The organism is Rothia kristinae NBRC 15354 (genome assembly GCF_001570865.1).
GTDB lineage: Bacteria > Actinomycetota > Actinomycetes > Actinomycetales > Micrococcaceae > Rothia > Rothia kristinae.
In genome coordinates this window covers 1-56,302 of sequence record NZ_BCSM01000005.1, presented here as the reverse complement: position 1 = coordinate 56,302, position 56,302 = coordinate 1, and the positions used below count along the sequence as shown (strand labels likewise).

General features: G+C 72.3%; 53 protein-coding genes (1 of these 53 cut by a window edge). 10 read left to right on the top strand and 43 right to left on the bottom strand.

Translation table 11 applies throughout. The annotated features are described in order from the left end of the window. Positions 1-163, top strand: partial view of an iron-sulfur binding domain-containing protein gene (locus KKR01S_RS04565; protein ID WP_061225398.1) — the final stretch only. The gene continues 815 nt to the left of window position 1, outside the view; the window shows 163 of its 978 coding nt (coding positions 816-978); the start codon falls outside the window, past its left edge; its stop codon occupies positions 161-163. Positions 164-203: 40 nt separating this feature from the next. On the opposite strand, the gene KKR01S_RS04560 is transcribed toward KKR01S_RS04565, so the two are convergent. The 20 genes from KKR01S_RS04560 to dacB all read right to left on the bottom strand — a co-directional run bounded on the left by KKR01S_RS04560 (position 204) and on the right by dacB (position 21,878). Next, positions 204-710: an amino-acid N-acetyltransferase gene (locus tag KKR01S_RS04560; RefSeq protein ID WP_058731100.1), complete on the bottom strand. Its 507-nt coding sequence runs from the start codon at positions 708-710 to the stop codon at positions 204-206. 105 nt (positions 711-815) lie between these two features. After that, positions 816-3,446 carry an ATP-dependent Clp protease ATP-binding subunit gene (locus KKR01S_RS04555; RefSeq protein WP_061225397.1) on the bottom strand — a complete coding sequence of 877 codons (2,631 nt, stop codon included), beginning with the start codon at positions 3,444-3,446 and terminating at the stop codon, positions 816-818. Positions 3,447-3,636: 190 nt separating this feature from the next. Then, positions 3,637-3,987, bottom strand: a complete 351-nt coding sequence (locus KKR01S_RS04550; protein WP_061225396.1) for a histone-like nucleoid-structuring protein Lsr2 — start codon at positions 3,985-3,987, stop codon at positions 3,637-3,639. Between the two features lie 170 nt (positions 3,988-4,157). Beyond that, a complete protein-coding gene (locus KKR01S_RS04545) occupies positions 4,158-4,379 on the bottom strand; it encodes a hypothetical protein (RefSeq protein ID WP_061225395.1) in 222 nt (73 codons plus the stop codon). Between the two features lie 3 nt (positions 4,380-4,382). Next, on the bottom strand, positions 4,383-5,837 hold the full coding sequence (gene lysS / locus KKR01S_RS04540) for a lysine--tRNA ligase (RefSeq protein ID WP_081101565.1): 1,455 nt from the start codon (positions 5,835-5,837) through the stop codon (positions 4,383-4,385). 143 nt (positions 5,838-5,980) lie between these two features. After that, positions 5,981-6,934: a pantoate--beta-alanine ligase gene (panC, locus tag KKR01S_RS04535; RefSeq protein WP_061225393.1), complete on the bottom strand. Its 954-nt coding sequence runs from the start codon at positions 6,932-6,934 to the stop codon at positions 5,981-5,983. Between the two features lie 107 nt (positions 6,935-7,041). Beyond that, positions 7,042-7,983 (bottom strand): Rossmann-like and DUF2520 domain-containing protein, encoded by a 942-nt coding sequence (locus tag KKR01S_RS04530; protein ID WP_061225392.1) that lies wholly within the window; start codon positions 7,981-7,983, stop codon positions 7,042-7,044. Continuing rightward, on the bottom strand, positions 7,980-9,728 hold the full coding sequence (locus tag KKR01S_RS04525) for a PH domain-containing protein (RefSeq protein ID WP_061225391.1): 1,749 nt from the start codon (positions 9,726-9,728) through the stop codon (positions 7,980-7,982). Before KKR01S_RS04525 ends, KKR01S_RS04530 begins: the two co-directional genes overlap by 4 nt. After that, positions 9,725-10,288 (bottom strand): PH domain-containing protein, encoded by a 564-nt coding sequence (locus KKR01S_RS04520; protein ID WP_081101556.1) that lies wholly within the window; start codon positions 10,286-10,288, stop codon positions 9,725-9,727. Before KKR01S_RS04520 ends, KKR01S_RS04525 begins: the two co-directional genes overlap by 4 nt. Next, positions 10,248-10,793: a DUF3180 domain-containing protein gene (locus KKR01S_RS04515; protein WP_061225390.1), complete on the bottom strand. Its 546-nt coding sequence runs from the start codon at positions 10,791-10,793 to the stop codon at positions 10,248-10,250. Before KKR01S_RS04515 ends, KKR01S_RS04520 begins: the two co-directional genes overlap by 41 nt. A gap of 6 nt (positions 10,794-10,799) precedes the next feature. Beyond that, the gene (folK, locus tag KKR01S_RS04510) at positions 10,800-11,300 is read right to left on the bottom strand and encodes a 2-amino-4-hydroxy-6-hydroxymethyldihydropteridine diphosphokinase (protein WP_061225389.1); all 501 of its coding nucleotides are present in this window, start codon (positions 11,298-11,300) and stop codon (positions 10,800-10,802) included. Next, positions 11,297-11,710 carry a dihydroneopterin aldolase gene (folB, locus tag KKR01S_RS04505; protein WP_058731110.1) on the bottom strand — a complete coding sequence of 138 codons (414 nt, stop codon included), beginning with the start codon at positions 11,708-11,710 and terminating at the stop codon, positions 11,297-11,299. The genes folK and folB overlap by 4 nt, the downstream gene beginning before the upstream one ends. 78 nt (positions 11,711-11,788) lie before the next feature. Then, positions 11,789-12,721, bottom strand: coding sequence for a dihydropteroate synthase (gene folP / locus KKR01S_RS04500; protein ID WP_061225388.1), 933 nt, complete (start codon positions 12,719-12,721; stop codon positions 11,789-11,791). Further along, positions 12,718-13,287, bottom strand: coding sequence for a GTP cyclohydrolase I FolE (gene folE / locus KKR01S_RS04495; protein ID WP_058731116.1), 570 nt, complete (start codon positions 13,285-13,287; stop codon positions 12,718-12,720). Before folE ends, folP begins: the two co-directional genes overlap by 4 nt. A gap of 5 nt (positions 13,288-13,292) precedes the next feature. Beyond that, positions 13,293-15,497 carry an ATP-dependent zinc metalloprotease FtsH gene (gene ftsH, locus KKR01S_RS04490; RefSeq protein WP_058731112.1) on the bottom strand — a complete coding sequence of 735 codons (2,205 nt, stop codon included), beginning with the start codon at positions 15,495-15,497 and terminating at the stop codon, positions 13,293-13,295. Between the two features lie 148 nt (positions 15,498-15,645). After that, complete coding sequence (gene hpt, locus KKR01S_RS04485) at positions 15,646-16,197, bottom strand: hypoxanthine phosphoribosyltransferase (protein ID WP_058731113.1); 552 nt, start codon at positions 16,195-16,197, stop codon at positions 15,646-15,648. A 55-nt stretch (positions 16,198-16,252) separates the two neighbouring features. Then, complete coding sequence (gene tilS, locus KKR01S_RS04480) at positions 16,253-17,596, bottom strand: tRNA lysidine(34) synthetase TilS (RefSeq protein ID WP_081101555.1); 1,344 nt, start codon at positions 17,594-17,596, stop codon at positions 16,253-16,255. After that, positions 17,596-18,936, bottom strand: a complete 1,341-nt coding sequence (locus KKR01S_RS04475; RefSeq protein WP_081101554.1) for a zinc-dependent metalloprotease — start codon at positions 18,934-18,936, stop codon at positions 17,596-17,598. Before KKR01S_RS04475 ends, tilS begins: the two co-directional genes overlap by 1 nt. Before the next feature lie 3 nt (positions 18,937-18,939). Continuing rightward, positions 18,940-20,358 (bottom strand): glucose-6-phosphate dehydrogenase, encoded by a 1,419-nt coding sequence (locus tag KKR01S_RS04470; RefSeq protein ID WP_061225386.1) that lies wholly within the window; start codon positions 20,356-20,358, stop codon positions 18,940-18,942. Between the two features lie 77 nt (positions 20,359-20,435). Further along, positions 20,436-21,878, bottom strand: a complete 1,443-nt coding sequence (dacB, locus tag KKR01S_RS04465; protein ID WP_061225385.1) for a D-alanyl-D-alanine carboxypeptidase/D-alanyl-D-alanine endopeptidase — start codon at positions 21,876-21,878, stop codon at positions 20,436-20,438. A gap of 137 nt (positions 21,879-22,015) precedes the next feature. On the opposite strand from dacB, the gene KKR01S_RS04460 reads away from it, so the two are divergent. Further along, positions 22,016-22,528, top strand: a complete 513-nt coding sequence (locus KKR01S_RS04460; RefSeq protein ID WP_058731650.1) for an inorganic diphosphatase — start codon at positions 22,016-22,018, stop codon at positions 22,526-22,528. A 96-nt stretch (positions 22,529-22,624) separates the two neighbouring features. On the opposite strand, the gene KKR01S_RS04455 is transcribed toward KKR01S_RS04460, so the two are convergent. From KKR01S_RS04455 to KKR01S_RS04420, 8 genes are all read right to left on the bottom strand, one after another. Further along, complete coding sequence (locus KKR01S_RS04455; RefSeq protein ID WP_058731651.1) at positions 22,625-23,149, bottom strand: O-acetyl-ADP-ribose deacetylase; 525 nt, start codon at positions 23,147-23,149, stop codon at positions 22,625-22,627. Positions 23,150-23,283: 134 nt separating this feature from the next. Then, the gene (locus tag KKR01S_RS04450) at positions 23,284-24,195 is read right to left on the bottom strand and encodes a M20/M25/M40 family metallo-hydrolase (RefSeq protein WP_061225384.1); all 912 of its coding nucleotides are present in this window, start codon (positions 24,193-24,195) and stop codon (positions 23,284-23,286) included. A gap of 348 nt (positions 24,196-24,543) precedes the next feature. Then, positions 24,544-25,947, bottom strand: a complete 1,404-nt coding sequence (gene brnQ / locus KKR01S_RS04445) for a branched-chain amino acid transport system II carrier protein (RefSeq protein WP_061225383.1) — start codon at positions 25,945-25,947, stop codon at positions 24,544-24,546. Between the two features lie 171 nt (positions 25,948-26,118). Continuing rightward, positions 26,119-27,645 (bottom strand): amidohydrolase, encoded by a 1,527-nt coding sequence (locus KKR01S_RS04440; RefSeq protein ID WP_081101553.1) that lies wholly within the window; start codon positions 27,643-27,645, stop codon positions 26,119-26,121. Between the two features lie 142 nt (positions 27,646-27,787). Next, positions 27,788-29,176, bottom strand: coding sequence for an MFS transporter (locus tag KKR01S_RS04435; RefSeq protein ID WP_058743435.1), 1,389 nt, complete (start codon positions 29,174-29,176; stop codon positions 27,788-27,790). Positions 29,177-29,323: 147 nt separating this feature from the next. Beyond that, a complete protein-coding gene (locus KKR01S_RS04430; RefSeq protein ID WP_061225382.1) occupies positions 29,324-30,658 on the bottom strand; it encodes an ATP-binding protein in 1,335 nt (444 codons plus the stop codon). 61 nt (positions 30,659-30,719) lie between these two features. Beyond that, positions 30,720-31,196, bottom strand: a complete 477-nt coding sequence (locus KKR01S_RS04425) for an acyl-CoA thioesterase (protein ID WP_081101552.1) — start codon at positions 31,194-31,196, stop codon at positions 30,720-30,722. 30 nt (positions 31,197-31,226) lie between these two features. Beyond that, complete coding sequence (locus KKR01S_RS04420) at positions 31,227-31,589, bottom strand: universal stress protein (RefSeq protein ID WP_061225381.1); 363 nt, start codon at positions 31,587-31,589, stop codon at positions 31,227-31,229. Between the two features lie 297 nt (positions 31,590-31,886). Between KKR01S_RS04420 and KKR01S_RS04415 the strand changes: the two genes are divergently transcribed. From KKR01S_RS04415 to KKR01S_RS04405, 3 genes are all read left to right on the top strand, one after another. Beyond that, complete coding sequence (locus KKR01S_RS04415; RefSeq protein WP_174520370.1) at positions 31,887-32,855, top strand: tripartite tricarboxylate transporter substrate binding protein; 969 nt, start codon at positions 31,887-31,889, stop codon at positions 32,853-32,855. Positions 32,856-32,929: 74 nt separating this feature from the next. Further along, entirely contained in the window at positions 32,930-33,433 is a 504-nt protein-coding gene (locus KKR01S_RS04410) for a tripartite tricarboxylate transporter TctB family protein (protein ID WP_061225380.1), read from the top strand. Then, entirely contained in the window at positions 33,433-34,938 is a 1,506-nt protein-coding gene (locus KKR01S_RS04405; protein WP_061225379.1) for a tripartite tricarboxylate transporter permease, read from the top strand. The genes KKR01S_RS04410 and KKR01S_RS04405 overlap by 1 nt, the downstream gene beginning before the upstream one ends. Positions 34,939-34,973: 35 nt before the next feature. On the opposite strand, the gene KKR01S_RS04400 is transcribed toward KKR01S_RS04405, so the two are convergent. Both KKR01S_RS04400 and KKR01S_RS11460 read right to left on the bottom strand, forming a co-directional pair. Further along, positions 34,974-35,450, bottom strand: a complete 477-nt coding sequence (locus tag KKR01S_RS04400; RefSeq protein ID WP_058731060.1) for a putative antibiotic biosynthesis monooxygenase — start codon at positions 35,448-35,450, stop codon at positions 34,974-34,976. Then, positions 35,451-35,579, bottom strand: a complete 129-nt coding sequence (locus KKR01S_RS11460) for a putative antibiotic biosynthesis monooxygenase (RefSeq protein WP_260006706.1) — start codon at positions 35,577-35,579, stop codon at positions 35,451-35,453. A 77-nt stretch (positions 35,580-35,656) separates the two neighbouring features. On the opposite strand from KKR01S_RS11460, the gene KKR01S_RS04395 reads away from it, so the two are divergent. After that, positions 35,657-36,067 carry a VanZ family protein gene (locus KKR01S_RS04395; protein ID WP_058731059.1) on the top strand — a complete coding sequence of 137 codons (411 nt, stop codon included), beginning with the start codon at positions 35,657-35,659 and terminating at the stop codon, positions 36,065-36,067. Between the two features lies 1 nt (position 36,068). Here the strand turns inward: KKR01S_RS04395 and KKR01S_RS04390 are convergent, their stop codons facing one another. The 4 genes from KKR01S_RS04390 to KKR01S_RS04375 form a co-directional block, all read right to left on the bottom strand. Next, positions 36,069-37,142: a 2,3-butanediol dehydrogenase gene (locus KKR01S_RS04390; RefSeq protein WP_058731058.1), complete on the bottom strand. Its 1,074-nt coding sequence runs from the start codon at positions 37,140-37,142 to the stop codon at positions 36,069-36,071. A 353-nt stretch (positions 37,143-37,495) separates the two neighbouring features. Further along, a complete protein-coding gene (locus KKR01S_RS04385) occupies positions 37,496-38,326 on the bottom strand; it encodes an AraC family transcriptional regulator (protein WP_133143317.1) in 831 nt (276 codons plus the stop codon). A gap of 34 nt (positions 38,327-38,360) precedes the next feature. After that, complete coding sequence (locus KKR01S_RS04380) at positions 38,361-39,416, bottom strand: NAD(P)-dependent alcohol dehydrogenase (RefSeq protein ID WP_224799786.1); 1,056 nt, start codon at positions 39,414-39,416, stop codon at positions 38,361-38,363. A 33-nt stretch (positions 39,417-39,449) separates the two neighbouring features. Further along, the gene (locus KKR01S_RS04375) at positions 39,450-40,754 is read right to left on the bottom strand and encodes an MFS transporter (protein WP_061225378.1); all 1,305 of its coding nucleotides are present in this window, start codon (positions 40,752-40,754) and stop codon (positions 39,450-39,452) included. 239 nt (positions 40,755-40,993) lie between these two features. Here KKR01S_RS04375 and KKR01S_RS04370 point away from each other — a divergent pair, with 239 nt between their 5' ends. From KKR01S_RS04370 to KKR01S_RS04355, 4 genes are read left to right on the top strand one after another with little or no spacing between them, the layout of a single operon-like run. After that, positions 40,994-44,821, top strand: coding sequence for a TM0106 family RecB-like putative nuclease (locus tag KKR01S_RS04370; protein ID WP_081101551.1), 3,828 nt, complete (start codon positions 40,994-40,996; stop codon positions 44,819-44,821). Further along, positions 44,808-45,545: a hypothetical protein gene (locus tag KKR01S_RS04365; RefSeq protein WP_058731055.1), complete on the top strand. Its 738-nt coding sequence runs from the start codon at positions 44,808-44,810 to the stop codon at positions 45,543-45,545. The genes KKR01S_RS04370 and KKR01S_RS04365 overlap by 14 nt, the downstream gene beginning before the upstream one ends. A gap of 20 nt (positions 45,546-45,565) precedes the next feature. Continuing rightward, a complete protein-coding gene (locus tag KKR01S_RS04360; RefSeq protein WP_174520367.1) occupies positions 45,566-46,006 on the top strand; it encodes an HD domain-containing protein in 441 nt (146 codons plus the stop codon). Beyond that, entirely contained in the window at positions 46,006-46,590 is a 585-nt protein-coding gene (locus tag KKR01S_RS04355; protein WP_061225376.1) for a hypothetical protein, read from the top strand. Before KKR01S_RS04360 ends, KKR01S_RS04355 begins: the two co-directional genes overlap by 1 nt. 89 nt (positions 46,591-46,679) lie before the next feature. Here the strand turns inward: KKR01S_RS04355 and KKR01S_RS04350 are convergent, their stop codons facing one another. The 9 genes from KKR01S_RS04350 to KKR01S_RS04310 form a co-directional block, all read right to left on the bottom strand. Further along, positions 46,680-47,678 (bottom strand): glycine betaine ABC transporter substrate-binding protein, encoded by a 999-nt coding sequence (locus KKR01S_RS04350; protein ID WP_058731052.1) that lies wholly within the window; start codon positions 47,676-47,678, stop codon positions 46,680-46,682. Positions 47,679-47,680: 2 nt separating this feature from the next. Further along, complete coding sequence (locus KKR01S_RS04345) at positions 47,681-48,712, bottom strand: glycine betaine ABC transporter substrate-binding protein (protein WP_081101550.1); 1,032 nt, start codon at positions 48,710-48,712, stop codon at positions 47,681-47,683. Positions 48,713-48,716: 4 nt separating this feature from the next. After that, positions 48,717-49,475 (bottom strand): ABC transporter permease, encoded by a 759-nt coding sequence (locus tag KKR01S_RS04340; protein ID WP_058731051.1) that lies wholly within the window; start codon positions 49,473-49,475, stop codon positions 48,717-48,719. Then, entirely contained in the window at positions 49,472-50,821 is a 1,350-nt protein-coding gene (locus KKR01S_RS04335) for an ATP-binding cassette domain-containing protein (protein ID WP_081101549.1), read from the bottom strand. The genes KKR01S_RS04340 and KKR01S_RS04335 overlap by 4 nt, the downstream gene beginning before the upstream one ends. Beyond that, positions 50,814-51,455 (bottom strand): ABC transporter permease, encoded by a 642-nt coding sequence (locus tag KKR01S_RS04330; protein WP_058731050.1) that lies wholly within the window; start codon positions 51,453-51,455, stop codon positions 50,814-50,816. Before KKR01S_RS04330 ends, KKR01S_RS04335 begins: the two co-directional genes overlap by 8 nt. A gap of 169 nt (positions 51,456-51,624) precedes the next feature. Continuing rightward, a complete protein-coding gene (locus KKR01S_RS04325; protein ID WP_058731049.1) occupies positions 51,625-52,335 on the bottom strand; it encodes a DUF8175 domain-containg protein in 711 nt (236 codons plus the stop codon). 133 nt (positions 52,336-52,468) lie between these two features. Beyond that, the gene (locus KKR01S_RS04320; protein WP_061225375.1) at positions 52,469-53,509 is read right to left on the bottom strand and encodes a nitronate monooxygenase; all 1,041 of its coding nucleotides are present in this window, start codon (positions 53,507-53,509) and stop codon (positions 52,469-52,471) included. A 10-nt stretch (positions 53,510-53,519) separates the two neighbouring features. Then, complete coding sequence (locus tag KKR01S_RS04315) at positions 53,520-54,902, bottom strand: MFS transporter (protein ID WP_061225374.1); 1,383 nt, start codon at positions 54,900-54,902, stop codon at positions 53,520-53,522. A 137-nt stretch (positions 54,903-55,039) separates the two neighbouring features. Further along, positions 55,040-56,263, bottom strand: a complete 1,224-nt coding sequence (locus KKR01S_RS04310) for an MFS transporter (protein WP_207483665.1) — start codon at positions 56,261-56,263, stop codon at positions 55,040-55,042. Positions 56,264-56,302 lie beyond the last annotated feature (39 nt).

The following is a 56,302-nucleotide window of genomic DNA, read 5'->3' as shown; positions in this document are numbered from 1 at the left end:
GCAGGCCCACGGCTCGGCGGCGGAGGCTGACGACGTCGTGCGCGCCGTGCGCGCCCTGCGTCGCCTCGAAGCCCCGCCCGAGCAGCTGCGGCGGTGCCTGGAGGGGCTGCTCACCGACGGGCTGGCCGCGGAGCCCACCCCGGAGACGGTGGCCCTGCCCTGACCCGGCCGCCCGCGAGCGGGGCTCAGCAGATGGGCGGGGCTCAGAGGGCGCGGATCATGCGGGTGTTGCCCAGGGTGTTGGGTTTGACCCGGGCGAGGTCCAGGTACTCGGCGATGCCCTCGTCCTTGGAGCGCAGCAGCTCGGCGAAGACCTGCGGGTCGATGCCCTCCTGCTCGTCCATGACCTCGAAGCCCATCCGCCGGAAGAACTCGACCTCGAAGGTCAGGCAGAACACCCGGCTCACCCCGAGGTCGCGGGCCCGCTCCAGCTGCGCCTGCACCAGCCGCCGCCCGATGCCGTGGCCGGTGAGCACCGGGTCCACCGCGACGGTGCGGATCTCGGCGAGGTCCTCCCAGATCACGTGCAGCGCCGCGCAGCCGGCCACCCCGACGCCGGGGGCCTCGATGACCAGGAACTCCTGGATCGCCTCGTAGTAGTCCACCGTCTCCTTGGTGATCAGCACGCCCTGTTCGGCGTAGGGCGCGACGAGGCGCCCGATCGCCCGGGCGTCCGCGGTGCGGGCCGGGCGCAGGTGGAGGTCGGTCATGGGTGTCGAGTCTACGCGTCCCCGAACATGGCGAACGCCCCGGACCCGCGCGCCGTGCGCGGGTCCGGGGCGTTCGCGGCATCCCGGATGCGGGCCTCTTCCGGATCAGGCCTGGGCGGCTCCGGAGGCCGGGCCGGCCTCCCCGCCGCCGCGGTCCGTCTTGGGCGGCAGGGCCGAACCGGACAGCTGCTCCGGGTCCACGTGGGAGTCGGTGATCTCCGCCCCCTCGTCCCCGTAGGAGATGCCGTCCTCGGACAGCTCGGCCATCTTCTGCGAGGAGAACGTGAACTGCGCGTCCTGCCCCTCACCCTCGACGTCCACGGTGATCTTCTCCCCCGCGGAGATCTCCCCGAACAGGATCTTCTCCGAGAGCTGGTCCTCGATCATCCGCTGCATGGTCCGACGCAGCGGCCGGGCGCCCATCGCCGGATCGTAGCCGCGCTCGGCCAGCAGCCTCTTCGCGGCGTCGGTCAGCTCGATGGACATGTCCTGATCGCGCAGGCGCTCGGCCAGGCGGGCCACGAACAGGTCCACGATCTGGATGATCTCCTTCTCCGTCAGCTGCGGGAAGACGATGATGTCATCCACGCGGTTGAGGAACTCCGGGCGGAAGTGCTCCTTGAGCTCCTCCTGCACCTTCGCCTGCATCCGCTCGTAGTTGGTCGTGGCATCATCCGCGGACTGGAAGCCCACCGGCACGCGCCGGGAGATGTCCCGGGTGCCCAGGTTGGTGGTCATGATGATCACCGTGTTCTTGAAGTCCACGACCCGGCCCTGGGAGTCGGTCAGGCGACCGTCCTCCAGGATCTGCAGCAGCGAGTTGAACAGGTCCGCGTGGGCCTTCTCCACCTCGTCGAACAGCACCACCGAGAACGGCTTGCGGCGCACCTTCTCGGTCAGCTGGCCGCCCTCCTCGTAGCCGACGTACCCGGGGGGCGCCCCGAACAGCCGGGAGACGGTGTGCTTCTCCTGGTACTCGGACATGTCCAGGGTGATCAGGGCGTCGTCGTCGCCGAACAGGAACTCCGCCAGGGCCTTGGCCAGCTCGGTCTTGCCGACGCCGGTGGGCCCGGCGAAGATGAACGAGCCGCCCGGACGGCGCGGGTCCTTCAGCCCCGCGCGGGTGCGCCGGATCGCCCGGGACAGGGACTTGATGGCGTCGTCCTGGCCGATGACGCGCTTGTGCAGCTCGTCCTCCATCTTCAGCAGGCGGCCGGACTCCTCCTCGGAGAGCTTGTAGACCGGCACGCCGGTGGCCGCGGCCAGCACCTCGGAGATGACCTCCGGGTTGACCTCGCCCATCGCGGAGTCGGACTCCTTCCAGCTCTTCTCCGCCTCCTCCTTCTGCGAGATGAGCTTCTGCTCCTTGTCCCGCAGGTTGGCGGCCTTCTCGAAGTCCTGTCCCTCGATCGCCGACTCCTTCTGGGAGCGCAGGTCCGCGATGCGGTCCTCGAGGTCCTTGATCTCCGGCGGGGCGGTCAGGCGCTTGATGCGCAGCCGCGCCCCGGCCTCGTCGATCATGTCGATGGCCTTGTCCGGCAGGAAGCGGTCCGAGATGTACCGGGCGGACATGGACACCGCGGCCTCCAGGGCCTCATCGGTGATGGTCACCCGGTGGTGGGCCTCGTACTTGTCGCGGATGCCCTTGAGGATCTCCACCGCGTGGGCCTGGGAGGGCTCATCCACCTGGATCGGCTGGAAGCGGCGCTCCAGGGCGGCGTCCTTCTCGATGTGCTTGCGGTACTCATCCAGGGTGGTCGCCCCGATGGTCTGCAGCTCGCCGCGAGCCAGCATGGGCTTGAGGATGCTGGCCGCATCGATCGCGCCCTCGGCGGCGCCCGCCCCGACGAGGGTGTGGATCTCATCGATGAACAGGATGATGTCCCCGCGGGTGCGGATCTCCTTGAGCACCTTCTTCAGCCGCTCCTCGAAGTCGCCGCGGTACCGGGAGCCGGCCACCAGGGAGCCGAGGTCCAGGGTGTAGAGGTGCTTGTCCTTCAGGGTCTCCGGGACATCCCCGCGCACGATGGCCTGGGCCAGGCCCTCCACGACGGCGGTCTTGCCGACGCCGGGCTCGCCGATGAGCACGGGGTTGTTCTTGGTGCGCCGGGACAGCACCTGCATGACCCGCTCCATCTCCTTGAAGCGCCCGATCACCGGGTCCAGCTTGCCCTCGCGGGCCGCGGCGGTGAGGTTGGTGCCGAACTGGTCCAGCACGGTGGAGCCGGCCGGGCTGCCGTCCTTGCCGCCGCCGGCGCCGACCCCGGCGGTCTCCTTGCCGGCATCCCCGGTGCCGCCCTGGTAGCCGGAGATCATGTCGATGACCGTCTGGCGCACCCGCGAGGGGTCCGCGCCGAGCTTGGTCAGCACCTGGGAGGCCACGCCCTCGCCGGCCCGGATCAGACCCAGGAGGATGTGCTCGGTGCCGATGTAGTTGTGTCCCAGCTGCAGAGCCTCCCGCAGGGACAGCTCCAGGACCTTCTTGGCCCGGGGGGTGAACGGGATGTGCCCGCTGGGGGCCTGCTGGCCGGGTCCGATGATGTCCTGGACCTGCTCGCGCACGGCGGACAGCGTCACGCCCATGGACTCCAGGGCCTTCGCGGCGATGCCTTCGCCCTCGTGGATGAGACCGAGCAGCAGGTGCTCGGTGCCGATGTAGTTGTGGTTGAGCATGCGAGCCTCTTCCTGGGCCAGCACGACGACGCGCCGAGCGCGATCCGTGAACCTCTCGAACATATGGGTGTCTCCTTGTACGCGGCTTTGCCCTCGATGCTACGCACGCCCAAAGCCCGCATGCGGACTGTTCGCCACCGGCGAGAGACGCATCAAGCCCAGGGCGGAAAGCGCGTGAGCCTTTCCGCCCTGGGCTTGAAGTCGGTCCCGCCCGCGAGGTCACCCGGGGCCGGACGACTGCTCCGGGAGGGGTCTACTTCCCGCTCTTCATCGCGGCGTAGTAGGCGTCCTGGATCTCCTGGTGGATGCGGCCGCGATCGGAGACGTCGTAGTTGTTCTCCTTGGCCCACTTGCGGATCTTCGCGGTCTCGGGGTTGCGGGCCTGACCGGAGGAGGAGGACTGCTTTCCGCCGCCGCGGCCGGTGCGGGCCTGCACCCGGCGGGCCTTGGCCACGTAGGGACGCAGCGCATCCCGCAGCTTGGAGGCGTTCTCGGTGGTCAGGTCGATCTCGAACTGTCCGCCGTCCAGCCCGAAGCGGACGGTCTCATCGGCCGGTCCGCCCTGCAGATCGTCCTCGAGAATGATCTTCACTTTCTGAGCCATGGTGTTCTCCTGCCGATTCGCTCACGTCATTGCCACGCGCCTGAACGGTGAGGATCCGGATTATCCGATCCAGCGGATCGTCCTTCGCATCTCACATCGCGCGCTGCGGCTCGTTCGATTCCGAGGATAACAACATCGCCGCGGAGAATACAATCTCCGCGGCGATGAATTCACGAATTCCCAGGTTTCTCTGCGTCTGGCTCTCTCGGAGAGGAGAAGATCGCATCCCCACCCTCGCGTCGGCGCACCCCTTCATACCAGGTGCGCGCATCCTCCTCCGCGGCCGCGTGGGCGCGCCGCTCCCGGCTGTCCGCGCGCAGGATCCAGCGCATGATGAGCCAGAAGAGCACGCCCAGGCCGATCGAGGGCAGCAGCACCGCCAGATATTCCACGGCCTACTCCTGCTCGGGCTTCATCAGGGGGAACAGGATGGTCTCGCGGATCCCCAGCCCGGTGAACAGCATGACCAGCCGATCCAGGCCCAGACCCAGCCCGCCCATCGGCGGTGCGGCCGACTCCAGGGCGCGCAGGAAATCCTCATCCAGCTGCATGGCCTCGTCGTCCCCGCGGGCGGCCTTCCGGGACTGCTCGGTGAGCCGTTCGCGCTGGATCACGGGATCGATCAGCTCGGAGAACGCGGTGCCGCGCTCCATCCCGCCGATGATCAGGTCCCACGCCTCGATGACCCCCTCCTTCTCCCGGTGCGGGCGGGCCAGCGGCTGAGCCGACGGCGGGTAGTCGCACACGAAGGTCGGATCGATCAGGGTCGGCTCCACGATCTCCCCGAACAGCTCGATCACCAGCTTCTCGGCATCCCACGCCGGATCCACCGCGACGTCGCGCTCGGCGGCGATCTGCCGCAGCCGCTCGGCCGAGGTGTCCGGGGTGATCTGCTCGCCCACGGCCTCGGACAGCCCCGGGTAGACCCCGAGCCACCGCCATTCGCCGTCCAGGTGGATCGTGCCGTGATCGGAGGGGATCTCGCGCACACCCAGGGCATCGGCGCAGGCCAGGATGATCGAGCGGATCAGCTCCGCCATCGTGTACTGGTCCCCGTAGGCCTGGTAAGCCTCCAGGGTGGTGAACTCCGGGCTGTGCGTGGAGTCCACGCCCTCGTTGCGGAAGACCCGCCCGATCTCGTAGACCCGCTCGATCCCGCCGACCACGGCGCGCTTGAGGTACAGCTCCGTGGCGATGCGCAGGGTCATGTCCTGGTCGAAGGCGTTCAGGTGCGTGGCGAAGGGCCGCGCGGTGGCCCCGCCGTGCACCAGCTGCAGGATCGGGGTCTCGATCTCGGTGTAATCCTGCTCCTCCAGCACCCGGCGCACCGTGGAGATGATCTTCGCTCGGGTGCGCACCACCTGCTGCGCCTCCGGGCGCACCATGAGATCCAGGTGGCGCTGGCGCACGCGGGTCTCCTCGTTGAGATCCTTGTGCAGGGTCGGCAGGGGCCGCAGGGACTTGGAGGCCATGGCCCACTCATCGGCCATCACGGACAGCTCGCCGCGGCGGGAGCTGATGACCTCCCCGCGCACGAACACGTGATCGCCCAGGTCCACCAGGGCCTTCCACTCGTCCAGCGCCTCCTGGCCCACCCTGGCCAGGGAGAGCATGGCCTGCAGGCGGGTGCCGTCCCCGGACTGCAGCGTCGCGAAGCACAGCTTGCCGGTGTTGCGCTGGAAGACCACGCGCCCGGCCACGCCGACGACGTCGCCGGTCTCCTCCCCCGCGGCAAGCCCCTCGTACTGGGCGCGCACGCTCGGGATCGTGCGGGTCACGGGGACTCCCACCGGGTAGGGCTCGCGTCCGGCGGCCAGCAGCGCGGCGCGCTTGTCCGCGCGCACCCGCATCTGCTCGTTCGCCTCGGCGGCGGCCTGGGCGCGCTCGGCCTCGGCGGCCGGGGTGGTCTCGGGGGCCTGGGGGGATTCTGCGGAAGTCACGCCCTCCAGCCTAGCGCGTGGCCGTCGGATCCCGGGCGCCGGGAGGGGCCCGGTCAGACCACGTCCATGTTGTCCAGCAGACGGGTCGACCCCACCCGGATCGCCGCCAGAGCCAGGGCGCGCCGGGAGTCCTCTGTCGGGGGCTCGAAGGTCTCCGGGTCCACGATCTCCAGGTAGTCCAGCTCCACGCCGTCGGACTGCTCGATCCGCTGCCGGGCGGCCTCCAGGTCGATGCCGGCGTACCCGCGGGACAGGCCCTCCTCCCGCAGCAGCGCGAGGGTCCGGGAGAGCACGAGGGCGGCGGTGCGCTCCTCGGCGGACAGGTACGCGTTGCGCGAGGACAGGGCCAGGCCGTCGTCGTCGCGCACGATCGCCACCGGGACGACGGTGACCGGCAGCGCGAAATCCGCGACCATCCGCTGGACGAGCGCCACCTGCTGGGCGTCCTTCTGCCCGAAGTAGGCGCGCACCGGGTGCCCGGAGGCCCCGGACGCCGTGATATTCAGCAGTTTGTTCACGACCGTGAGCACCCCGTCGAAGTGCCCGGGACGCCGGGCCCCCTCGAACAGCTCGCCCAGCCGCCCGGAGGTGACCCGCACCAGCGGCTCGCTGCCCGGGTAGAGGGTCTGCACCTCGGGCACGAAGGCCAGGTCCACTCCGATCCCGCGCAGCAGCTCAAGGTCCGCCTCGGGGGTGCGGGGGTAGCGGTCGTAATCCTCGCCGGGACCGAACTGCAGCGGGTTGACGAAGATCGACACGACGACGACGTCGTTCTGCTCCCGAGCCCGGCGGATCAGGGTCGCGTGGCCCTCGTGCAGGGCGCCCATCGTGGGCACCAGGCCCACGGTGGCCACCCGCGGGGCCTCGGGGGCGACGTCCTCCTCGGTCTGCCCGGCGGCGCGCCGCTGCTCGACGACGGCGAGGTTGCGGGCCTCGGCCTGGCCCACGCGCTGGGCCAGGTGCGCGCAGAGCTCCTCCGGGGTGCGGGCCACGATGAGCTCGGTCATGCTCGACAGTCCTTCTCGCGGGGTCCGACCCGCCGTCGGGGCGCTCCTTCTTCGACGGGGCGCGGAGGCGGGGGCGGGACCGTGGTTCGGGGTTTCGGCAGGAGAGTCTACCGGTACTCGGCGCCGTGCGGGGGCTGCCGATCCTCGGCCAGCGCCCCCAGCACCTGCTCCAGGGCCGCCGCGGACAGCGCCCCGCGCCGGTGCGCCCGCTCGGCGCTAGCCCGCGCCATCGCCAGATAGGCCCGGCCGATGTCCGCGGCGTCCTCCTCCCGCGCGAAGCCCTCCAGGATCTCCCGGTGCGCGGCCAGGGTGCCCACATCCCCGCGGGCCACCGGCCCGGTCAGCGCGGCGTCCCCGCTGGCCAGGGCGTTGTCCAGGCTCGCGCGCAGCAGCGGGGTGAGCATCCTCCCCGGCTCGGGCACCCCGATGCTCTCCAGGATCTGGCGGGCCTGCCCGACCAGGGTCACCAGGTGGTTGGACCCGTGGGACAGGGCCGCGTGGTACAGCGGCCGGTCCCCCTCCTGCACCACCACGGGCTCCCCGCCCATCTCCACCACCAGGGCCTGAGCCACCGGCAGGAACGCGGCGGGGGCGGTGACCCCGAAGGGGCAGGAGCGCAGCCGGTCCAGGTCCAGGGACAGGCCGGTGAAGGTCATCGCCGGGTGGATGGCCAGCCCCACGGCCCCGCGGGCCCGGGCCGTGTCGAAGACCTCGGTGCCGCTGCGTCCGGAGGTGTGCACGAGCAGCTGCCCGCTGCTGACGTGCCCGCCCTCCACCAGCCCGCGCACGAGCGGGGCCAGGGCGTCGTCGGGCACGGCGAACAGCACGAGCTCGCTGCGCTCCATGATCTCGGGGATCTCCCAGCGCGGCGCCCCGGGCAGGAGGGATTCCGCTCGGGTGCGCGATGCCTCGGACACGGCGTGCACCCCGGTGATCGCGTGCCCGGCGGCGCGCAGGGCCGCACCCAGCACGGCCCCGACCCGCCCGGTCCCGATCACCCCGATGCCGAGGCGTCCGGGACGGGCGGCGGGCGATTGCTGCGGGCTCATGCGGTGGGCTCCTCGTTCTCGGGTTCTGCTGCTGCGGAGGTCGGGGAGGGCTGCTGCCCCACGGACGCGCGGACCGGCCCCCGCGCCGAGGGATCCTCCGACGCCGGGACGGCGAGGACACGGGCCAGGGCCAGGGCATCGACCCGGGTCAGTCGGCGCACCCGGGTGTCCACGGGCCCGGCCACGGTGCACAGCTGGAGATCGGCCAGCCCCAGCCGGCGCAGCAGCGGTCCGTCCTCCAGGACCACCCCCTGCACCCGCCGCTGCGGGACCACGCTCAGCTGCCGGGTCAGCCGCCCGCCGCGCAGCAGCAGCGCCCCGGAGCCGCGCAGGAATCCGCTGCGGCGATAGGTCAGCGGGGCCAGCCAGCGCGCCGCCGGCGGGGAGACGGTGAACCCGTGGCCGGTGCCGCTGCCGCGCAGCGCCGCCGCGAGATCCTCCGCCCCGGGGGCCTCATCCTGGACCACGGGTCCCAGCACGTACGGCAGGAGCCGACGCAGCTGCGCTTGGGTGCCGACCGGCAGCAGCACGGAGCGGGTCTCGGAGCCCTCCCCCGCGCCGATCCCGGCGCTGGTCAGCCGGACCCGATACCACCCGGGCAGGCGCCACAGCAGCGGCTGCTCGATCCCGACGGTGTGGATGCGGCCCAGGGGGATGGACTGGGCGCGGGTGTCGGTCAGGCCCGCGCGGGTGCGCAGGCCGCCGTCGGCCTCCAGCACCCGGAATCCGGCGCCGGCGTTCACGGCCGACCACACCGTGCTGCCGGCCACCAGCAGCATCGGCAGCACCCCGGCCACGGCCGTTCCGGCGCTGTCCGCGGCCCAGCCCAGCGCGACGGCGATCAGCAGGATGGCCAGCAGGGAGCTCAGCAGCCCCGCGGACAGCAGCGGGGCCGCGGCCGCGCGGGCGAGGGGAACGCGCAGCACTTCCCGCTCCGCGAGGCCCTCGGGCGCCTCGCTCTGCGGAACCCCGCCCTCGGAGATCCCGGTGTCGGGACCCCCGGCGGCGACCGTCCCGGAGGCAGGACCGATCGAGCCGCCCCTGGCCTGCACCACCCGCGGGTCCCGCGAGTCGGAGTCCTGCGCGGCGGAGTTCTCCGGGGCGGCGTTTCCCGAGGCGGCGGCACCTGAACCCGGCGTCGCGGGGGCGCGCAGCTGGCGGGCCCGGGAGAGCAGGCGCCCGCGCAGGTCCTCGGCCTGGCGCAGGCTCAGGAAGCGCAGGTGCAGGGCGGCGTCCTCGGCGTCGGCGACGTCGAAGCGCAGCTCCGCCAGCCGCAGCAGCCGGGCCAGCAGCGGCTGGGTGATCTCGATGGCCTGGACCCGCTCCAGCCGCGCCTGGCGCTCCTTGCGCAGCAGGATGCCCTCGCGCACGTGCACGGAATCCTCGGTGACGGCCCAGCGGGTGAACCACCAGGTCAGGGCCATCGCCCCGATCACCACGGCCACCGCCGCCAGCACCGTCAGGACGGCGAGCAGGCTCACCCCGCCTGCCATCTCCTCGGCGCCGCGCACCAGGTCCCCGGCGTCGGTCTCCCCGGTGATGACGTCTTCGATCAGGGGCCGGAGGAAGAGCACCAGGATCAGCACCGCGGTGATCCAGAAGCGGGCCAGCGGGGTCAGCGGATGCACCCGGCGCCACTGCGGCCCCGCCTCGGGCTGCCCCGGCGCCTCCCGGTTCATCGGGTCCTCCGACGGCTGCGGCGCGGGCGCGGCGTCCGGGGAGGACGGGTGGGGCGCGCGGCTCACAGGGCCTCCATCCGCTCGCGGCCGCGCCGGCTCAGCTCCTCGCGCAGCCGGCGCGCCTCCTGCCGGGAGACCCCGGGCACCGAGACGTCCGCGGCGGCCGAGGCGGTGCGGAAGGTCACCGAGGACAGGCCGAACAGCCGCTGCCAGGGCCCCTGGGAGACCTCCACGTACTGCATCCTGCCGTAGGGCACGGCGGTGACCCGGTGGCTGAGCACCCCGCGGCGCACCAGCACGTCCTCCTCCCGCTCGGCGTACCCCATGGCGCGGGCCTGCCGGGGGATCAGCAGCAGGTCCGCCGCGGCCCAGATCAGCAGCAGGCCCAGCACGACGAGGCCGACCGCCGTCCAGGCGCCGGGCAGCAGTCCGAGCAGTCCCAGGACCGACGGTGCGGCGGCCAGCAGCAGGACGATGAGCCAGCCGAGGCCGCGGGCCAGCAGCATGCTCGCCGGATACCGCGCGTCCATCCGCTGCCAGGGGGCATCCCAGGCGTCCAGGGCGGCCAGGCGGGCCTCGAAGCGGTCACTGCCGGGTCGGACCCGGGCTCTGGCGGTCTCGGGCATAGCCACCCTCTCCTTCGGGGATGTCCCGGCGCTGGGCGCGGCGGGGATCGGCGTGCTGGGGCCCCTCATCCGTATCATCCGGTGGGCGCTTGCACCAGGCTTCGGCCACGCACCCGGCCGCGCACACCAGAGCCCCGACCACCAGGTCCGCGATGATCAGGGGCAGATCCTCGGTGGCGCTGCGCCAGCGCAGCAGGCTCAGCTCCCGGATCAGCAGCCCCGCGGCCCATCCCGCGGCCAGGGCGCCGAACACCGCGCAGGTCTGCGCGAGCACCGCGGTGCGGGCCGCGAGCAGCGGCTCCACCGGACGCCCGCGCGGATCCCGCACGTGGGCGCGCACCCGGCGGGCCAGCACCAGCACCGCGATCGCCAGGACGATCAGCGCGGCCAGGGTGATCCAGGGCAGCACCAGCAGGCCGCCGGGCACGAGCAGGGACAGCAGGAGGGCGCCGACCAGGCCCGCGGTCCAGATCAGGGCCAGCCATCGGGGACGCAGAGGACGCATCGCGGATCAGCTCCCGTCCTCGGTGAGCCAGCCGCGCACGCCGTCGGCGTCCGGGGCCCGTTCGGCCAGCGCGGCCACGCGGATCCCGTCCAGCTGGGCGTCGGGGTCCATCCGCGCCCAGGGGGCGAGCACGAAGGCCCGCTGCCCGGCCCGCGGGTGGGGCAGGACCAGCTCGGGTTCGTCCATGTGCAGACCCCCGTAGGAGATGATGTCCACGTCCAGGGTGCGCGGGCCCCACCGCACGGTGCGGACCCGGTGGAACCGATGCTCGATCTCCTGGCACCAGCGCAGCAGGGCGAAGGGCCGCAGATCCGTGCGCACCCCGACGACCATGTTGAGGAAGTCCGGCTGGTCGACGGGTCCCCCGACCGGCGCGGTAATCACCACCGGGGAGCGGACGGTGACGCTCACGCGGGGATGCTCGCCCAGACGCCCCACGGCTTCCGCGAGGATGCGCCGTGATTCGCCCTGATTGGAGCCCAGAGCCAGGACCGCGTCCACACTCATGCGCGCTCCCGGTGGATCGTCACGGACACATCGCCGAAGGTGACCTCGATGGGGGCCTTGGGCTTGTGCACCGTCAGCTCCACGGCGTCGACCGGGAAGCGCTCCAGGATCCGCTGGGCCATGGTGTGCGCGAGGGTTTCGATCAGCTCCACGCTCGGACCCATCACGACGTCCTTGATCGTCTCGGCCACCGCACCGTAGTCCACGGTGCGGGACAGATCGTCCGTGCGTCCGGCCTGGCTGAGGTCCCGGTAGAGGATCACGTCCGTGAAGAACGGCTGGGCGATCTTCTTCTCCTGCTCCAGGACCCCGTGGGTGCCGACGGCGCCCACCCCGATCAGGGTGATCCGGTCCCGGCCCGCACTCCCCTGCCGGGGCGCGGTGCCGCTGCCGTCCTGGTTCTGCTCCACCGTTCCTCCTCGGTGCTCGCGACGATGTGATGGTCGATGGGATGCCCGGGCCAGCGCCGCCCGTCCCGGGGCTGCGGCTCAGCCGCCGGCCCGGCTCCAGGCCCGCTGCACGGCCAGCGCATCCGCGGTGGCCCGCACGTCGTGCACCCGCACCGCCCAGGCCCCGGCCCGGGCCGCGAGCACCGAGACGGCGGCGGTGGCGACGTCGCGCTCGACGGGACCGGGGGTCTGCGGCTGAGCGCTGCCCGAACCGCCGGGAGCCCCCGATTCATCCGGCGTCGCTGCGCCGTCCGGGAGCTGCGCCCCGGGCCGGTGCTCGGCGCGCGCCGCGGCCAGCGTCGAGCCCAGGAAGCGCTTGCGGGAGGCCGCGACCAGCACGGGATGGCCCAGCCCCGTCAGGGCGTCGAGCCCCGCCAGCAGCCGCCAGTCCTGATCCCCGCCCTTGGCGAAGCCCAGGCCCGGGTCCAGCACGATCTGCGCGGGGTCCACCCCGCCGTCCAGCAGCCGCTGGCGCAGCCCCAGCAGCTCGGCGCGCACCTCCGCCACCGGGTCCGCGTACCGGGCCAGGGAGTCCATGGTCGCGGAGTCCCCGCGGGCGTGGGTCAGGATGTAGGGCGCACCGGTGCGGGCGATGAGCTCGATCATCTCCTCGCCCAGCCGGGCCCCGGAGACGTCGTTGACGATCCCGGCGCCGGCCTGCAGGGCCGCCTCGGCGGTGTCCGGGTGCAGGGTGTCCACCGAGACGACGACGCCGCGCTCGGTGAGCCGGCGGATCACCGGCAGGATGCGCCGCCGCTCCTGAGCCGGATCCACGGGCTCGGCCCCGGGGCGGGTGGACTCCCCGCCGACGTCCACGAGGTCCGCGCCATCGCGGACCAGGGCCAGCCCGTGGGCGACGGCGGCCTCCGGGTCCAGGTGCTCTCCGCCGTCGGAGAAGGAGTCCGGGGTGACGTTGAGGATGCCCATGACCAGGGTGCGCCCGGTGGGCAGGCTCGGCCAGCGGGCGCTCACCGGCGCTCACCCCCGCGGATCAGGCCCATCGCCTCGGCGCGGGTCGCCGGGTCCCGCAGCTGCCCGCGCACCGCCGAGGTGACGGTGTGCGCGCCGGGTTTGGCGACCCCGCGCATGGCCATGCACAGGTGCTCGGCCTCCACGACGACGATCGCCCCGGCCGGGCGCAGGAACTGCTCCATCGCCTCCACGATCTGGGTGGTCAGCCGCTCCTGGACCTGGGGGCGTCGGGCGTAGAGGTCCACGAGCCGTGCCAGCTTGGACAGGCCGGTGACCCGCCCGTCCGCGCCGGGGATGTACCCGATGTGGGCGGTGCCGAAGAACGGCACCAGGTGGTGCTCGCACATCGAGTGGAAGGTGATGTCCTTGACCAGCACCATCTCGGAGTGGCCGATGTCGAAGGTCGTGGCCAGCAGATCCGCCGGGTCCTGCCCCAGCCCGGAGAAGACCTCCGCGTAGGAGCGGGCCACCCGGGCCGGGGTCTCCCGCAGCCCGTCCCGGTCCGGGTCCTCGCCGACGGCCAGCAGGATCTCCCGCACGGCCGCCTCGATGCGCGGCAGGTCCATGGGCATCACCGGCTCCAGGGCCCGGCGGGCCGGGGGCCGTCTCCGTCCTGCTCGGGCTCCCGGGCGTCGGGGCCCGGCTGGGGGCCCTGGGGCCCTTGGGCGCCGGGCCCGCCCTGGGCGCCGCCGTCGGACTCGGTGCCGGGAGGGGTGGTGCCGGTGTGGTTGCGGGGCACCTCGAGGGGGTGCTCGGGCTTGGCGGCCACGGCCTGGTCCTGCGGCGTCATCTCCGCCGGGTCCTGGGTGCCCTCACGGCGAGCCTCGGCCTGCTCGGCGGGGGTGGTGATCGGGGGGATCTCGGAGACCGGGCGGGTCTCCTTGGACAGCCAGACCTCGCGCACCGGGCGCTGGCGGACGTCCTTGAAGACCTCCGCGATCTCCTTCTCGTTCAGGGTCTCCTTATCCAGCAGCTCGAAGGCCAGCCGGTCCAGCACATCCCGGTTCTCGGTGAGGATCGCGTAGGCCTCGTCGTGGGCGTGGTCGATCAGGGCCCGCACCTCGACGTCGATCTGGGCGGCGGTCTTCTCGGAGTAGCCGCGGGAGGAGGCTCCGCCGTCGCGGCCCATGAACGGCTCGGTGTCATCCGAGCCGAGCTTGATCGCCCCGATCGTCGCGGACATGCCGTAGTCGGTGACCATCTTGCGGGCGGTCTTGGTGGCCTTGTCGATGTCGTTGGCGGCACCGGTGGAGGGGTCGTGGAAGACCAGCTCCTCGGCGACCCGCCCGCCCAGGGCGTAAGCCAGCTGGTCCAGCAGCTCGTTGCGGGTCGTGGAGTACTTGTCGTCCACCGGCATGACCATGGTGTAGCCCAGGGCGCGCCCGCGCGGCAGGATGGTGATCTTGGTGACCGGATCCGTGTTGCGCAGCGCGGCCGCGACCAGGGCGTGCCCGCCCTCGTGGTACGCGGTGATCTTGCGCTCCAGCTCCTTCATCAGCCGGGAGCGGCGCTGCGGGCCGGCCAGGACGCGGTCGATCGCCTCGTCCAGGGCGCGGTCGTCGATGATCTGGGCGTTGGAGCGGGCCGTGAGCAGCGCGGCCTCGTTCATCACATTGGCCAGGTCCGCGCCGGTGAAGCCCGGGGTCTTCTTGGCCACCTGGGCCAGGTCCACGTTGTCCGCCAGGCGCTTGCCCTGGGAGTGGACCTCCAGGATGCGGCGTCGGCCCTTCAGGTCCGGGGCGTCCACGCCGATCTGCCGGTCGAAGCGCCCCGGGCGCAGCAGGGCCGGGTCCAGCACATCGGGGCGGTTGGTCGCGGCGATGAGGATGATGTTGGTGTTCTCGTCGAACCCGTCCATCTCCACCAGCAGCTGGTTCAGGGTCTGCTCGCGCTCGTCGTTGCCCCCGCCCATGCCGGCCCCGCGCTGGCGTCCGACGGCGTCGATCTCGTCGACGAAGATGATCGCGGCCTCGTTCTGCTTGGCCTGCTCGAACAGGTCCCGCACGCGGGAGGCGCCGACGCCGACGAACATCTCCACGAAGTCCGAGCCGGAGATGGAGAAGAACGGCACCCCGGCCTCGCCGGCCACGGCCTTGGCCAGCAGGGTCTTGCCGGTGCCGGGAGGGCCGTACAGCAGCACGCCCTTGGGGATCTTGGCCCCGACCGAGGTGAAGCGCTGGGGATCGGTGAGGAACTCCTTGACCTCCTGCAGCTCCTCCACGGCCTCGTCCGCCCCGGCGACGTCGGAGAACTTCACGGTGGAGTTCTCCTTGTTGAACTTCTTGGCCTTGGACTTGCCGAACTGCATCAGCTGCCCGCCGCCGCCGGACATGCGCGAGAGCAGGAACCAGAACAGCGCCAGGATGATCAGGAACGGCAGGATCAGCCCCAGCAGGGAGGTGAACCAGTTGCTCTCCACGGGCTGATCCGTGTAGCCCTTCAGGTCCCCGTCGTCGATGGCCTGCACGACGTCCTCGGCGCGCGGCTCGACGTAGTAGAACACCACGGACTTGCCGAGGTTCCGGTCCCCCTCCGTGTAGTCGTCCTTGAGGGAGAGCTCGACCTTCTGGTCGCCGTCGTACATCTTGGCCTCGGTGGCCTTGTGGTCCTGCAGCAGCTCGATGCCGACGTTGGTGTCCACGCGGTTGGTCTCCGCGGACATCGTGGTGAACAGCACCGTCGCCAGGCCCACCAGGGCCAGGACGATCCAGAAGTAGGGTCCCTTGAAGAGGCGCTGGCGGACGGTCTTCTTCTGGGGACTGGTGTTGGTGGCCAAGCTGGTGGTGCCTTCCGATCGTCGTGGATGCGTCGTGGGGCGCGAGCGGTCTCGTGACAGACTACCGCCGGGAGCCGGCAGGGCCTCCCGGACTTCCCTCACGGCGGACGCCGCGCGGGGACGGGGGGCTGCCGCAGACGGCGGCGCGTCAGGAGTAGACGTGCGGGGCGAGGGTCCCGATGAAGTCCAGGTTGCGGTACCGCTCCGCGAAGTCCAGGCCGTAGCCGACCACGAACTCCGGGTCGATGTCCCACCCGATGTACTTGACCGGCACGTCCGTCTTCACGGAGGCCGGCTTGCGCAGCAGCGCGCAGATCTCCACGGAGTTCGCCCCGCGGGATTCCAGGTTGGACTTCAGCCAGGACAGGGTCAGCCCGGAGTCGATGATGTCCTCGACGATGAGCACGTCCCGGCCGTGCAGGTCCGTGTCCAGGTCCTTGAGGATCCGCACGACCCCGGAGGATTTGGTCCCGGAGCCGTAGGAGGACACGGCCATCCAGTCCATCGTGTAGTGCCCGTGCAGGGCGCGGGAGAGGTCGGCCATGATCATCACGGCGCCCTTGAGCACCCCGACGAGCAGGACGTCGCGGTCCTCGTAGTCGCGGTCGATCTGGGCCGCGAGCTCGGCGACCTTCTCCCGGATCTGCTCCGTGGTGAACAGGACGTTCTTGAGGTCCTCGCTGACGTCGTTCGCATCCATTGGGGTCTCCTGCTTTCCGTGATGCTGCCGGTGGCCGCGGTGCCGCTGGGTCGGATCACCCCGCCGGGGTGCGGGTCAGGATCAGCGCCCCCGCGGCCTCTGGCTCGGGGGCTCGCCGCTCCAGCGCCCGGCGGCGCCACACGGTCACTCTACCCGGCATCTGCACGGGACCGGCATTGCCCCGGCCGCCGAGCAGCTCCTCCAGGGCGGCCAGGCGCTCGTGGGTGGGCGCAGCACCCCCGGCCTCCTGCAGGGCCGCCGCGAGGATGCGCCGACGCAGGGCGGGGTGGGTGTCCGACAGCACCCCCAGGGACAGCGCGGCCAGGGCCTGCTCCGGCACGGGGTGGAAGCGCCCCGGGTCCGCGCGCGCGTCCTGCGCCCGCCGGGCGGCCAGGGCATCCAGCAGGTCCGCGTCCTCGGTGAGCACCTCGGCCGTGCGGGCCAGGGCCTGAGCGATGCCGGGGCCCAGGGTGCGCTCCAGGTGGGGCAGGACGTCGTGACGCACGAGGTTGCGGCGCAGGGAGGTGTCCGCGTTGCTCGGGTCCCGCCAGGGGCTCAGCCCCTCGGCGGCGAGGATCTGCTCGACCTCCTCCCGGGTGGTGCCCAGCAGGGGCCGCAGCAGCAGGGCGGCCGAGGGAGTCTCGTCGGTCCCGTCGGGATCGGCGCGCGGCGGCTCGTCGGGCGGCGTCGCGATCGACGCGGTGAGCGGCTCGCTCTTCGGGGCGGTGATCGGCTCGCCGTCGATGCCGAGCCCGGCCAGGGGGCGCGCCGGCGGCATCCCGGCCAGGGAGCGGGTTCCGGAGCCGCGGGCCAGGCCCAGCATCACGGTCTCCGCCTGATCGTCGCGGGTGTGGCCCAGCAGGATGCCGGCCACGGTCTCGCCCTGCTCCCCCAGCTCGGCGACGGCCTCCTCGAAGGCCCGGTAGCGGGCGATGCGCGCGGCCATCTCGGGGCCGTGCCCGCCGGGCTCCACCGCGGCCCGCCGGATGAGCACGGGGGCCAGGCTCAGCTCCCGGCACTGCTCGGCGGCTCGCCGCGCGACCTGCGCGCTGCCCTCCTGCAGCCCGTGATCCACGACGATCGCCCCGGCCCGCAGGTCCCCGCGGCGGGCGAAGTGCGCGGTGAGCGCGGCCAGGGCAAGGGAGTCGGGCCCGCCGGAGCAGGCGACCAGCAGCAGCGGCCCCTGGGCTGCGCGATGGGCGGGGGCGCTCGGGGTCCCGGGCGAGGAGGCCGGGTCCTGCTCGCCTCGGCCCGCCCGCCTCCCGGCCTCCGCTGAGCGCGCCGCCCGCCCCGTCGGAGTCGTCTCCAGGCCCGCGTGCTCGGCGAGGTGGCGGGCCAGGCGGCGTCGGGCGGCGCCGACGGCGGGGTGCAGGCGTCCGGTGCGTCCGCTCTGAGCCATCAGCGCCGCTCCGTCCCGTCGACGCCGCGCGCCTCGGATCCAGGCGCGTCGGATCCGGCCCCCTCGGCGTCCGCCCCGTCGGCTCCGGTGCCGACCGCCCGGGCGGATGCCGCCGCGTCGTCCGCAGGGGCGGAGTCCTCGGGCGCGCCGTCCAGCACCCGGGCGATCCAGCGGTGCGGGTTGTGGATCTCCCGCTCGCTGGGCAGGTGCTCCGGGCCCTCCCAGACCCGGTTGACGACGTCCATCCCGCGCTCGCGCAGGATGGTGCGCACGAACTCCTGGCCGTCCCGGTACTGGCGCATCTTCAGGTCCAGGCCCAGCGCCCGCCGCATCGCCCGGTCCAGCAGGCCGCGCTGGGGGCGGGCGTCGAAGCGGCGGCGGATGGTCTTCACGGTCGGCACGATGCTCGCGTCCACCGCGTCCATGACCACGTTCGCGTGGCCCTCCATGAGGCTCATGATCGCGGTGAGCTGCGACAGCGCGGCGGCGGAGTCCTCATCCAACAGCAGGCTCATCCGGTTGCCGGGCACGGGCCGCTCCCCGTCCGGGGAGTCCTGCCCGTCCTGCTCGCGGCGGGCGGACAGCGCCCGCCGGGCGGCCTCCCCCAGGCGCTGGACCAGCTCGCCGCCTCCTCCGCCGAGGCCCTCCGGCAGCCGGGTGATCAGCTCCAGCAGGTGCCCGCGCAGCCAGGGGGCGGCCGCGAACTGCACCCGGTGGGTCTGCTCGTGCAGGCACACCCACAGCCGGAAGTCCTCCGGCTCCACGTTCAGCTCCCGCTCCAGCATCGCGATGTTCGGGGCGACCAGCAGCAGGCGCCCGCCCGCGGCCCCGTGCCCGCCGAGCGCGGCGAAGGGATCGTACTGGCCGAGCACCTTGCCCGACAGGAAGGCCAGCAGCCCGCCCAGCTCGACGGCGGCCCCGGCGGCCGTGACCCGCCGGTCCAGCCCGGACATGTCCTGAACCCGCTTCCCCGGTCCCACGGCCAGCAGGCGGTTGAGCAGGAAGGCGAAGGTCTGGGCGTTGGCCCGGGACCAGCCGGCCCGGTCCACCACGAGGACCTCGGAGTCGTGCAGGTTGCGCGCCGCCTCCAAGCCAGTGATGGCGTGGACGTGGTCCACCGCGGCATTCGCCTGGTACCGCACGGATTCGACGACGGCCCCGGCCTCCCGGCGGGACAGCCGCGGCCCGGCCGGGGCCAGGCGACGGGCCGCGGCGGCGGCCGCCTCCCAGCCGATGACCTCGGGCGCGGGCTGTCCCGGCGCCCCGGCGGATCCGGCGGGGACGGCGGGGACGGCGGCGTCGGGGGACGGACTCGAGGCGGGGGTCCTGGGCTGGGCCATGGCTCAGGCCTCCGCGGCGGACTCGTCCGCCGGCACGGGGCCCGCGGAACCCGCCGGGTAGTCCAGCAGGGGCGCGCGACCGTCGTCGTAGGCGGCGCGGATCTCGGAGAGCACCCGCCAGCCCTGCTCGGCGGCCCGCCCGCTGACGCTGAAGGTGCGCCGACCCTCGAAGATCCCGCGCACCACCGAGCCGTAGGGGGTCAGCGGGGCCTGGCGGACGTGGGAGGACAGGGTGATCCGCCCCAGGCCCCGGGAGTCGTACTCCCCGCCCACGTTCGCGTCGATCGCGATGACCTCGTCCTGCAGGCCGATGCGCAGCATCCCCGGGCGGGCCTCCTGCACCCCGGGCAGATCCGCGCTGCGGGCGGAGGGACGGAACCGGATGCGGATCTCCTGACGCGGCTCGCCCACGGCCTTGCCGGAAGCGATGGTCACGGGGACCCCGCGCCACCGCTCGGCGTCCACCGCCAGGGTGGCCCGGGCGTAGGTCTCGGTCTGCCGGGACGGGTCCACCCCGTCCTCGTCCACGTAGGAGGGCAGGCTCTTGCCCCCGGCCTCACCGGCGGTGTAGCGCCCGCGCACCACCGCTGGACCCTCGCCGTCGGCGGCGCTCTCGGCCACCCGGGCCGAGCAGATGATCTCGGCGCTGGCCTCCTGGATCGCCGCGCCGTCGATGTCCCCCTGCGGGTCCATCAGGGTCAGGCCCATGACCTGCAGCAGGTGGGACTGCAGCATGTCCTCGGCCGCCCCCGTGCCGTCGTAGAAGTCCGCCCGGCCCTCCAGGCCCAGGGTCTCCTCGAAGAGGATGTCGATGCTCTCGATGCCCTCCCGGGACCAGGCGGACTCGAAGAGCCGGTTGCCGAAGCGCAGCCCCAGCAGGGACAGCAGCCCGGGCATCCCCAGGAAGTGGTCCACCCGGTACACGTCCTCCTCCGGGACGAGGTCCGCGAGCTTGGCGTCCAGCTCCCTGGCGGAGTCCTCCCCGGTGCCCAGGGGCTTCTCCATCGCGAGGATCAGCCGCCGCGGCAGCCGCCCCTGCTCCTTCAGCCGGGCCAGGGCGTCCACCGTGTCCACCGCTACGGCCGGGGCCAGCGCGAAGTACAGGACCACGGGGCCGGCCTCGTGCTCCAGCAGCCCCGCGAGGTCCTCGGCGTCGGTGGCGTCGCTGACGCGGAACTCCGCCTGCTGCGCGGTGCCCTCGACCACCGGACCGGGCAGGGGGTCAGCCCCCAGGGTCTGGGCGAAGACCTCGCGCACGGTCTGCGGGAACTCGTCATTGGCGTGGCGCCCGGAGCCGATGATCTTCAGCGGCTGGTCCACGGCCCCGGTCGCGAGGTAGGAGGCGATGCCGGGCAGCAGCAGCCGCTCGGTGAGGTCGCCGTTGGCGCCGAGGATGACGAAGGTCTGCGGGGTGTCAGTCATGGCTCTCACTCAACCCGTTCGCCCGCGACGAATCCAGGGAGGATCCCGCGCGTTCGCCACGGGGTGAGCGGGCGGCGCTACAGCCGGGTCAGGGCGGCGGCGGAGCGGTCCAGCATGTCCTTGGCGGCGGTGAGGTCCGTGAGGTCGTTGACCACGAAGGAGTAGACCAGCAGGCGCCCGTCCTCGGTGGTGGTGACCCCGGAGAGGGAGGAGACCTTCAGCAGGGTCCCCGTCTTGGCCCGCACGTACCCGCGCCCGGCGGCCTCGTCGGCGGCCTCGAAGCGGGCCGCCAGGGTGCCGTCCAGTCCGGCGGTCGGCAGGGCGGAGACCAGCTGGGCCCGGGCGTCATCGGCCGTGACCGCGTGCTGCACGGTCTGCACCAGGGTCGCGGGGGTGACGCGGTTGCGGTCCGAGAGCCCGCACAGGTCCGCCTGCTCCAGGCCCTCGACGCCGATCCCGTCCCGGGTGAGGGTCTCCCGGACCAGCGCGATCGCGGCCTCCTGAGAGCCCTCCTTCCCGGCGGCCACCGCCGCGTTGCGGCCCAGCACCTCGGCCAGCACGTTGTCCGACTCGTCGAGCATGTACCGAGTCTGCTCCAGCACCGTCGCGGATTCCACCGCACCCAGGCGCTGGGAGGCCTCCCGATCCTGCGCGTCGGCCGCCCCGGCGTCGGTGAAGCTCAGGCCGTGGGCGGACCCGGCGGCATCCAGCTCCCGCAGGTACGCGGCCACGGCGTCCTGGGCGGCGTCGTCCGGGCGGTGGGAGGTCTCCTCGGGGTCGGCGGGCTCCTGGGTGTGATGGTCCCACAGGGCGATGGGGTGCACCCCGGTGACGTAGCCGCTGGCCACGTCCTCCGCGCTCCACGCCGGACTCACCGCGGGGCCGGTGAAGCGGGAGGCGTCCAGGCGCACGGGCACGGTGCCGGTGACCCCGCGGTGGTGCAGGGAGTCCACGGTCTGGCGGGCCAGGTCCCGCAGGCTCGCCCGCCCGTCGACCCCCTGCCGGGCCTCGTCGGGGCTGAGCATGGTGTCCCCGCCGGCGCGCAGCACCACGGACCTCCCGTCCGCCCCGAGGTAGGCACCCGTCTCGTAGCGGGCGGAGGGGTCCTGGTGGGACAGCAGGGTGTAGGCGGTGAGCAGCTTGAGGTTCGACGCCGGCATCACCGGCTTGGCGGCGTCGTCGGAGTACAGCACGTCCCCGGTGCGCGCGTCGGCGACCTGCGCGGTCAGGGAGCCGCCGCGGAAGTCCCGCTGCGCGGTGCGCAGGGCGCTGGCCACCGCCTCGGAACCGGGCTGCGCGGCGTCCGGGTCCAGGGTGCTCACCGGCGCGGCGGAGGGGCTTGCCGGTGCGGCGGCGGCGATCTGCGGGGTCTCGGTGAGGTCCTCCCAGTGCTCGGCCGCCTGCGGGACGATCACGGCCCCCGAGCCCAGGCAGGCGATGCCGAGGATCCCGGCCGCGGACCACCACCGGCGGGTGCGACGCCGATCCCGGGACGGGGCCTGCGGGGCGGTGCTGCTCATGGCGGGGATCCTTCGAGGCGGCGGGGTGGGCGGGTGCGGCTCCACTCTACCGGGGCGGCGTCGGTTAGCCTGGGGGAAGCCGCCCGCCGCACGGCGGGCACCGCATCCCGATCGCCGAACAGCTGAAGGAGCACATCATGGAGCGCGACGTCACCATCGAGATCCCCCGCGGGTCCCGCGTCAAGTACGAGATCGACCACGAGACCGGGCGGCTGCGCCTGGACCGGGTCCTGTTCACCTCGATGCAGTACCCCACCGCCTACGGGTACTTCGAGGACACCCTGGGCGAGGACGGGGACCCGCTGGATGCGATGGTGATCCTCGACGTCGACGTCGTGCCCGGCGTTATCGTGGAGGCCCGCCCGATCGCCGTGTTCAACATGACCGACGAGGCCGGCGGGGACGCCAAGGTGCTGTGCGTGGCCACCGACAAGCGCTACGACGAGATCCAGGACCTGGGCGACGTCAACCCGTACCTGAAGGACGAGATCCAGCACTTCTTCGAGCGGTACAAGGACCTCGAGGCCGGCAAGTGGGTCAAGGGCGAGGGCTGGGACGGCAAGGAGGCAGCGGAGAAGATGGTCCAGGACGCCATCGAGCGCTTCCAGCACTCGGACTACGACTCCGCCCAGGAGGCCGAGCAGGACTGACGTCCGGCCCCCGCGCAGACCGCGCAGCAGAGGCCGCGCCTCCCGAGAGCTGATCTCTCGGGAGGCGCGGCCTCTGTCGTATCGCATGCCCCGCGCTCAGCCGAAGGCGGCGCGGAAGGCGGTCTCGGCCGCCGACCCGTAGGGCGTGAACAGCACGGTGCGCACGGTCTCGCCGACCTCCTCGGCCGTGGCGCGGACCGTCTCCACGGCGATGCGCGCGGCGTCGTCCATGGGCCAGCCGTAGATCCCCGCGGAGATCGCGGGGAACGCGACCGAGGCGGCACCGAGCTCGGCGGCCACCCGCAGGGACTCCCGGTAGCAGGAGGCCAGCAGGGGCGCCTTCTGCTCGTACTTGGTCTTCGCGTAGGTGGGTCCCACGGTGTGGATGACCCAGCAGGCGGGCAGCTCCCCGGCGGTGGTGGCCGCGGCCTGCCCGGTGGGCAGACCGTCCGGGAAGCGCTCGGCGCGCAGCCGGCGGCAGGCCGCCAGGATCTCGGGTCCCCCGGCGCGGTGGATCGCCCCGTCCACCCCTCCCCCGCCGTACAGGGTGTGGTTGGCGGCGTTGACGATCGCGTCGGCCTGGGTGCGGGTGATGTCCCCGGGTCGGATGATCAGCTCCATGGGCCCCACCCTAGCCGCGGATCCCGGGCCGGTCCGGGCCGGTGCGGAACCACTGCTCGGGTCGCTCGCCCATGTCCCAGAACACCCCCGCCATGATCCGCAGGCCCTCGCGCAGCACGGAGGCCAGCGCGTGCTCATCCGGGGCGTGCTGGTTGGACCCCGGGGGGGGAGTGCGGGATCCACACGGTCGGCAGGCCGAGCTGGTCGGCGAACACGGCGTTGGGGATCGTCCCGCCCAGATTCGGCTCGACGGCGGGCTCCCGACCCACGGTCTCGGCGATCGAGACCTCGGCCGCGCGCACCACGGGGGCAGCGGGATCCAGCCGAGTGGCGGGAACCGGTTCATGAGCGCGCACCGTGACGCCGCGGATGCCGCGCTCGCGCAGGACCCGCTCGGCCTTCGCGGCGAAGTCGGAGACGTCCGTGCCGACGACGTAGCGCAGCTGCAGCACAGCGCGCGCCCGGGCGGGGATCGCGTTCTTCGGCTCGGCCGGATCACCGGCCTCCAGAGCGAGGACCTCGACGGTGTTCCACGCGAAGACCCGCTCGTTCGGGTTCAGCCCCGGCTCGCCCCAGTCACGGTCGACGGCCGGGCCGCCGTCGTCGGCGGGCTCGGGCAGGGCCTGCACGGCCCGGCGCACGGGGTCGGGGATCCGCGAGGGGCGCAGGAAGTCCGCGCGGATCACCCCGTCCCCGTCCACGAAGGCGCCGATCGCGGCGGCCAGGACGGTCGCGGGGTTGCGCACTCGCCCGCCCCAGTTGCCGGAGTGCAGGTCCCCGGCGTGCTCGCGGACGATCTCGCTCAGCCCCACGGAGCCGGCCTCCTCGCCCATCTCGATCAGAACCGTGACGTTGTAGCCGAGCTTCCCACGCACCCCGATGACGGCGCCGAGGGCGCACAGGTCGACGGTGTGCTGGCCCTTGTTGTCCGCGCTGCCCCGGCCGTAGAGGGCATCGCCCTCGATGCTCAGGTGCCAGGGGCTGCGACCCTCGCTCCAGTCGTCCGCGTGCCCGAACTGCACATCGCCGTGCCCGTACACGAGCACGGTTGGGCAGCCGCGGATCCTCGACGCGTCGGCCGATGATCGCGGGGTGGTTCGCGGAGACGGGGTTCTGCGCGATCCGCCAGGAGAACCCGAGGTCCTCCAGCTGCGGGGCGATCTCCTCGGCGAGGTAGGCCAGGGCCCGGTCCCGGTGCCCGCCGCCCTGGCTCTCGGTGCGCCGGGCGACCCGGGCGCGGAGCAGGTTCACGAGGGCGTCGTAGGTATCTGCGGAGGCCTCGATCGCCCGTTCGCGGGAAGCCTCGGAGCCGGTGACGGAGGAGCGGGTCGCTGTTCTCCCGTGCAGGGTCAGGGGATGGCATGGGGCTTTCCTCCAGGTGGTGGCTGCCGCCTTCAGCCCAGGACGCGGTCCTCGGCCTCGGCCTTGGTCTCCCCGCCCACGGGCACGGCCTTCTTGGCTCCGCGGGAGAGGTCGATGATGTAGCCGACGATCGCGGCGGCCAGGGTGGGGAAGAACCAGCCGAGCTCCTGCTCGTAGCCCGGGGCCCAGCCGATCAGCGGCTCGATCCAGGAGGAGACCCAGCCGAGGGAATCGGCGCTCATCAGGGCGGACCAGATGATGGCCACGGTCAGGGAGAACACGTAGGTCAGGTTCAGGCGACGACGCAGCAGTGGCTCGACCAGGGTCAGGAAGATCAGGGTGATCGCGGCCGGGTAGAGGAAGCCGACGATGGGCCCGGCGATCGCGATGACGGTGCTCAGCCCCAGCGTGGAGACCAGGAACGCGATGATCGTGAAGATGACGGCCCACCAGCGGTAGGAGATCGCGGGCACGAGCTTGGCGAAGAACTCGGAGGTGGCGCCCAGCAGACCCACCGAGGTGGTCAGGCAGGCCAGCAGGACGATCAGACCGAAGACCCACGCGCCGGGCCGACCCATGGTCTGGGCGGCCGCCGCGGAGAGCAGGGAGGCGCCGTCCGGGTAGCCGGCGGCGTCGGGGATCCGGTGCCCGATCACCCCCAGGCCCACGTACACCACGGCCAGCAGCGCCCCGGCGATGATCCCGGACAGGCTGACCCCGCGCACCAGGGCGGGGCCGGTGGGCACGCCCTTCTGGCGCAGCGCGGAGACCACCACGATGCCGAAGGCCAGGGCCGCGAGGGAGTCCATGGTCAGGTACCCCTCCAGGAACCCGGCGGAATAGGGGTGGCTGGCGTACTCCTCGGTCGCGGCACCGGGATCCGAGTGCAGATTGGCGATGCCCAGGACCACCATGCTCACCAGCAGGATGATCAGGGCGGGCGTGAGGAACTTGCCGAGGGCGTCCACGATGTTGCGCGGGTCGAAGGCCAGGGCGAGGGTGATGAGGAAGAAAACCGCGGAGAAGAGGGCGGTGGCGCCCCAGGAGTCCCAGCCGAAGTTGGGGGTGATGGTGGTGGAGAAGCTGACCGTGGCGGTGCGCGGCAGGGCGTAGAAGGCGCCGATGGACAGGTAGATCAGCACCGGGAAGATCACGCCGAAGATCCGCCCACCGCGGCTGGCCAGGTCCTGCACGTCCCGACCGGTGATGGCGATGGCCAGCACGGCCAGCACCGGCAGGAGCACCCCGGAGCTGAGGAAGCCGAGCACCGCGGGCACGAAGCTCTCACCGGAGGACGCCCCGAGGATGGGCGGGAAGATGAGGTTGCCCGCCCCGAAGAACATGGAGAACAGCATCATCGCCGCGACGACGATGACCACCCCGGTGCGTTCGGTGCGGCGGGGGCGGCCGGGGGCCGCTTCGGGGGCGTTGGTCATGGGGGTCCTCCGGCGGTGAGCCTGACGATGCGAGTGGAGAGCGCCCCCAGCTTAGACCTCGCCCTCACTCTCCGGCCACGCGTACCACTATGTGAAACACTGCCGAGGGGCGCCGGGGCGCGTCCCACCCGATGGGAGGCCCGCGGGAGACGAGGGCGGCGTCGGGACGGCTCAGCACGCCGTCGGACCGTGGGTGGGGCGACCGGCCAGGAAGGTGGCCCAGACCCGCATCCCGCGCAGCCGCGCCCCGGTCTCGGCGGTGTCCGCGGCCGGGGCCAGGGGGTTGTCCTCCACGATGGCCAGGTCCGCGACGTCGCCGTCGGCCGGCACCAGACGGCCCCCGGTCGAGGCCCGCAGCGCGGCCTGCGCGCCGATGGCCTCCTCCGGGTGCCAGGCGGGACGGGCGTCCCCGGAGCGGTGAACGGCCGCGGCCATCTCCAGCCAGGGATCCAGCGGGGAGACCGGCGCGTCGGAGCCGAAGGCCAGCGGGATCCCCGCGGCCAGCATGGAGGCGAGCATGAAGCTGCGCTCGGCCCGATCCGCCCACAGCACGTCGGTGACGTCCCGGTCATCCAGCAGGTGCGCCGGCTGCACGCTGGCGGTGATCCCCAGAGCGGCCATGCGGGGCAGGTCCTCCCGGCGCATCAGCTGGGCGTGCTCGATGGACCCGCGCGCCCCGGTGGCGGCGTAGGCGTCCAGGGCGTGGCGCACGGCGGCGTCGCCGATGGCGTGCAGGGCCACCTGAAGCCCCGCCTCGTGGGCCGCGCCCAGCAGGCGTCGCAGGCGCTGCGGACTCTCGTTCTGCACCCCGGAGGGGCGGGTGGGATCCGGGGAGCCCAGATAGGGGGAGCAGCAGTGGGCGGTGCGGGTGCCCAGGGATCCGTCGGAGATGATCTTCAGCGGCCCCATCCGCAGCAGCCCCTCCGGGTCCTGTTCCGGGGAGCACAGCCGGTCCCCGGTGCGCAGCCCGGCCTCGACGACCTCCTCCAGGTGCTCCTGGTACACCCCGGTGCGCACGCGCAGCAGGTTCAGCCCCGCGGCCAGGCGCTCGGGCCAGACCCGGTGGTTGGCGGCGAATTCCAGGTCCACCAGGCCCACCACGCCGCGGGAGGCGGCATCGCGCAGCGTCTGCGGGATGAGTCGGGCGGTGTCCGGCATGTGCCGCTCCAGCTGGGAGTACAGGGGGAACCAGCGGTTCTCGGACAGGGCGCCGTCGGTGTCGGGGGCGCCGAGCAGCCGCAGGGCGGCGGTGTTGAGCCAGCCGTTGTGCATGTCCCCGCTGATCAGCACGACGGGGCGGGGCCCGGTCACGGCGTCCAGCTCGGCCACGGTGGGCTGGCGCGGCCACACGGAGGAGCGGTAGCCGAAGCCGAACAGGGCCTCTCCGGGGTCCAGGTCCCCGTCGCGCTCGCGGCGGGAGAGGTGCGCGCGCACGGTCTGCAGGGCCTGTTCGGCACTGTCGGCCGCGGTGAGGTCCAGGCGGGTGCGGGCCTGGGCCCACTGGTCCACGTGCACGTGCCGGTCCCACAGGCCGGGGATCAGCCAGCGGCCCTCGGCGTCCAGCACCGTCTCCCCCGGTTCCGGGGTGAGGGCACCGGGCGGGGCCAGGCGCACGCGGGCGTCCCGGATCCGGGCGTCCAGGGTCTCTCCGGTGCGAGGATCGCGAAGGCTGCGCAGGAGGTGTCCGGTGGAGCTCATGCCTACTGTTCTACACGGGCCGCACACCCGTATACCGTGCGTCCGGGATCACACCGGCCCGGGGCCGGCGGGGATGCGGAACGCCGACGGACGCCCCGGGAGGTCTTCGACCCGCACCCGGGCCGTCTGCCCCGGTCCTGGCTCAGGCGCCCCGGTGGGTGACCCGCCGGCCGCCCCCGGACCGCTCGACCCCCGGCTCCAGCTCCGGGTCCTGATCCAGCTCGGCCAGGGGGCGCCCGGCCATGTCCCGGACCATCGCGACCACGGGGATCCCGAAGAGCACGGCCACGGCGGTGGAGTACACGGCCGGGGCCAGAGCGGAGCCGGTGGCGGACATCAGCCACGTGGCCAGGAACGGGGAGAGGCCCCCGAACAGGACGGTGGCGAGGTTGTAGCCGATGGCCATGCCGGAGAACCGGCCCACCGCGGTGAACTGCTCCGGGACGGCGGCCGCGGCGATCGCGGACCACCCGGCGGCGGGCACCGCGAGCAGGGCCACGCCGACCATGGCCGAACCGGGGCCGGCGTGGGTGAGCATCAGGTAGGCCGGGATGGTGCTGACCGCGATGATCGCGACGAACGCGGCCAGCAGCGCGCGCCGTCCGAACCGGTCCGAGGCCAGCCCGATCAGCGGGGTCACGACGATCGCGACGACGGCGGCGATGGTGCCCAGGCCGAGGGAGCCCGCGGACTCCAGGTGCGCGGCCTCCTCCAGGTAGGCGGGCACGTTGGTGATGTTCAGGAAGTACGTCACGGACCCGATGGAGGAGATGAGGAACGCCAGCAGCACCGACTTCGGGTGGGTGCGCAGCACGGCGATCAGCGGGGAGCGGGCGGCCTGTGCGGTGCTGCGCTGGGTGTGCTCGAAGGTCTCGGTCTCCACCATGAGCCGGCGCAGCGGGATCATCAGGGCCGCGAGCGCCCCGCCGATCAGGAACAGCACCCGCCAGCCCCACCCGTCCAGGTCCTCGGGGCTCAGCTGCACGGCCATGACGGTGCCCAGCCCCACGGCCAGCAGGGAGCCGACCTCGCTGTTGGCCGCGGCCCAGCTGGCGGCGAAGCCGCGGCGGCCGTCCTTCGCGGATTCCATGAGGAAGACCATGATGCCGGTGTACTCAGCACCCACGGAGAAGCCGGCCAGGCAGCGCAGGGCGATGACGGTGACCGCGCCCCAAACGCCCCAGGTCTCCTGGCCGGGGACGAGGGCGATGCCGGCCATCGCCACGGCCATCAGGCTCGCGGAGATCACCAGGGAGGATTTGCGGCCGATCCGGTCCCCGAGGTGCCCGAAGACCATCGCGCCGATGGGACGGAAGAGGAAGCCGACCGAGCCGATGGCCAGGGTCATCAGCAGGGATCCCTCATACGGGCCGAAGAAGACGCGGGACAGGCTCGTGGAGACGTAGAAGAAGATCGAGAAGTCGTACCACTCCACGACGGTGCCGAAGGCAGCCACGAGCATGGAGAGCCGACGCCGCCTCCCGGTGACGGCCGCGGGCGGGGCGGGCTGGTGGGCGGCGGTCGAAGCCATGGGGAGGTCCTGACGTGGGCGGCGGTGGGGCGCGGCCGACGACGCGGCGAAGCCCCTGGTCAGACCAGCCTAATGCCCCTCCGCCGGAACCCGAAAGGCTCGCAATGCTTTCCTGCCGGGGAGGGGTGGACTCCCTGAGAGGAGGGCTCAGAGGCGGATCCCGGCGCGGGCGGCGTCGAGGGTCTGGGCGACCTCTTCGGTCCGCGGGTGCTCGGCGCCGAGGGTGGTCTCGGCCCGCTCGCGCAGCGCTTCCAGCTCCTGCACGGAGGCCTCCAGCGCTCCGGCGTAGCGCAGCTCGTCGGCGGCGAACAGCCCCAGCGCGATCTCCTCCTCGTCCCCCAGGATCTCGGCCTCGCGGTAGGCGTCCAGGGCTTCGATCAGCCGATCGTGGGCATCCCGATGGGCGCGGGAGACCCGGCCGCGGGGGTCCTGCTCCGCCTCGACCTGCTCCGGCAGGCCCCGGGCCAGGGCGGCCTCGGTGAGCAGCTCGCGGTGCTCCTCGGTGGGGTCCGCGACCACCATCTCCAGCAGCTTCCGGTACTCGGTCCGGGCGGCGTCGTGCTGATCCCGGATCATCAGGTGGGCGTGGGTCAGGGCGGTGCGCTGCAGCTCGTCCAGGTCCTCCCACCCGCGGTGCAGCTGCTCCTCGGCCTCGGCCACCAGCCCCAGCCGCTCCAGGAGCCCGGCGAGCTGGCGGCGCAGCTGCAGGGTCTGCGGGTCCTGTTCCCCGCGCCGCTGCTCGGTGTCCGCCACCAGGGACTCCAGGGCGGACCGGGAGGCTGCCGGGTCGTAGGCGTAGGCCAGCTCCTGGCCGAAGCTGCGGCGCAGGGCGGCGGCCTGGGCGGAGTCCGCGCCGTAGTAGTGGTGCACCCGCACGAGCAGCCGACGCAGGGCCTTGGCCCCGGCGTCGAAGCGGCCGGCGGCGAACAGCACGACCACCCGCAGCCGCAGGGCCTCGAAGGTCAGGGCGTGGTCGGGGCCGAGCACCTGATCGGCCTCGCCCAGCAGCCGGGTCAGTCCCTCGGCGGCGTCGCCGGTGCGTCCCGCGCGCAGCTGCACGCGGGACAGGTGCAGCTGGGCTTCGGCCAGCTGCTCGGAGAACCGCGCTCCGGCGGCGGCCCAGCTGGCCACGGTCTCCTGCAGGGCGGAGATGGCCTCGTCGGCGCGCTCGGCGGACTCGAGCACGGCGGCCTTCTGCTGGAGCAGGAAGCTGCGCTGGGCGGCTGATGACTCATCCGATGCGGCCGAGGTCTGCCGGATGAGCTCGTCGAACAGCTCCAGGGCCCGGTCGACCTGGCCGCCGGCGGCCAGGGCCGTGGCGCGGTAGGAGGCCACCTGCACGGTGAACGGGTCGCGCTCCCCCAGCTGGGTGCGCGCCTCGTCCAGCAGCCTCTCGGCCGCGTCGGGATCCGGGGAGGGCAGGGCGAGCTGCTCCTCGAACCGGGTGTGCAGGGTCTGGGCGTCAGCGGCGCTGCTGGGCATCTGGCTCACCTTCCGTGGTTCGGCGCGATGTGCTGTCAGTCCCATTGTCCCACTGTGGGGGTCAGTCGTTCTCCCAGTCAGAGTTCTGCGGGCGCGTCGGGATGCGGTCGCGCCTGTAGGTGATGTCCGTGTACCCGTGGGGCACGGGGCGGCCGTTCTCATCCACGGAGACGAACACGATCTTCTCGATGGACAGGATCAGCCGGCGGGTCAGCATGTTGCGGACCTCGCAGCGCATGGTCACCGAGGTCCGCCCGAAGCGGGTGGCCTTCAGCCCCATCTCGATCATGTCCCCCTGCACCGCGGAGGAGACGAAGTTGATCTCGGAGATCAGCTTGGTCACCGCGCGCCGGTTGCCGGTCTGCAGGATCGCGTAGATCGCGGCCTCCTCGTCGATCCAGCGCAGCAGGGAGCCGCCGAAGAGGGTGCCGTGCGCGTTGAGGTCCTCCGGCTTGACCCACTTGCGGGTGTGGAAGTTCATGCCGTCGTCCACCACGGACAGCTCGGCGGTGTTCGGGGAGATCGGGTATTCGGCCATACATCCCACTGTAGGCCGCGCACCACGGGATCATTCAGGTTTGACGGTGATGACCGGACACTCCGCCTCGAGGATGATCTGCTGGGCCGCGGAGCCCAGCAGGATCTTCCCGACGGGGCTGCGCCGGCGCACCCCGACGACCACCGCCTCCACGTCCTCATCACCGGTCGCATCCACGAGGTCTCCGACGGCGCTGCGGCTGCGCGGATCCGGCCGCTGCACGCGCACCCGATCCGGGTCCAGCCCGGTCAGCTCGGGGGCCCGCGGGTCCGGCTCGGCATCGTCCACCGAGAACAGGATCAGGTCGGCGTCGCGCCGCTGGGCCTCCCGCACGGCGAACTCGCGGGCGGCGCGCCCGGCGGGGGTGTCGGTGTGGGCCAGGATGATGCTCACGGATGGGTCTCCTCGGTGCGTCACGGGCTCTGCGGTGCCCCGGTTGGCGGGGCGCCGTCCCCTCACTGTAGGGTGAATCACACTCGCCGTCGAGCCCGGGACCCGTGCTCGACACCCATCGATCGCCCACCGCCCAGGAGGCTCCCCGTGGCATCCGACCGCGACCAGCAGACCCCGTGGGGATCCGACCCGTACGACCCCGCAGCCCCCGATGCCGGTCCGACCGGTCCCGGCTCCGGCCCTGCGCCCGAAGCGCCGGACGCCGCGGCGTCGGAAGCCGGCCCCACCCGCCGCTCGGTGCTGCGCTGGGGCCTGGGCGGGGTCATCGCCCTGGCCGCTATCGGCACCGCCTCCTACGGCTCCATCAGCTCGGCCTCGGCGGGCCGGGACCTGCGCTCGGCCCTGACGATCATCGCCCCGGCCGCGGCCGGCGGCGGCTGGGACACCGTGGCGCGGGAGATGCAGCAGGCCCAGCGCGCCGAGGGCATCGTGAACAACACCCAGGTGGTCAACATGCCGGGGGCCGGCGGGACCATCGCCCTGGGCAACCTCTCCGTGCTGGAGGGCCAGCCCGGCAACCTCATGGTCGGCGGCACCGGGCAGCTGGCGGCGACCATCAAGTACGGCTCCGCCGCGACCTATGCGGACGTGAACCCGCTGGCCATCACCGTGGAGGAGTACGACGTCGTCGTGGTGCCCGGGGACTCCGAGTTCCGCACCCTGGGGCAGCTGATGGACGCCTGGAAGGCGGACCCGCGCTCCATCCCGTGGACCGGCGGCGGCTCCTTCGACCAGCTGGTGATCGCCGAGCTGGCGATGGCCGCGGGCATCGACCCGCAGACCATGATCTACGTGAACTCCGACGGCGGCGGGGAATCCGCGGCGGCCCTGATGAACGGCACCGCCACCGCCGCGGCCAGCGGCTACCCGGACTCCATCGACCAGATCGAATCCGGGCGCCTACGGGCCCTGGCGCTGGTCGCGAAGGAACGCCCCGAGGGCATCGACCTGCCGACCACCGTGGAGCAGGGCTACGACGTGACCCTGGCGAACTGGCGGCTGCTGGTGGCCCCCGGCGGCATCACCGACGAGGACCGTTCGGGGCTGCTGGAGATCATCGAGGAGACCATCGCGACCCCGCAGTGGCGGGAGGCGATCACGCGCTACCACTGGAACGAGAACGTGGTGACCGGTCAGGAGCTGACGGACTTCCTGGACCGGGAGAAGCGGCGGATCGGCGAGCTGTACGAGGAGCTGGGACTGTGAGCACCGCATCGAGCACGCGCGCACCCCGGTCGCGGTCCACGGAGACCCGGCCGCGATGGGCCCAGGAGCTGATCATGCCGGCCGTTCTCGCAGCCGTCGCGACGTACCTGCTGATCGGCTGCGCGGCCATGGAGGTCCCCGACTCGACGGCCTTCCCTGGACCGCGGTTCTTCCCCCTGGTCATCGCCGTCGGAATCCTGGTGCTGACGATGGCCGAGGTGGTGCGGATCGTGCGCTCCCGCACCCGGCCCGCCACGGAGGCCGACGACGACGACGCGGATGCCGCTGCCGGGGCCGTGACGGCAGGTGAGGGCGAGCCCCCGGCCGCCCCCGGCTTCTCCTGGGCCTCGCTGGCCTGGGTGGTGGGCGGCTTCCTGATCTTCGCCTTGTTGCTGGAGACCCTCGGCTGGGTGATCGGCGGCGGGCTGCTGTTCTGGGCGGTGGCCCGCGGCTTCGGGGCCCGTCGCGACCTGGTGAGCCTGGTGGCGGGTCTCACGGTCAGCTCCCTGGCATACATCCTGTTCGACATGGTCCTGGGGCTGAACCTGCCCTCCGGGATTCTGGGAGGCGGTTTCTGATGGATGCGATCTCGCTGCTCGCGGAGGGCTTCGCCGGGGCGCTGACCTGGCAGAACCTGTTCTGGGTGGTGCTGGGCTGTCTGCTGGGCACCGCCGTCGGGGTGATGCCCGGGCTGGGGTCCTCGATGGCGGTGGCCCTGCTGCTGCCGGTGACCTTCGCCCTGGAGCCCACGGCCGCGTTCATCATGTTCTCCGGGGTGTACTTCGGCGGGCTGTTCGGGGATTCCACGATGGGCATCCTCATGAACACCCCGGGGCAGGCCTCCGCGATCGCCTCGACCTTCGAGGGCCACAAGATGGCGCTGAACGGGCGGGCCGCCCAGGCCCTGGCCACGGCCGCGATCGGCGCGTTCATCGGCGGCTTCGTCTCCTCGGTGGCCGTGGTGTTCCTGGCCCCGTGGCTGGCGGACCTGTCCGCGAGCTTCGGGCCGGCCGAGTACTTCGCCCTGGCCCTGTTCGCGTTCGTCGCGACCTCCTCGGTGGTCACCGACTCGGCGGTGAAGGGCCTGCTGTCGCTGCTGCTGGGGCTGGGCATCGCCGTCGTCGGGGTGGACGCCGTGACCGGCGTGCCCCGGTTCACCATGGACTCCCCGTACCTGTTCGACGGGATCTCACTCGTGACGGTGACGGTGGCGGTCCTCGCCCTGGGGGAGGTCATCCACTGCGCGGTGGTGGATCGCTTCGCACGAGCGGGGAAGATGGTGAACTCCACGGGGCGGCCCTGGCTGTCCCGGAAGGAGATGCGCGAGGCCGCCCCGGCCTGGGCGCGCGGCACCCTGATCGGCCTGCCCTTCGGGGTCATCCCCGCGGGTGGTGCGGACATCCCCACGTTCCTGGCCTACGGGGTGGAGCGGCGCCTGGACCGACGTCGACGACGCCCGCAGTTCGGCCGGGGCGCGATCCGCGGGCTGGCGGCCCCGGAGGCGGCGGGCAACTCCACCACGGGCATGGCGATGGGGGCGCTGCTGGCCCTGGGCCTGCCGATCTCCGCGACGGCCGCGATCATGCTGGCGGCCTTCCGCCAGTACGGGCTGCAGCCGGGTCCGCTGCTGTTCGAGCGCTCCCCGGACCTGGTGTGGGCGCTGCTGGCGAGCTTCTTCGTCGCGATGGTCGTGCTGCTGATCATCAACCTGCCCTTCGCGATGGTGTGGGCCAAGCTGCTGCTGATCCCCAAGCCGTACCTGTACGCCGGGATCACGGTGTTCTGCGCGCTGGGGATCTACGCGACCAGCGGCGAGGTCTTCGACCTGCTGATGCTGCTGGGGGTCGGGGTCCTGGGGTTCCTGATGCGCCTGCACGGCTACCCGCTGGCGCCCCTGGTCATCGGCATGGTGCTGGGCCCGCTGGCGGAGACCAACCTGCGCGACGCCCTGATCTCCTCCGACGGGAACGCGGGCGTGCTGGTGGACAGCCCCATCGCCCTCGGGATGTACGCCGTGCTGCTGGTGGTGCTGGCGCTGACCGTGCGCTCGAAGGTGACCTCCCGGACCCGCCGGGACACCTGAGCCGGCTCTGGCTCGGGGTTCCTGAGGTCCCGGGGTCAGCCTTCCGGGGAGCCCTCGGCGTCCCGAGAGCGGGGCCGGCGGGGCCGGCGTCGGGTGCGACGGGGCCGGTTCAGCCACGACTGGTACAGGCGCGTGGTCCACGGCAGCACCCAGTACACCATCGTGGGGGTGGCCAGGAGGATCACCAGGAGGATCTTCACCAGGAACGGCGCCTGCGGCACCACGTGCCCGACGATGTCGTTGGCCAGGGCGGAGACCGGGTAGAAGCCGGTGAAGATGACGATGGCCTGCTTCCACCGCGGCGGGACCACGTCCGGCTCGGCCTCGTCCTGCGGGGTGTCGAACCACCCCTCGATGCCGGTGCGCTTGACGTGGCGGAACTCGCGGACGTGGCTGTGGAACTCCGCCATCCACGCCTGCCGCTGCGGGGAGTCCGCCCAGGTGCGCAGGGTGTCCTCGGAGGAGAAGCGCAGCAGCATGTGCCAGACGGTGGAGTCCTCGTGGGCGCGCACTCAGCCGGAGCCGAGGTATCCGGGGAAGCCCGCGACGATGGACTGGCCGCGGGCCACCCAGTCCTCCACTTCGGTGACGGCCCCGGGATCGACGTCGCGGGTGATCTGCACGGTGACGGGAAGGCTCATGGGCCACAGTGTATGACCCGGATGTTTCGGATCTGGAGCGGCGGGGCGCCGGTGCCCGGGCCCGTAGGATCGGGGGCGTGAAACCCGCGCGCCCCGAGTCCTCCGCCGAACCTGCCGCCCGTCCCGCCTCCGGGGCGGGGCGCTGGATCCTGCTCGCCCTGGGCGCGGCGTTCCTGCTGGTGCAGCTCTACGGCCTCTACGCCCCGGCCCAGCCCGACGGACCCGACGGCCTGCTGGACCTGCCGGGGATGGACAAGCTCGCGCACCTGGGCATGTTCGCCCTGCCCGCGCTGTTCCTCCGGGCGGCCGGGGTGCGCTGGCGGCTGCTCGCCGTCGTCTTCGCCGCCCACGCCGTGCTCTCCGAGGTCATCCAGGGCACCCTGCTGCCGCACCGTTCCGCGGACCCGCTGGATGCCCTGGCCGACGTCGTCGGGCTGAGCCTCGGCCTGCTGGCCGGCACCGCGATCCTGCGGCGCCGGCCCGCCTGAATCAGTCCTCCAGACCCTTGCCCGTCGGGGAGACGAGGATCTTCACGGCGGTCTCGTTGTGGTTGATGAGGGTGTCGAAGCCCTTGTCCACCAGGTCGTCCAGCCCGATCTTCCCGGTGATGAACGGCTTGAGGTCCACCTTCCCCTGCTCCACCAGGGCGATGGTGTCCGGGTGGTCGCTGCAGTAGCCGATGGTGCCGCGCAGGTCGATCTCCTTCATGACCAGCTTGTGCATGTCCACCGCGGGCTTGTGCCCCCAGATCGAGACGTTGACGATCACGCCGGTGGGCCGCACGGCGTCGAGCAGCATGTCCAGCACCACGTCCACCGACGTGCACTCGAAGCCCACATCAGCCCCCTTGCCGTCGGTGAGCCTGCGGACCTCCTCGACGACGTCGACCTCCTTGGGGCTGAAGGCGTGGTCGGCGACCCCGGCGTCCAGGGCCTTCTTCCGCCGCAGCTCGGACAGCTCCGAGATGATCACGGTGAGCCCCTCGGCCTTCAGCACCGCCGCGGTGAGCACGCCGATGGGCCCGGCCCCGCCGATGATCGCGACGTCCCCGGCCTTCGCACCGGAGCGCACGTAGGCGTGGTGGGCCACGGACAGCGGCTCGATCAGCGCGGCCTCGTCCAGCGGGACGTCGGCGGAGACGGGGTGGACCCAGTGCCGCTTGACGGAGATCTGCTCCGCCAGGCCGCCGCCGCGACCGCCCAGCCCGATGAAGTTCATGTCCGGGCTCAGGTGGTAGTTCGGCTGGTCCTCGTCCTCCTCGCGGATGATGTAGGGCTCCACGACCACGTGCTGGCCGACCTCGAGATCGTCCACGCCCTCGCCGAGGGCCGCGACGGTGCCGGACATCTCGTGTCCGAGGGTCACGGGGGCGGACTCCCCGGAGATGGGGTGCGGGTGCCCGTGCGGGGGCACGAAGATCGGGCCGTCGAGGTACTCGTGCAGGTCGGTGCCGCAGATCCCGCACCAGGCGACGTCGATCAGCACCTCCCCCGCGGCGGGCGTCGGCGCATCGATCTCCTCGATGCGGATGTCGTGGTTGTCGTGGTAGCGGGCTGCGCGCATCGGTGCACTCCTTCGTGACGGATCCTGTTCAGCACCTCCCACGCTAGTCCGGCCGCGGATCCGCCGGGCCCGGATGACACCGGTGTTGCGCCGCGGGGCCGGCCCGCACGGTGCCCCACCCGGCGTCCGCGGAGTACCGTGCCTCCGCGGACCGGATCGTGCATCCCGAGCCGGATCATCCGGCTCACACTGCACGATCCAGTCCCGGAAGACACTGGCGGCACAGAATCCTGCCGACCCGCGCCGTGTCACTGGCCTCTGTCACGCTGAGTGCAGGATGCCCCGAACCGTTCGCGACATCCTGCACTGACCGTGACATGCCGCGCATCGGAGGGCTGACGACAGACGCCGCATCACCCCAGCGACCGGCGGTAGGCCGACGGCGTCGTGCCGGTCTCCTCGCGAAAGCGCCGGTTGAAGTTGGACAGGTTGCGGAATCCGGACGCCCAGCACACGTCCACCACGCTCAGTCGCGTGCTGCGCAGCAGTCGGCACGCCTCCGTGACCCTCATGCGGCTCATCAGCCGGGAGAATCCCACGGTCGTCGCCCGGGTCAGCATCCGAGAGGCGGCCGAGGTGGACATGCCGAGCTCACGGGCCAGATCCTCCAGCCGGACCTCACGACGCAGATTGCGATGGAGGAATTCCAGGGCCCGGTCGAAGTCCTCCCCGCCGCGAGGGCCAGCCTCCGCAGGAGCCTCCGGATCGACGATCTCTCGCTCTTCGGGCGGAGCAGCCATGAGGATGCCGAGCAGCTCGATCCCCAGAGCGAGGCGGAGCGGCCCGGTGGATCCGCCCATGGCCGTCAGAGCCTTCGTGGCCTTCACCCGGGTGCCTCCCGTGAACTCGATCCCGGCACGAGCCGTCTCCAGCAAGGCATGCAGCCCCGTCAGCTCCGGCAGAAGCTCCTCAGCCTGAGCCAGCAGCTGAGGGTCAGCGTGCACGAGAACGTCCCGACCGGGAACCTCGCGACGATCCTCGAGAACGGAGACCCAGTTGTGGGGGAGATCCGCCCCGAGCAGGTAGAGGCTTCCCGGTCCGAACACCCGCACGGAGCGGCCGATATGGGCCGCTCCATGCGAATCCCGGATCAGGTGGATCTCGATCTCGGGATGGTGGTGCCAGCGAGCCAGTGGATGGGGGAATCCATGGCTGAACCACCGGAAGATGCTGCTGGTGTCCATGGCCACCAGCTCCCGCTCCGCCGGGTGGGCGCCGTCAGCGGGAGCCATCCACCCGGATCTGCAGCTTGGTGTCGGTCGGGCGGGCCTCAGCACCCCGGTCGAAGACCTCCACGGAGCGCTCCAGCGGGAGGGTCTCGGTGACCAGCCGGGCCAGGTCCACGGTGTCCCCGGCCGCCAGGTCGATGGCCTTCCGGTACACGTTGGCGTAGCGGAAGATCGTCTCGATCCGCAGCTCCTTGGCCTGCGCGGCCACGACGTCGAACTGCACGGGGCCGGTGGGCATGCCCACGCACACGACAACCCCGCCCGGGGCCGCGACGTCGGCGACGAAGCCGTAGGCGGCACCCGCCCCGGATGCTTCGAAGACCGCCTGGGCGCCCCACCCGTCCGTGTCTGCGGCGACCCGCTGCGCCAGATCCTCCCGGCTGACGTCCACGGGCACGATGCCGTCCAGACCGGCCAGCTTCTCCAGCTTCTCCGGGGCGATGTCCGAGACGTAGACCCGGCTGGCGCCGCCGGCCAGGGCCGCCATCGCGGTGACGATGCCGATGGTGCCCGCCCCGACGACCGCCGCGACGTCGCCGGGGGCCAGCCGGGCCTTGGTCGCGGCCTGCATGCCGACCGCGAAGGGCTCGATCAGCGCGCCCTCGGCGTAGCTCAGGGAGTCCGGAAGCCGGTAGGTGTACTCGGCGGGGTGGGTGACCTCCTCGGTCAGGCAGCCGTCCACCGGCGGGGTGGCCCAGAAGCGCACGTCCGGGTCCACGTTGTACCGTCCTTCCCGCGAGGCCCGCGAGCGCGGATTCGGGATGCCCGGCTCCATCGCAACCCGATCCCCGGGGCTCAGGTGCTCGACGCCGTCGCCGACCTCCAGCACCGTCCCGGAGGCCTCGTGACCCAGGATCATGGGCTGCTCGAGGACGAACTGCCCGATCCGTCCGTGCGTGTAGTAGTGGACGTCGGATCCGCAGATGCCGACCGTGTGCACCGCGATCTTCACCTCACCGGGCCCGGGGGCACCGGGGCGGGGGATGTCGTCGATGGTGATGCGCCCCTTCTCCTGGAGCACGACGGCCTTCATGGTCTCGGACATGATCTGTCTCCTTCTCTCCTCGATTGCGGTTGGCTAGTGCGCCAGCGAGGTTCCGGCGCGGGCTCGACGTCGCTGCCCGGCGGGGAGCATGCGTCCATTCTCGTCCGTGATGCCGGGCTGGGGCGGGCGGATGAAGAAGGTGATGACGATGCCGGACAGGAACAGCAGGATGTACACCCAGATGACCCCGAGGGAGCCGATCAGGGGAAGCAGGGCCGTGGCGATCCCCGGGCCGATGAAGGTGGTCAGACCCGAGGCCAGATTGTGCGCCGAGATCGCGGCACCCCGGTGCTGCGGGGCCAACGCGGGGAAGATCGCCCCCATCGGGACGAACGCGGTCACGGAGCAGGCGAAGATGACGGCGGCGATGAGCATCATCGCGTAGTTGGCGCCGAACAGATGGGGGAAGTATCCGAAGGCGAAAGCCGACAATGCCATCCCGCCGAAGCCGAACCACCGCATCTGCCGCATCCACCCGTAGCGGTCTCCCAACCGGCCCCAGACGATGTTCGCGACGATGGTGATGGTGTTCATGACCGCCCACAGAGTCATCCATTCGGTCTGCTGGAACCATGGCTGGGAATCGTCGAGCTGCCCGGTGAGATACAGCGGCATCATCATCGGGAAGCCGTAGAGGGTCAGGTTGCACAGGATGCGGATGATGACGCTGAGCAGGATCTGCCGGTTCTCCACGAGGATGGTGACGCCACGCAGCAGCTCTCTGGCCCGGTCGGCACCCTCGAGCCGTTCTGCGGTGCGCTCCTCCGGCGGAGCCTTCGGGACCAGGAAGAGGCACATCAGCGTGCCGACGCCGACGAGCACCGGGGCCAGCCAGAGGGTCCCGGTCTCCCCCAGATGCGGGATGGTCAGGGTGGGGATGAACGCCCCCAGAGATCCCAGCCCGACGGAGAACGCGGCCCAGAACCAGCCCATCGCGGAGGCGAGGCGCCCCGGATCGACCGACTGGGCGATCAGCACCACGAAGCTGTACATGAACAGCGGGTACGCGATCCCGCGAGCGCCGTAGGTGAGGATCGCGGTGACGGGGGAGATCAGCCCGACGGTCAGGAAGAGGACGTGCAATCCGATCCAGAGGATTCCGCCCAGCAGCATGAGCCGCTTGGCCCCGAAGGTCTCCGCGAGCACTCCCGTGGTCCAAGCGGAGAAGGCGACGACGAGCCCGTAGACCGTGAAGCACAGACCCGCTTGGGTGCTGGTGAACCCGTGCTGGGTCACGAGGTAGCGGGAGAGGAAGGTCAGGTCGAAGCCATCACCGGCCATGAACACGGCCAGGGCGATATACCCCCAGACCAGGCGCTTGGGCATACCCAGGATCATCGGCAGCACTCCTTCGTGCGGTTCTCGCCCCTTGAGGAGGCGTCTCGAACGCTCCGGGGCTCTGTCAGTGACCAGTGTCGCAGCGGTGCACGGACCTCGACAGCGGCTGCCGCCCCGATTTCCGATACTTTCTTGCAGCCGTCGGGCTTCCCGTCGGCCGTTCGATCTGTCAGTCGGCCCTCGTAGGGTGGAGCCAGACGGCGGCACCCACCGCCCGAGACACCCCCAGGAGGCCGCAGATGTTCTTCGCCGACGTCCCCGGCGGCATCGAGGCCGACGGCCGCGTCCTCGTCTGCTCCGCCACCGATCTGGTGCGCGCCGCGGAATGCCCGTGGGCGACGGTGCGGATCCTGGACGAGAAGCTCGGGCGGGTGCCGCGGCTGCCGGTGCCCGAGGACCCGATGCTCGAGCGCACCGCGCGGCTCGGGGACCGCCACGAGGCCGAGGTGCTGGCCGAGCTGCGGGAGCGGTACGGCCCCTACCAGCCACCGGACGCGGGCGCGCCCGGGCGCGGGGTGTACGAGGTGGAGCCGGCGAGATCGATGACCCACGAGGCCCTCACCGCCAAGCACGAGGAGACCCTGGCGGCCCTGCGCAACGGGGCCGACGTCGTCTTCCAGGCCTCCTTCTACGACGGCCGCTTCCACGGCCGCGCGGACTTCCTGATCCGCCGGCCGGACGGCGCCTACGCCGTGTACGACACCAAGCTCGCTCGCCACGCCAAGGTCACCGCGCTGCTGCAGCTGGCGGCCTACGCGGACCAGCTCGACGCCGCCGGGATCACCGTGAGCCCGCAGGTCACCCTCATCCTGGGAGACCGGCGGGAGGCGAGCTTCGAGGTCGAGCGGTTCCTGGAGGTGTATCGGGAGCGACGGGAGCGGTTCGAAGCACTCACCGCGAAGCGTCGGCGCCCCGGCGCGGCGCCGGCGGACTGGTGGGAGGAGACCCTGCCTCGCTGCGGCGTCTGCCCCCACTGCCTGGAGCAGATCCAGGAGAACCAGGACGTGCTGCAGGTGGCCGGGATGACGCTGGCGCGGCGGACCCTGCTGCGCGAACGCCACGGGGTGCGCACCGTGGCGGATCTGGCCCACCTGCCCGAGGACGACGCTCACCTCTCGGGGTCCCTGCGCGCCGCCCGCGCCCAGGCGCAGATGCAGCTGGGCGAGGGCTCACCGGACGGGGAGGTCACCTACCGGGACTCCGCCGGGGAGGAGCATCGGCTCACCTACGCGGTCACGGATGCGGCGCCGCTGCGGCGGATACCGCGAGCCGCCCCCGGGGACGTCTTCTTCGACTTCGAGGGGGACCCGCTGTGGCAGGACCCGGAGGACGGCTCCTGGGGCATCGAGTACCTGTTCGGCGTCGTCGAGGCCCCGGAGGATCCGGCGCTGCTGGCGGACCCGGACCACGAGCCGCGGTTCGTGCCGTTCTGGGCTCACTCCCGCCGCGAGGAGCGCCGGGCGCTGCTGGACTTCCTCGAGTACATCGCCGAGCGGAGACGGCGATACCCGCAGATGCGGATCTACCACTACGCCGACTACGAGAAACGCGCGCTGCGGTCCCTGGCGATGCGCCACGGCGTCGGCGAGGAAGCCGTGGATGACCTGCTGCGCCAGGAGGTCCTGGTGGACCTGTACGAGCCGGTGCGCCGCGGGCTGCGGATCTCCGCGCCGTCGTACTCGATCAAGAAGCTCGAGCCCCTGTACATGGGCGAGCATCTGCGGGCCGGAGACGTGACCGACGCCGGCGCCTCCGTGGTGGCCTACGCGGACTACGCCGCGCACCGGGACGCGGACGAACCGGAGCAGGCCCGCCGGATCCTCGCCTCCATCGCCGACTACAACGAGTACGACTGCCTGTCCACGCTGCGGCTGCGGAACTGGCTGCTGGACCTGGCCGGGCGCGACGCCGCCGCGGAGGCCTGCGCACCGGATCCGGCCGCGCCGCACCCGGAGGCGCCCGAGGATGAGGACGCCGAGGTCTCCGCGGTGGAGGCCTCCCTGACCCACTTCGCCCAGCACGCCACCACGGCCTCCACCGGCCTGGACGAGGCGGAGCTGGCCCGCACCGTGACGGCCGCCGGGATGGTCGCCTCGGCCACCGGGTACCACCGGCGCGAGCGCAAGCAGTTCTGGTGGTCGCACTTCGACCGGTTGGCCTCCGCCGTCCAGGAGTGGGAATCCACCCGCGACGTCGTGCTCTTCGACCGCGTGACGGTGGCCGAGGACTGGCACACCCCGCCGCGCGGGCGCACCGAACGCCGCGTCCTGGAGGGCACCGCTCGCATCCCGGACGGCTCGAGTCTGCGCGGCGGGGAGTCCGGGCTGTTCGCGATGTACGACTCCCCGCTGCCCGGGTACCTGCGGGATCAGGTGCTGCAGGCCCAGGAGCGGAGGGGCCAGGGTGGTGGTGCTGCGCCGGTGCCCGAGCGGGCCTCCCAGGCCCGCGCGACGCTGGAGGAGATCGAGCCGGGGCCGCAGGAGGGGACCTACCGGGTGCGGGTCACCGAGACCCGACCCGCCGACTCCGAGGCCTTCGCCCAGCTGCCGATGGCCCTGACCCCGCCCGCCCCGATCCGCACCCAGGCGCAGGAGGACGCCCTGGCGGCGCTGGCGGAGGAGGTCGACGCCACCCTGCCGCACCTGCCGGCCGACGCCGGCCTGGACATCCTCTCCCGCCGGTCCCCGCGGCTGCGCTCCGGCGGGGCGCTGCCCGCCCCGGACTGGTCCGCGCCGGGCCTGCCGATGGTCGAGGCGATCCTCGCCGCGGTCCTGGACCTGGACCGCTCCTACGTGGCGGTGCAGGGTCCGCCGGGCACCGGAAAGTCCTTCGTCGGGACGCACGTGATCGGGCGGCTGGTGCAGCGGGGGTGGCGGATCGGCGTGGTGGCGCAGTCCCACGCGGTGATCGAGAACCTGCTGCGCGGGTGCGCGCAGCACGGCCGGGTGCCGCGGGAGGCCATGGCCAAAGCCAAGCCCCGTCGTCCCCGCGGCGCCGAGCAGGTCGCGGAGCCGACGGTGCCGTGGCGGCGGATCGGCCCCCAGGAGATCCCGGACTTCCTGGCCGGGGAGGACGATGAGGTCCCGGTGCCCGGGCGGGTGTACGGGGGCACCGCCTGGGACTTCGCCAATGCGGAGCGGTTCTCCCCCGGCCAGCTGGATCTGCTGGTCATCGACGAGGCCGGTCAGTACTCCCTGGCCAACATGCTCGCGGTCTCCCGGGCCGCACGGAACCTCCTGCTGCTCGGGGATCCCCAGCAGCTGCCGCAGGTCACCCAGGGCACCCACCCGTATTCGGTGGACGAGTCCGCCCTGGGCTGGCTCTCCGCCGGCGAGCAGACCCTGCCCCCGCAGCTCGGGTACTTCCTGGACGCGACCTGGCGGATGCACCCGAGCCTGTGCGCCCCGGTGTCCCGGCTGAGCTACCGGGGCCGGCTGCACGCAGCGGAAGCGGCCGGTCACCGCCGGCTGGCCGGGCTGGCCCCGGGGGTGCACCGACTGGAGGTGGAGCACACGGGCCGGGCCACGGCCAGTCCCGAGGAGGCCGACGCCGTCGTGCAGGTGGCGCGCACCCTGGTGGGCCGACCCTGGACCCCCGGGACGGGGCGAGCGCCCCGCCCGCTGGAGGCCTCGGACCTCCTGGTGGTCGCCGCGTACAACGCCCAGGTGGAAGCCATCCGCCATGCTCTGGGGGCCGCGGGTCTCACCGGAGAGGATGACGGCGTCCGAGTGGGCACCGTGGATAAGTTCCAGGGGCAGGAAGCCGCGGTGGCGATCGTGTCCATGGCCGCAAGCTCCGCCGCCGAGGTGCCCCGCGGCATGGACTTCCTGCTCTCTCCGAACCGGTTGAACGTGGCCGTATCCCGGGGCCAGTGGGCGGCGGTGCTGATCAGCTCTCCGGCACTCACGGACTACTGGCCCGCCTCCCCGGAGGGTCTGGCGGTGCTCGGCGGGTTCACGGGGCTGCGCCGTCGGGCCCTGCCCTGGCGGGAGCCCACCGGATCTACGATGGACGGTCGGGACGCGGATTGGACGGGAGACGGAGGTGAGGCGGATGAGCCGGGATGACGCCGCGGCGGCCGAGGACGCCGCTCGCCCTCCGGTGATCCGTCCCAGCTTCCGGGCGCGGACCCCGTTCCTCCTGCACTTCGATGACCAGACGGTGGCCCTGGGGGATGCTCATCTGCTGCAGCAGATCGAGGCCAACCTGCTGGCCGCGGATCGCGCCCCGCGCACCACCTTCTGGGATCAGGCGTACCTGTCCGGGGAGGAGGGGGCGCTGTTCGCCCCGGATCCGGACCCGGAGCACATCAACTCGGTGGGGATCACCGGCGGGGCGGAGGAGTTCTGGGCGGCGATGGACGCCGCGGTGTTCCAGCAGACGGAGTGGCCCCGGGAGGAGACCGCCACGGTGTGGTTCCCGGAGTACCCCGCCTGGCTGCGGGAGACCACCTCCTGGACCTACGACCCGATCTGCCCGCCGATGGGTCCGGGGGCTCCCGGGGGCTGGGTGCGCACGCGCAGCATCCCCGGTGAAGGCCGCCCGGTGGGCCTGTTCCAGCTCACCGATCGCGATGCCTTCTGGGTGTTCGGCGCCGCACAGGACCTGCGCGGCATCGTCGCCCTGTGCGGTTCCCTGGCCCGGTTCCGTCGCGGCTTCGACGCGCTGACCGCCTACGCCGGTCCGGACGACGTCCTGGGGTCCCTGGCCCTGCCCCTGATCTGCCGGGAGGCGCTGCAGGAGGAGCTCATGGTGCGCGGCGTGGACGTGGAGACCCTGTTCTGGGAGTAGAGGAGGAGACGGTGTCGGAGATGATCGAGCGCGCGCAGCGGGTGGCTCGCCGCGCCCATGCGGGTCAGGTAGACAAGGCGGGTGCGGCGTACATCGAGCACCCGCGGAGGGTGGCGCAGCGGGTGCGAGGCTATGCCGCACCGCAGGACCTCGAGTCGGCGCGGGCCGTGGCGTGGCTGCACGACGTCGTCGAAGACACCCCGGTGTCCCTGGAGGACCTGGAGCGGGACTTTCCCGCGGAGGTGGTGACCGGCGTGGACGCGATGACCCGCAGGGAGGCGGAGGCCCCGGAGGAGTACTACGCGCGGGTGCGCGCCGACCGTCTCGCCCTGGCGGTCAAGCAGGCGGACCTGGAGGACAACACCGATCCGGCACGCACCGCTCGCCTGGATGAGCCCACCCGCGAGCGCCTGGCACAGAAGTACCGGCACGCGCGGGCCCTGCTGGAGGAAGGCCGCTGATGTTCGTTCTGCTGTGCTGCGCCCCGGACCCGGAGCCCGTGGCCCGGCTCCTGCGCCGACGCGCCCGCGAGACCCCCGCCGGCCCTCAGCCCTCGCTCATCAATCGCACCGTCGCGCCCCACGGGCAGGATCCCCGCACCGAGCTGCGCGCCGTCCTGGACTCCCCCATCGCCGCCGCGTGGGCCGTCCTGGATGCGGTGCGGGCCGGTGCGGATCGCATCGCCGTGGGCGCCGGACCGGTGATCCTGGACGGCGAGCAGGCCGACGGCGTCGGGCTGGGCCGTGCCCGCCGGGCCTTCGACGAGGGACCGGGGATCCGGGTGCAGGGAGCGGATCCCGTGCTCGACGAGGCGGCCGCGGCCCTGCTGGAGCTGGCGGCCCGCCTCATCCGCGAGCGCAGCGCCGCGCAGTGGCGGGTCGTGGACCTCATGGTCCCGGGGGTGCGAGGTCAGCACGCCGAGGCGGCACGGGCGCTGGGGATCAGCCCGCAGGCGGTGAGCCGGGCCCTGATCCGCACCGGCTGGGCGGAGCAGGTGCGCGCCGCGGATGCTGCGGCTGCCCTGCTGGAGCGCACCGCGGCCTGACGCCTCCGCCGTCGGCGGGCCCGAAGCCACTGCCGGGGCCGTCGCATCCGGCTCCGGACCCGGCTGCCGGTCCGACTCCGCGCGGCGGCTCACCCCTCGGAGATGAACCCCTCGGAGATCATCCACTGCTTCGCGACCTCACCGGGATCCTTCCCGTCCACATCCACCTGCCGGTTCAGGTCCATGAGCATCTCGTTGGTGATCTTCTCATCCACCTGATCGAAGCGGTCCATGAGCTCCGGGTACTTCTCGAGGAACTCGGTGTTGATCACCGGGGCGACGTTGTAGTTGGGGAAGAAGTGCTTGTCGTCCTCCAGGACCACCAGGTCCAGGGCCGGAATGCGCCCGTCGGTGGTGAAGACCTCCCCAAAGGAGCAGTCCCCGGACCCGGTCGCGGCGTAGATGGATCCGGTGTCCATGATGGACACCTCGTTCTCCGGCACGCCGTCGGGGGCCCCGCGCGGGATGCCGTAGGTCTGCAGCATCGGGTCCAACCCGTCCTGCCGGGAGTTGAACTCGGTCTCCACGCAGAAGTTGCGCTCGTTCACCGGGACCTTCTCCTTGATGTCGGAGAGCTTGGTGATCCCGTACTTCTGCGCGAACTCCCGGTTCACGGCGAAGGCGTAGGTGTTGTTCATGGGCGCCGGCGGGCCCCAGGTGAGCCCGTTCTTCGCATCCTCGTCCTTCACGGCCTGCCACTGCTCACGCTGATCCTTGATGCCCTGCTCGTGGCCCATGTACGTCAGCCACGCGGAGCCGGTGTACTCGTAGAACATATCCGTCTCCCCGGAGAGCATCAGGCGGCGGACCTGCTGGGAGCCGGGCACATTGGCCATGTCCACGGTGTCGAACCCGGCGGCCTCCGCCGTCATCACCGCGATCTTGGACAGGATCAGCTGCTCGGTGTAGTTCTTCGAGGTGATCACGATCCGCTGCCCCTCGGCCCCCTCCACGGGCTGCAGGGAACCGGGGCCGATGTTCGGGGGTGCCGCGGTGGACGGCTGCAGCCCGCACCCGCTCAGCGCGAGCATCCCGACGGCGCCCATCGCCGCGATCACGCTCCACCGGCTCTTCCTCGTTCCCCTCATACTCAGCCCTCCTTGATCAGATCCTGATCGACCATCCACTGCTCGGCCACATCCCCCGGGTCCTTCCCCTCGACGTCGACCTGGTAGTTCAGCGAGCGCATCGTGTCATCGCTGAGACGCTCGGCGACCTCCTGGAACCTCTCCGGAAGCTGCGGATAATCCCGGACCAGCTGCGCGTTAAACACCGGTGAGGCGTTGTACTGCGGGAAGAACCTCCTCGTGTCCTGAAGGACCACCAGGTCCAGGGCGGGGATGCGGCCATCGGTGGTGAAGACCTCGCCGAAGGTGCAGTCCCCGGAGCCGGTCGCGGCGTAGATGGACCCGGTGTCCATCACGGATACGTTGGCCTCCGGGACGCCGTCGGCGCTGCCTCGGGGGATGCCGTAGGCCTGCAGGAACGGGTTCATCCCGTCCTGGCGGGAGTTGAACTCGGATTCCACGCAGAACTGGCGATCCTGCACCGGGACCTTGGTGCGGATGTCGTCCATCGTCTTCAGCCCATACTTCCGGGCGGTCTCCTGATTGACCGCGAAGGCGTACGTGTTGTTCACCGCGGAGGGGCGCCCCCAGTCCAGCCCGTTGGCAGCGTCCTCGTCCTTCACCGCCTGCCACTGCTGCTCGGCGTCGGGCAGGGCCTGCTCGTGGCCCATGTACGTCAGCCACGCGGTGCCCGTGTACTCCCAGCCGATCTGGGCATCGCCATCGACCAGCATGTTCCTCGACGGCACGGAACCCGGCACGTTGGTCATGTCCGTGACGTCGAACCCGGCGGCCTTCGCGGTGAGCACCGCCATCTTGCCGAGGATGATCTGCTCGGTGAAGTTCTTGGACGTCACGGTGACCTCGCGGTCCCCGGCGCCGTCGATCGCCGCGATGGTCGCGGGACGCACCTCCGGCACTGCGGAGGTGGACGGCGCCAGGCCGCACCCGGACAGCCCCAGGAGCAGCGCCGCGCCGGCGGGCAGCCATGCCGCCTTCCGGGCTCGGCGGACGGTGCCGCGGTGCCGCGGCTTCGATGCTGAGGCGGAGCTCATGCGGTCACAGCCCCTTCGGTCGGGCGACTTCTTCGAAAACGCGCGCCACCCAGTCCACGGTCAGCGCGAGCAGCGCCACCAGGAGGGACCCGGTGATCAGCACGCGGTTCAGGGCCAGGTTCACCCCGGTGGTGATGAGCAGGCCGAGTCCGCCGCCGTCGATGAACGTGCCGAGGGTGGCGGTGCCGACCAGCAGCACCAGCGCGGTGCGGATCCCGGCGAGCATGACCGGAACCGCCAGGGGCAGCTCCACCTTGAGCAGCACCGCCGCATTGGACATGCCCATGCCCCGGGCGGCCTCGATGACCCGCGGGTCCACGGCGTCCAGGCCCACCATGGTGTTGCGCAGCACCGGCAGCAGCGCGTAGAAGATCAGCGCGAGCACCGTGGCCTTGAAGCCGAAGCCCAGCCAGAAGGCCAGCAGCACGACGATGCCCACGGGCGGGGCGGCCTGGCCCATGTTCGCCACCGCCAGGACGGGGGTGTTCAGCTTCCGGAAGGGCCGGCGGGTCAGCAGGATCCCCAGGGGGATCGCGATCACGAGCACCACGACGGCGGAGACCACCGTGAGCTCCAGGTGCTGCCAGGTCAGATCCCACAGGTTCGCGGGGGCCAGGGTGACCTGCTCGGTCTTGGACAGGTCCGCGTTGAGCAGCCAGATGACGATGCCGATGAGGAAGGCGGCGATGACCAGCGGCTGCGCGATGAGCCCCTTCCAGGAGCGCCGGTCCGTGCTCTGAACGGTCTCGGTGTCGCGGCTCACCGCGCCTCACCTCCCGCGTTCCACGGCTCCCCGCCGCCGGACGGGGCGGGATCCGAGGCCGCGGCATCCGCGTCCGCCGCGGCAGGACCCTCATCGGTCTCCTGTCCCGGCAGCCGGGAGATCTCCCCGGTGTTGTTGCCCACCGGGGCGCGCTCGGCCGGGTCGAAGCGGCGCAGCTCCCGGATGGAGTTCATGACGGTCTCCACGGTGATCACCCCGCGGAAGCGGCCGCGCGGGCCCTCCACCAGGGCCGCGCCGGTGGAGGCGACGAGCATGGTGTCCAGAGCGTCGTTGAGGGTGGAGCGCAGGGAGACCAGCGGCAGGTTCTCGTCCCGCTCGACGGGCAGGGAGGAGAGGCGCCGCAGCTGCTCGCGGGAGAGCCAGGCCAGGGGCCGCTCGCGTTCGTCGAGCACGACGGCGTGGTTCTGCCGGCCCTTCTCCACCAGGTCCAGCAGCTGCACCGCGCTGTCCCCGGCGCGTCCGGTGATCGCCTCGAGCAGGTCCACGTCCTCCACGCGGGCCAGGCCCAGCTGCTTCAGCCCGGCGCCGGAGCCGATGAAGTTCTCCACGAACTCGCTGGCGGGTTCGGCGAGGATCCGCTCGGGGGTGTCGTACTGGACGATCTGCGCGCCTTCGTCGAACACGGCGATCCAGTCCCCGAGCTTGACCGCCTCATCGAAGTCGTGGGTCACGCACACGATGGTCTTCTGCAGCTCGTTCTGGATGTTGATCAGCTCGTCCTGCAGACGCTGACGGGTGATGGGGTCCACGGCGCCGAAGGGCTCGTCCATGAGCAGCACGGGCGGGTCGGCGGCCAGGGCGCGGGCGACGCCCACGCGCTGCTGCTGCCCGCCGGACAGCTCCCGGGGGTAGCGGTCCCGGTAGGTGTCCGGGTCCAGGGAGACCAGGTCCAGCAGCTCGTCCACCCGCTCGGCGATGCGCCGCTTGTCCCACCCGAGCATCTTGGGTACCAGGCCGATGTTCTTGGCCACGGTCATGTGCGGCAGGAGCCCGCCGGCCTGGATGACGTAGCCGATCTGGCGGCGCAGCCTGTCCCCGTTCATGCGGGTGACGTCCTGCCCGTCGATGACCAGACGCCCCTCGGTGGGTTCGATGAGCCGGTTGATCATCTTCAGGGTGGTGGTCTTCCCGCACCCGGAGGGTCCGACGAACATGACGGTCTGCCCGGCGGGGATCTCCAGGGTCAGGTGGTCCACGGCGGCCTTGCCGGAGCCGTAGCGCTTGGTCACGTTCTCGATGAGGATCTGCGCGCCCTTCTGCCGGGTCTGGGACCCGGTGTCCTTCCGGGCGGCGTCGGGCGTGGCGGTGGTGGTGTGCTCAGACACGGATACCCCTTGAGGTGGTCAGGCGGCCGATGAGGACGAGGATGAGATCGAGGATCAGGGCGAGGATCATCACGGCGATGACGCCGGTGACGACGGACTCCAGGGAGTTGGCACCGCCCAGCCGGGACAGGCCGGAGAAGATGTAGGTGCCGAGCCCGGGTCCGAGGACGTAGGCGGCGACGGCGGCGATGCCCATGGTCATCTGCGCGGAGACCCGCATCCCGGCGAGGATCACGGGCCAGGCCAGAGGCAGCTCCACACGCAGGAAGGCGGCGGTCCGGCCCATCCCGATGCCGCGGGCGGCCTCCACGGTGGCCCGGTCCACCCCCGCCAGCCCGACCACTGCGTTGCGCAGGATGGGCAAGACGGCGTAGAAGGTGATGACCACGACGGCGGGCAGGACGCCGAAGCTCAGGGGGATCACGAGCAGGCCGATGAGGGCGAAGGAGGGGATGGTCAGGCCGACGGCGGTGACGTTGTTGGCCAGGGAGGTCAGGCTGCGGCGTCGGTAGCACAGCGCGGCCAGGGCGACGGCGATGACCGTGGCGAGCAGGAGGCATTGGACCACCAGGCTCAGGTGCTGCCAGCTGGCGAACAGGATCTGCCCCCACCGTTCGCGGACGAAGTCGATCATGGGATCCTCGGGTGATGACGGGTACGTGGGGCGGCGCACGCCGTCCCGGGGTCACCTTCCAGAGTAATCAGCCTGCTGATAAAGACAACTCCGACCCGCCGTGTGACACTCAGCCGTCGACGGCGGGCCGGAGGCATCTGCGCCGGTCAGGGACCGAATCGGCGGAGATCTACGACCCGGAGGAGGCGGAGGCGCTGGGCTCGAGGCGCTCCGCCGCGGGGCCCCACGGGGTGTAACCGGTGAGGTCCTCCGAGGAGTCTCCGTACGCATCGGCGGCGAAGGACCAGTCATCGTCCTGCCAGGTCAGCGGCAGAGCGAAGGAGATCTCGTGGTGGGCGCCCTGCGCCTCCATGCTGTACGCCACGCTGATGACGGCCCGATCCTCCGAGTAGGACTCGACCTTGTATCCGGCCACCTTCATGCTCTCGATGATCTGCTTCGTCTCGGTTCCCCCGTAGGTGTCCTCCAGCCTCTGGAAGTCCTCGGTGATCTTGTCCCGGTCGGCGCCGGTGGCGTGCTCCTGCGTGAGCTTGTTCACCTCGTCGGCGTCGAAGCTCATGATCACGGAGATGAAGTCGGCGCTGGCCACGAGCGCGCCCTCCGGGGAGTGGCGGTAGCAGGTGCCGATGCCGTCCTTCTCCTCGGCGGGTCCGAGGTCCTCGGACTTCGGCGTGGAGGGGCGCCCATCGTGCTCCACCCACTCCACCTCCGGGACGGAGTCGATGGTCGTGGCCTCGGAGGCCTCCTGCTGGCAGATCGGCTTGTCCTCGGTGGGCGAGGCCGAGGCGTCGGCGTCGGTGGAGCCTCCGGCGCCGCAGCCGCTCAGCGCGAGCATGCCGATCGCCGCCAGACCCGCGGTCCTCATGAGGTGCTTGTCCATGTCGGTCCCCCTCGGGATCGGCCCGCGTGGCGTGAGCCGGGCGGGTATCGAGTGATGATGCTCACCATCCTAGGTGAAGCGGGGCGCCGATGCTCCGCGGCTCCTCGCCGGCGGGAGCCGCGAGCCGCCGACCTCAGGCGACCAGCCGGGCCAGGATCTCCCGGGCGGGAGCCGATCGCACCCAGCCCACCCCGGTTCCGGCCCACAGGTTCACGGCCTCCGGATCGCCCGCGCGGCGGGCGGCCGCGCGCAGCGGGGCGGTCAGATCGTTCACCTCGGGGTACCCCGTGATCTCGTGGTCGGCCAGCTCCCGGGTGAAGCGGTTGGCCAGGGCCCGGGCGGGCCGCCCGGAGAAGGCGCGGGTCACCGCGGTCTCCGGGGGCCGGCCCGCCGCGGCGTCCGCGGCGGCGCGCAGCAGAGCATCCCGGTGCACGGGGCCGGTCCCGGCCTCGGCGGCGGCGGCGAACAGGGTGCCGATCTGCGTGGCCGCCGCCCCGGCCTCCAGGGCGGCGCGCACGTGCTCGGCGGTGCCGATGCCGCCGGCCCCGATCAGCGGCAGGTCCGTCACGCGGCGCACGGCGCGCAGCAGCTCCGGCAGCTCCTCCTGCCCCAGCGGCGCGTCGGCGGCCAGGGTTCCCCGGTGGCCCCCGGCGCGGTGGCACTGCACGATCAGCGCGTCGGGCTCCAGCGCCGCGGCGCGCCCGGCCTCCGCGGCGCTGGTGACGGTCAGCGCGGTCCAGGTGCCGACGCCGCGCAGGCGGGCGAGGACCTCGGGGCCCGGAAGGCCGAAGGTGAAGCTCACCGCGGGCACCGGGTCCGCCAGCAGCAGCTCCAGCTTGGCCTGCCAGCGGTCATCGGAGGATCCGGGCAGCTCGGCGGGGGCCTGCACCCGCCAGCGGGTGCGCCAGGGCTGCAGGACGCGGGAGTATTCCGCCAGCTGGGCGGGATCGGTCCGGTGCCGCTCCGGGACGAACAGGTTCACGCCGAAGGGCGCCTCGGTGAGCCCGCGCAGGGTGCGGATCCGCTCGGCCAGGGCCTCGGGTGCGAGGTATCCGGCCGCGAGGAATCCCAGGCCCCCGGCGTCGGACACGGCCGCGGCCAACTCAGGGGTGGAGGGGCCGCCGGCCATGGGGGCCTGGATGATGGGGTGGGGCAGTCCGGCGAGGTCGAGCATGTCCCCGAGTCTAGATCGTCGAGGGTTCCGGGGCGGAGCTGGCGCAGCGGCGGCCTGGGTGCTCGGTCCGGAGCAGGACGGCGACGCCGAACAGCCCCAGCAGCGCCGGTATGGCCAGCACCAGGACGATCCACCCTCCCCCGGACAGGGCGGCGGAGCCCAGAGCGACGGCCGCGACCCCGGCGGCGCTGCCCATCTGCCGGGCCGCGTTGAACACCCCCTGACCGCGCCCGCGCACCGCCTCGGGCACGTCGGAGACGGAGTCGGCCGTCAGCAGCACGGCGGCGACGTCGTTGCCGAACCCGCACAGCGCGCAGCCGAGCAGCACGAGTCCGGCGAGGCCGAGGCGGCAGCCGGCGCCCACCGCCGTCAGACCGGCCAGGAGCAGCAGCAGCCCGGTGGCCGCCCGGCGGGGTCGGGGCCAGGAGGTCAGCACGCGGGCGGCCGCCAGGGAGCCCGCGATCGCGGCGAGCGCCTCCAGGGCGTACCCCTGGACGATGACCCGCTGCGCGTCGGGGAGAAGGTCCCGGATCACGAAGGGCACGATCATGAACTGCCCGTAGAAGGCGGCGTTGAGGAACAGCGCGCACGCGGTGACGCGGCGGAACCGGCCGTGGTCGAACAGGGACAGCACGGGCCGTCCGCGCCGGCGGTCCAGGCGCAGACCCAGCCCCACGAGGATCGCGGCCGCGACCGCCAGCAGGAGGGGCAGGGCGATCGGCTGCTCGGGCAGCAGCTGCGCGGCGGCGATGCCCGCTCCCAGTCCGAGGGAGAGCACGGCGGCCGCCGTTCCGACCCCGTCCCGGTCGGCCCTCGGATCGCGGCTGGTCGCGCCGGGGAACGCGGCGGTGGGCGGGATGGCCACGAGCAGCACCAGGGCCGTCGCGCAGACGGGGAGGTTCATCCAGAACACACTGGGCCACCCCCAGCGGGCGGCGAGCGCACCGGCCAGCACGGGACCGGCCGCGGCGGCCACCCCGGAGATCGCCGACCAGATGCCCAGCACCGCCGCGAGGCGCCGCTCGGCGTACAGCCCCGCGATGAGGGACAGGGATGCGGGCACCATGGCCGCGGCCCCGACGCTCTGGACCACTCGCGCCAGGATCAGGGCGAAGGCCCCCGGGGCCGCGGCGCACAGTGCGGAGCCGATGCCGAAGATCACCAGCCCCAGCAGATAGGTCCGCCCCGGGCCGATCCGATCCGCGAGGGCGCCGCAGGGCATGAGCAGCACCGCGAAGCCCAGCAGGTAGGCCGCGGCGATCCACATCCCGGCGGAGCTCCCGTCGCCCAGGTCCGCGACGATGCCCGGCAGGATCGCGGCCACTGCCGTCGTATCCAGCAGCACCACCGTGAATCCCAGGCAGGCGCCGAGGAATCCCAGGTGGCGGCGCATCAGCGGGCGAACTCCGCGCAGGCTCTGGTCTGCTCGGTGAGGCTGTTCACCATCCGGTAGAGCTCCTGGGTCGCCCAGGGCCCCACGCCGCCGATGACACCGAGCATGTGCCGCCTCCCCAGGATCCATTCGCTGGGCTATACGCTACACGGCTGTCGTCTCGCACACACCAGGTCGGCCGCGGCCGCCAGACCCGTCAGGGCGGTCAGCGCGAAGCCGACGCCGCAGACCCCGGACCAGCCCCACCGGTCCCACGCCCACACCCCGGCCGCCGAGCCGACGGCGGCGCCGACGAAGTACACGGTCATGTACACCGAATTCAGCCGGGCGCGGGCCGAGGGCTCCAGCGCGTAGACGGCGTTCATCGACAGGATGTGGATCAGCTGCAGTCCGCCGTCCGCCACGGCCATCCCGACGCAGAACCACACCACGCTGCCCCCGCCGAGGACGAAGGCACCCCACCCGGCCGCCAGCAGCGCCACCCCCACCCCGGTGCCGCGCTGGACGAGACCGCGGTCCGTGAGGCGCCCGGCCCACTGGGAGGTCAGGGTCCCGGCCAGCCCCGTGAGGCTGATCAGGCCGATCGCCGCCGGGCCCAGCCCGAAGCCGGGGCCGGACAGCAGCAGCGCGGTGGTCGCGAAGACCGCGGAGATCGAGGCGAAGGAGAACCCGGAGGCCAGGGACCGGGTGCTCAGCCGCGGATGGGTGCGCAGCAGCCGGGCCATGGAGGCGAACAGCCCGAGGTAGGTGGGCGGGTCCTGCGGACGCGAGGGCGGCAGCGTGCGCCACAGACCCAGGGCCACCAGGACCATCAGCAGCGCGGCGACCCGGTACACGAGGGTCCACCCGCCCAGCTCGGCGAGCAGGCCGGCCACCGCGCGCGCCACCAGGATCCCTGCCAGCAGGCCGCTCATCACGGTCCCGACGGCGCGCCCCTCCCGCCCGGGCGGGGCCAGCAGCGCCGCGTAGGGCACGAGGACCTGTGCGGCCACGGAGAACAGCCCGGCCGCCCCCACCCCGAGCAGGAACACCCCGAAGACGGGGGCGAACCCCGCGGCCAGCTGCCCGGCCGCGGTGAGCAGGATGAGCCCGACGGTCAGCCGACGCCGCTCCAGCAGATCGCCCAGCGGGGTGATCAGCAGCAGGCCGACGGCGTAGGCCACCTGGGCGACGGTCACGGAGCCGGCCGCCGCCGCCTCGGACACGCCGAGGGTCTGGGCGATGCGGTCCAGCAGGGGCTGGTTGAAGTAGTTCCCGCCCGCGCACAGTCCCGTGGCCAGGCACATCAGGAGCAGCAGGGTCCGGGTCAGCCGTGGGGCGCCCTCGACGGGGCTGCCGGGGGCGGGGTTCGCAGCGGGCACCGTCACATCCTACGGCGGGACCCGCCGCACCGGATGGGG

Coding starts and splice junctions, on each gene's coding strand:
- KKR01S_RS04320 (WP_061225375.1), bottom strand. CDS start 53,509: ATGCTCGACCTCGCCGGACTGCCCCACCCCATCATCCAGGCCCCCATG.
- KKR01S_RS04315 (WP_061225374.1), bottom strand. CDS start 54,902: ATGCGCCGCCACCTGGGATTCCTCGGCGCCTGCCTGGGATTCACGGTG.
- KKR01S_RS04460 (WP_058731650.1), top strand. CDS start 22,016: ATGGAGCGCGACGTCACCATCGAGATCCCCCGCGGGTCCCGCGTCAAG.
- KKR01S_RS04515 (WP_061225390.1), bottom strand. CDS start 10,793: ATGCGTCCTCTGCGTCCCCGATGGCTGGCCCTGATCTGGACCGCGGGC.
- KKR01S_RS04470 (WP_061225386.1), bottom strand. CDS start 20,358: ATGACTGACACCCCGCAGACCTTCGTCATCCTCGGCGCCAACGGCGAC.
- KKR01S_RS04435 (WP_058743435.1), bottom strand. CDS start 29,176: ATGGCTTCGACCGCCGCCCACCAGCCCGCCCCGCCCGCGGCCGTCACC.
- KKR01S_RS04530 (WP_061225392.1), bottom strand. CDS start 7,983: ATGAGCCCGCAGCAATCGCCCGCCGCCCGTCCCGGACGCCTCGGCATC.
- KKR01S_RS04350 (WP_058731052.1), bottom strand. CDS start 47,678: ATGAGGGGAACGAGGAAGAGCCGGTGGAGCGTGATCGCGGCGATGGGC.
- KKR01S_RS04425 (WP_081101552.1), bottom strand. CDS start 31,196: ATGGCCGAATACCCGATCTCCCCGAACACCGCCGAGCTGTCCGTGGTG.
- KKR01S_RS04365 (WP_058731055.1), top strand. CDS start 44,808: ATGAGCCGGGATGACGCCGCGGCGGCCGAGGACGCCGCTCGCCCTCCG.
- KKR01S_RS04390 (WP_058731058.1), bottom strand. CDS start 37,142: ATGCGCGCAGCCCGCTACCACGACAACCACGACATCCGCATCGAGGAG.
- KKR01S_RS04385 (WP_133143317.1), bottom strand. CDS start 38,326: ATGGACACCAGCAGCATCTTCCGGTGGTTCAGCCATGGATTCCCCCAT.
- KKR01S_RS04375 (WP_061225378.1), bottom strand. CDS start 40,754: ATGATCCTGGGTATGCCCAAGCGCCTGGTCTGGGGGTATATCGCCCTG.
- KKR01S_RS04405 (WP_061225379.1), top strand. CDS start 33,433: ATGGATGCGATCTCGCTGCTCGCGGAGGGCTTCGCCGGGGCGCTGACC.
- hpt (WP_058731113.1), bottom strand. CDS start 16,197: ATGGATGCGAACGACGTCAGCGAGGACCTCAAGAACGTCCTGTTCACC.
- KKR01S_RS04345 (WP_081101550.1), bottom strand. CDS start 48,712: ATGAGCTCCGCCTCAGCATCGAAGCCGCGGCACCGCGGCACCGTCCGC.
- KKR01S_RS04330 (WP_058731050.1), bottom strand. CDS start 51,455: ATGATCGACTTCGTCCGCGAACGGTGGGGGCAGATCCTGTTCGCCAGC.
- lysS (WP_081101565.1), bottom strand. CDS start 5,837: ATGCGGGTGCGCGCGGACAAGCGCGCCGCGCTGCTGGCCGCCGGACGC.
- KKR01S_RS04325 (WP_058731049.1), bottom strand. CDS start 52,335: ATGGACAAGCACCTCATGAGGACCGCGGGTCTGGCGGCGATCGGCATG.
- KKR01S_RS04550 (WP_061225396.1), bottom strand. CDS start 3,987: ATGGCTCAGAAAGTGAAGATCATTCTCGAGGACGATCTGCAGGGCGGA.
- KKR01S_RS04455 (WP_058731651.1), bottom strand. CDS start 23,149: ATGGAGCTGATCATCCGACCCGGGGACATCACCCGCACCCAGGCCGAC.
- KKR01S_RS04430 (WP_061225382.1), bottom strand. CDS start 30,658: ATGCCCAGCAGCGCCGCTGACGCCCAGACCCTGCACACCCGGTTCGAG.
- KKR01S_RS04440 (WP_081101553.1), bottom strand. CDS start 27,645: ATGAGCTCCACCGGACACCTCCTGCGCAGCCTTCGCGATCCTCGCACC.
- KKR01S_RS04355 (WP_061225376.1), top strand. CDS start 46,006: ATGTTCGTTCTGCTGTGCTGCGCCCCGGACCCGGAGCCCGTGGCCCGG.
- dacB (WP_061225385.1), bottom strand. CDS start 21,878: ATGAGCAGCACCGCCCCGCAGGCCCCGTCCCGGGATCGGCGTCGCACC.
- KKR01S_RS04560 (WP_058731100.1), bottom strand. CDS start 710: ATGACCGACCTCCACCTGCGCCCGGCCCGCACCGCGGACGCCCGGGCG.
- KKR01S_RS04410 (WP_061225380.1), top strand. CDS start 32,930: ATGCCGGCCGTTCTCGCAGCCGTCGCGACGTACCTGCTGATCGGCTGC.
- KKR01S_RS04380 (WP_224799786.1), bottom strand. CDS start 39,416: ATGTCCGAGACCATGAAGGCCGTCGTGCTCCAGGAGAAGGGGCGCATC.
- brnQ (WP_061225383.1), bottom strand. CDS start 25,947: ATGACCAACGCCCCCGAAGCGGCCCCCGGCCGCCCCCGCCGCACCGAA.
- KKR01S_RS04370 (WP_081101551.1), top strand. CDS start 40,994: ATGTTCTTCGCCGACGTCCCCGGCGGCATCGAGGCCGACGGCCGCGTC.
- folE (WP_058731116.1), bottom strand. CDS start 13,287: ATGGACCTGCCGCGCATCGAGGCGGCCGTGCGGGAGATCCTGCTGGCC.
- KKR01S_RS04555 (WP_061225397.1), bottom strand. CDS start 3,446: ATGTTCGAGAGGTTCACGGATCGCGCTCGGCGCGTCGTCGTGCTGGCC.
- KKR01S_RS11460 (WP_260006706.1), bottom strand. CDS start 35,579: ATGAGCCTTCCCGTCACCGTGCAGATCACCCGCGACGTCGATCCCGGG.
- panC (WP_061225393.1), bottom strand. CDS start 6,934: ATGACCGAGCTCATCGTGGCCCGCACCCCGGAGGAGCTCTGCGCGCAC.
- tilS (WP_081101555.1), bottom strand. CDS start 17,596: ATGGCTCAGAGCGGACGCACCGGACGCCTGCACCCCGCCGTCGGCGCC.
- KKR01S_RS04520 (WP_081101556.1), bottom strand. CDS start 10,288: ATGCCCGAGACCGCCAGAGCCCGGGTCCGACCCGGCAGTGACCGCTTC.
- KKR01S_RS04475 (WP_081101554.1), bottom strand. CDS start 18,936: ATGGCCCAGCCCAGGACCCCCGCCTCGAGTCCGTCCCCCGACGCCGCC.
- folK (WP_061225389.1), bottom strand. CDS start 11,300: ATGAGTGTGGACGCGGTCCTGGCTCTGGGCTCCAATCAGGGCGAATCA.
- KKR01S_RS04360 (WP_174520367.1), top strand. CDS start 45,566: ATGATCGAGCGCGCGCAGCGGGTGGCTCGCCGCGCCCATGCGGGTCAG.